This window comes from Gluconobacter sp. P5E10 (assembly GCF_018812145.1).
Taxonomy (GTDB): domain Bacteria; phylum Pseudomonadota; class Alphaproteobacteria; order Acetobacterales; family Acetobacteraceae; genus Gluconobacter; species Gluconobacter cerinus.
Map to the genome: position 1 here is coordinate 115,343 of NZ_JACRVZ010000004.1, position 57,671 is coordinate 173,013.

Genomic DNA, 57,671 nt, shown 5'->3' on the forward strand with positions numbered 1-57,671 from the left:
AATGTTCCGCCCTGACTGACTTGTTCTTTCAAAGTGCCGTAGCTGCCAGCTTCAAAGCGGGCCATAAACCCAGGGGCAGAGACGCCTGTATGCGTTACGAAATTGATGCCGCCACCGAGAGCAGTAGCCGCGTAGTCAAATGCGTTGGCGCCATAAAGAACTTCAGTGCGCTGGTAGCCGGTATTATTGAGTCGATCTTCCTGAAATCCTCCCACACCGCTGACAGTCAATCCGTCAACGAGGTATTTCATTCCCAGACTGTAACCTCCGTAGAAAACGCCTGCGCCCGACCCTCTTATGGAAATCTTGTTTCCGGTGCTTCCACTGGTTGCCTGCGCAAAAATGCCGGGCTGGAAGGCCAGAGTGTCCTCGAGTGTGGCTGATCGCCCCTTCTCGACCTCCTTGCTGCTGATAACTGTAAAGTTTCCCGGCACCTTTCTCAGGCGCTTTTCAGCGGTACGGACACCATTTGACCCAGTGACACTGATATCCTCACTCTTTGGAGAAGGCACAACGCTGTTTTTAGGGTGTGAAGATGCAACATGAGTGTTCGGGGAACTGAATCCAGGACGGGCGTCAGGGGCACGCGGGCTCGGATTTTTGTTGCGTTCAATATCCTGAGCAAAAGCAGCCGGCATCAGGGTGCATGTTGAAAGAACGGTCATGCCGAGGAGGAGGATGCGTGTGCGCTGCTCGTAAAAGGCTTTCATGACTCGTTTCTCAACATTTGGGTGATATCTCGGAACATAAAATCAGCCGCTGTGGGACACATTTTCCCCAAGCGATTCCTTTATTCACATATCCAAATGGATAAACGTTAATAACAACGTATTTTTAATGTTGTATTTTACAAGTGCAGTTTTCCCTTATTAACCCTAGGAAAAGAGCCATTCCAAGGGTTCACATTGAAATAATTAATGTGAGAGATGACGAATTAAAAATTACGCTCCTGACGGTTTGGTGCGCATCATAAACTACGAATGCTAGTTGATTTTGCCTTATATCCGTTAGGTGTCGTTGTATGTCCTCTTCCGACAATTTCGTCTCTGCCAGAGAACGCTTGCAGCCGATCATTGAAACGATAACGCGTGCATCGCAGGAATTCGAACGCGACCCCGCGCTTGTCCGAAATGTCGTTCAGGACTTGAAGACTGCAGGCTTGGGTCGCGTACGTCTGCCCAATAGATTTGGCGGGTATGGAGCATCTCTCAAGCAGAGTTTCAGTCTGCTGAGGGATCTGGCGACAGCAGACTCAAACCTCCCGCAAATATTTCGTGCTCATTTTGCATTTATTGAAGGTAGGCTCCGCCACGCTCACAAATCTGCCGAATGGTTTGACCGTGTTCGTGAGGGCGCACTCTTTGGCGCTGCCATGGCGGAACGCTCGGACGAAACAGGCGTGTCTACACAGTTAAGTTCTGACGGGAATGAGTTTCGCCTGAATGGGACGAAGTACTATTCGACCGGTACCCTCTATGCTGACTGGATTGTTGTCTGGGCCGCGGAGGGAGAGCAACGGGCACACGTCCTGGTCCCTTCAGATGCCTCCGGTGTCACACGTATTGATGACTGGGATGGCTTTGGCCAGCGCCTCACCGGCAGCGGAACAACTGTTTTTGACAACGTCTTAATTGGCGCCACACAAGTTCTGGATCGCTCCCAGCCCGGAAATATTCCGGCTCATTCTTATCTCGCCGCTTACTATCAGCAATTTCATCTTGCAGCTTTGGCAGGAATTTCAGCTGCCGTACTTCGCGATGCTGTTGACTTTGTGCGGCCGAGAACACGAACTTTCGGGGTCCCCGGCAAAGTTGTTCAACGAGAAGACTCCGTTGTTCAGGGTGTTGTTGGGCGCCTGTCCGCCCTTGCATTCTCGACGTCTGCTTTGGTCGATCGCGTTTCGGATGCGTTGACTGAGGCTGAACCGGCCTGGCTGCGGGGCGACGCCGAGAGCGTGACGTTTAGCGAGGCAGAAGAAGCTGCCTTTAAAGCGCAGCAAATCGTTATTGATCAAACGCTTGAAGCTGCAAATCTGCTTTTTGAAGTTGGCGGGGCATCCGCTACCAGCCAGACCAGAAATCTTGATCGCCATTGGCGCAATGCTCGCGTTCTGTCCTCACACAACCCTGCGGCCCAGCGTCGTCGGGAACTCGGGGATCTGGCTTTGAACGATACCCCTCTTTGGACGCCGTACCGTGAAGGCCTGAAGAAAAGTCTCTCCAAGGAGCCGGCATGAGTAAGGCACCGGCCCCTAAGCAGTTAAAAGTCAATCTCTTTGAGATGGCCTGCGTGAGTCACATTGTTCACGGAATGTGGACGGCGCCTGACAACAATCGCCACCGTTTCGGGGAAATGGCATTCTGGCTGGAACAGGCGCGCCTCGCGGAAGACGCAGGTTTCGACGCAATTTTTCTTGCCGATGTTATCGGGGTTTATGACCGTTTTAATGGACTTGACCCCGCCCTTCGGCTTGGCGTGCAAATCCCGAACCTTGATCCGCTCTCCCTGATCCCTGCTATGGCCGCTGTCACCACGCGGCTGGGTTTTGCTGCAACATTTTCAACGACTTATGAGCCACCATTCGCCTTTGCCCGACGTATGAGCACGCTGGATCTTTTGACCGAAGGACGTGTTGGCTGGAACATTGTGACCTCCTACCTGCCAAACGCCGCCAGAAACTTCGGCCTTGCGGACGAAATCCAGCACGACGAGCGCTACGAGCGGGCTGAGGAATATCTTGAGGTTCTCTATAAGCTCTGGGAGCAGAGCTGGGACGAAGACGCTTTGGTTATTGATCGCGAGAAGGACGTTTTCACGCACCCTGATCGTGTTCATTACATCAACCACAAGGGTCGGCATCATCAAGTTGAGGGGCCGCATCTTGTGCAACCCACACGCCAGCGCACGCCCGTTTTATTCCAGGCGACAGGCTCCAAGCGTGGCCTGGAATTTGCAGCCCGCCATGCGGAGGCCGTTTTCATTGGGGGCCGTACACGCGAGGAAATTCGCAACAACATTGCAAAGACCCGCGAGCAGGCGGCCCTGAACGGACGAGACCCCAACGACCTGAAGTTTTATGTCATGGCCGGCCTTATCGCTGGGAATACGGAAGTCGAAGCTCAGGAGAAGCTGAGCCGTTATCGGGCGCGCTATAGCGTCGAAGCTGCTCATGTCCATGCGCAAGCCGAGATTGATCTGCGGAATTTTGACCGTTCTCTGACCATTGGTAAGGCGCTTGAACAGTCGGGGCGTCCGTTTGGAAACATGGGACGTCGATTTGGCCCGGATCAAACAGTTGGTAGCGCGCTGGACCAGATTGCCAGTTTTGAACAGGGCCGCTTTTTCGTCGCTGGCACACCGTCCCAGATTGCGGATGCTGTTGAAGACTGGCTCGACGAAGATGGCATCGACGGAATTAACCTCCGCCAATACCACACGTTTGAGACGGCCAGAGATTTTGGAGAGCTGATTGCCCCTGAGCTTCGCAAGCGTGGTCGTCTGCCAGAGCGCAATACCCCTCCAGAGACATTCCGTCATCGCCTGTTCGGTTTTGACCGCCTTCCAACAAGCCATCCCGCCCATCAGGCCTTCCTACCCGTTCACGCCCAGACAGCGAGTTTTTCATGAGCACAAATGCCGCCATCGGGGGTGTCCCCGAGAAAATCAACGTTCTTTGGTTCCTTCCAACTCATGGAGACAGCCGATATCTGGGAACGCAGGAAGGTGGCCGCAGCGTTGATCTGCCATACCTCCAGCAGGTCGCACGGGCGGCGGATAGTTTGGGATATTACGGTGTCCTCCTCCCCACTGGTCGGAGTTGCGAAGACTCCTGGATCGTTGCGTCCTCCCTTATTACGTCCACTGAACGGCTGAAATTTCTGGTGGCCGTGCGCCCTGGGTTACAATCTCCAACCTTCGCAGCACGCATGACGGCGACACTGGATCGGCTATCTGGCGGCCGTCTTCTGATTAATGTTGTAACGGGCGGAGATCCCAAGGAAAACGAAGGAGACGGTCTCTTTTTCGACCATGCCACCCGGTACGAAATTACTGACGAATTCCTATCGATCTACTCTCGTCTTCTGAAGGGCGACACCGTCAATCACGAGGGTAAGCACTTTCATATTGCGGACGGCCAGATCCTTTATCCTCCTCATCAGGCTGGGGGGCCGCCTCTGTATTTCGGCGGATCTTCTGAGGCAGGAATTCAGGTCGCGGCCAAGCGGATCGACAAGTATCTGACGTGGGGAGAGCCACCGGAACTTGTTAAGGAAAAAATTTCCCGTGTTCGCGAGGCCGCTGCGCGTGAAGGACGGGAAGTTAGTTTCGGGATCAGGTTTCATGTCATCGCCCGTGAGACAACAGAAGAAGCCTGGGCTGCGGCAAACCGCCTGATTTCCCGTCTTGATGACGCGACCATCGCGCAGGCCCAGTCTGTATTCTCAAGGCTGGACTCAGTGGGACAGTCCCGCATGAGCGCCCTGCATGGCGGACGGCGGGACAAGCTGGAAGTCAGCCCTAACCTCTGGGCTGGCGTCGGGCTGGTCAGAGGCGGAGCTGGCACGGCTCTGGTCGGAGATCCAGCCACCATTGCCGAGCGGATTGATGAATACAGACGCGCTGGCTGCGACAGCTTCATCCTTTCCGGATACCCTCATCTGGAAGAAGCTTACAGCTTTGGCGAACTGGTCCTTCCGTTGCTTCCCACAGCTCATCCGACACGTGCAGCCGGCGGTCAGAACAATATGGGGCCGTTTGGTGAGACGATTGCCAACTCTTATCGCCCGGCCCAAGCCTCTTCATGAACGTGGAAGTCCAGATCAGCCGCCCTCCCGTTTCTGCCACCCTGGCAATTATTGGTGGCGGAGCGACAGGGACGATGATTGCGTATCATCTTCTTCGCAAGCGCCGAGATCTGGGTGTCGGTAGCGTTGTGATCTTCGAGCCTCGCGCCCGGTTGGGTGCGGGCGTCGCGTATGGCAGCACAGATCCACAGCATCGCATCAATGTTCCAGCGTCAAGGATGAGCATTGATACGGATAAGCCTGATGACTTTGCGCAGTGGTTCAAATGGCACAGTCACGAAACCTGTGACCCGGAAGCCTTTTTGCCGTCTGGAGACGTTTACCCGACGAGGTCAGAGTTTGGCCGCTATCTCTTTGAGAGAATAACGCCATCTCTCGTCAACGAGACACTCAGGCATGTGCAGGATGTCGTAGTGGCCGTGCAGCATGATGGTCAGCACTGGCTGATCCATACCGCTCAAGACACGGTATTTACAGTATCGGATGTCGTCATTGCGACGTCTCATCCCGCTCCGGCCCTGCCGTATCCCCTCGAAGAAATCGCGCATGATCCACGCGTGATCTCCGACCCGTGGGCGAAGAATGCCTTCAAAGCCATAGATCCTCGGGCACGGATTGCCATTGTAGGCACCGGCCTCACAATGGCAGATGTTGTAGCAACGCTCACCGCACAGGGGCATTTTGGCCCTATCACCGCGGTATCCCGACGTGGCCTGCGCTCTCGGGGGCATTCTCCTCGGCCTGTCAGTCTCTTTGGGGATTTTTCCACCAACCCTGAACAGACGGCGCTAGGTCTGCTCACGCGCATTCGTAAGACACTTACTTTAGCCCCGGACCGCCCGTGGCAAGACATTCTTGATGCTGTTCGGCGACAGGGCAAAGCTATCTGGACGGCACTTCCCCCGACGGAGCAGCGTCGTCTTGTCCGCCATCTTCGACCGTTCTGGGATGTCCATCGTTTTCGGATCGCGCCACAGGTCGAACGTGCTCTTAACCTGAGATCAGAAACGGGATCACTTACGGTTCTTGCCGCGAGGATCGAACGCGCGGAAGCCACACCTGAAGGCATTATTCTGCATCTCCGGGAACGAGGGGGACGAACCCGCGCAATCCGGACAGACATTCTGATCAATACCACTGGCCCGGACCATGCCGGTATTCTGACGAAGCCGGGCTTTCTATCTCGCCTGGCTCAGGATGGTTTTGTGCAGAAAGATCCCGTTGGTCTCGGGCTCTGGACAGGTGAAGACCACGTGGCCCTTGTTGGCGGACGCCCGGTATCGGGCCTGTTTATTGCCGGACCACTCTCCCGTGGGACCTTTGGCGAGCTTATGGGTTTTCCGGAAGTAACAGCGAACGCTCAATCTGTCGCCGCCCGACTGGCCGATACCCTTCAGATCTCGACACATTCTGAACAGGTGCATTTATGACGTCTGCTCAAACTGCCACATCCGGCACGCCTCGCCCTGTCATCCGTCATGCTGATGATGTTTCCGCCATCGTCAATGCAGGGCCTCAAGGGGGCGGGCACGCAAACATCATCGTGGCTTTGGCTCTCGGTGGTGTCTTTCTTGACGCCTACGACCTGACAACACTCTCCTACGGCATTGGTGACGTACAGAAGCACTTTGGTCTTTCCACATCCGCCACAGGGATGGTCGCAGCAGCGATGAGTGCAGGCACGATCGTCGGGAGTATCGCGGGGGGATGGCTGACCGACCGGATTGGTCGATACGCCGTTTTCATGGCTGACATGATCTGCTTCGTCATCGCAGCCCTCGTAGCAGGTATGGCCCCCACTGCCACCATCCTGATCCTTGCCCGTTTCGCAATGGGTTTTGGCGTCGGAATGGACCTGCCTGTGGCCATGGCATTCCTGTCAGAGTTTTCAAAGCTGAGTGGAAAAGGAAGCAAAGCGAGCCGGGCCGCGGCATGGTGCCCAACCTGGTATGCGGCTTCCTCGTTGTGCTTTTTCCTTGTCTTTGCCCTTGATGCGGTCGTTCCAGCCACTCATCCGGACTGGCTGTGGCGCGCTTCACTGGCCTTCGGCGCGCTTCCCGCGCTTCTGATCATCCTTGTCCGTAACAGGTACATGAGTGAGTCCCCTATCTGGATCGCTCGGAACGGAGATCTGGAAAAAGCAGCGGAAATTTTAAGGGCGTCTCATGGCATTGACCCGGTTCTTCAGATCGAAGCGCCTCCTATCCGACCACAACCTCACGGGATTGCCCCCCTCTTCCGGCAGCCCCTGCTGAAGCGTGGAATTCTTGTCAGTATCATTTCCATCGTCAGTGCCTACTCTTACGCCGCAATCGCGTTCGGGGCGCCAAGTTTGCTTGCGGGAATGCTGCATCTCGACCGTAAGCAGGTTCTGATTACATCAATCATCCTGAACCTTGTCTTCGCATTTACGGGTGGCTTGATTGGGGTTCGTCTGGCGCGATACGTGTCGTCCCGTAAGGTCAATATCGCTGGATATATCTTGCAGGCGATCTCCATAGGAACGCTGGCGATTGTGGGCACGCCACATTCCACGGCAGGCGTCATAGCGGTACTCGCAGGTTTTGCAGGGTATCTTTTCGGTCAAGGTTTCGGCCCCGGCTGCCAGCAGATGATCTATGCCACTCTGACCTATCCGACCGAAATCCGGGGCGTTGGTATTGGCATGAACCGGCTCATTTCGGGCCTGGGCGCCACCATGGCCATGTGGGCTCTGCCTAGCCTCTATGCGAATTTCGGGACGAACCTTTTCTGGTTCATTTTGAGCGCGCCTCTGATCGGTCTGACATTGCATCAGGTGATCCGCTGGGATGTCTTCAATTATGACCCAGATGGCGACGACACATTAAAGTCCGTGCTGAGGCTCGCACCTCGGCAAGACACATCCCCTCAACACTCAGCCCTCGTAAATCAGGGCTAAGTACAGCCGAGCCCATCTCTCGCCGTTTCATCCTGATCGTTTTCAAGGAGCGCCTGTGTCTCTTATCCCCGTAAACGCATTTGATATGAATTGCGTCTCCCATCAGGCGAGCGGTCTATGGCGTCATCCAGACGATCAATCATGGCATTACAACACCCTCAGATACTGGACGAACCTCGCGAAAACGCTTGAACGCGGCCTGTTCGACGGTCTTTTTATCGCAGATGTTCTTGGCATTTACGACGTCTATGGGGGCGGACCGGAAGCCGCATTGCGCAATGCATCTCAGGTGCCCGTTAATGACCCAGCCATGCTGATTTCTGCCATGGCCGCTGTGACCGAGAACCTAGGTTTCGGGCTGACGGCAACACTTTCCTTTGAACATCCCTACCCTTTTGCTCGCCGTATCAGCACATTGGATCACCTGACCAACGGACGGATGGGGTGGAACATTGTAACGGGCTATCTGAACAGCGCGGCAAAAGGCGTGGGTCAGCAGCAGCAGACGTCTCATGATGAGCGCTATGACGTCGCGCGCGACTACATGCAGGTTTTAAGGGGCTTGTGGGAAAGAAGCTGGGAGGACGGTGCCGCCGTTCGAGACAGAGAACTCGGGATTTTTACAGACCCCTCAAAGGTTCATCGTCTTCAGCACAAAGGCAAGTATTTTGAGGTCGATGCAATCCATCTCTGTGAACCCTCACCACAACGAACGCCCGTTCTCTATCAAGCTGGCACGTCCAGTAAAGGTCGGGCTTTTGCCGGCGACTATGCTGAATGCGTCTTTATTGCCGGCCCGTCCAAAGAGGTGGCACGACATGCTGTTTCCGGGCTGGAAGCAGAGCTTCAATGCACGGGACGTTCCCGAAAATCTCTCAAGATTTTCTCACTCGTAACCATCGTCACTGCCGAAAACGATGCGGCGGCTTTGGAAAAATGGGCAGACTATAGAAAATATGTCAGCCACGAAGGGGCTCTGACGCTCATGTCAGGATGGACAGGGATCGATTTTTCGACCTTCGATCTCGATGATCCAGTCCGTCATATCCGCAACGATGCCATTCACTCCGCCATCGATGCCTTGACCGTTGTAGACCCCAAACGGGTCTGGACTGTCAGGGAACTCGCAGAACATGCGGCGATCGGGGGAATGGGCGTAACGTTCGTTGGTGGCCCTCAGAAAGTCGCGGATCAGATTGAAACCTGGATTGAAAACACAGGTATTGATGGCCTCAATCTCGCATATGCCATCACCCCCGGAAGCTTCGAGGATTTCGTGACATATATCGTGCCAGAGCTTCAAAAGCGTGGCCGTTACAAGACGGAATATCAGCCCGGAACTCTGCGGGAAAAGCTCTTCGGAACATCTGAACCACAATACAACACGGCGGCTCCATGACTGATCCACGTACCGTTATCACCCGTCGCAGTCTGTTGGCGGGGGGGCTTGCACTCACTCTTGCCTCTTCGGCACATGCGGCCACGCCTGTCATCCGTATTGGCTACCAGCGCTATAGCACTCTCGTTATTCTCAAGGCCTCTGGTGCCCTGGAAAAAGCATTGGCCGGCCGCGCGAATGTTGTGTGGTCAGAATTTGTGGCTGGCCCACAACTCCTGCAAGCCCTCGTAGCGGGAGCCCTCGACTTGGGGCAGACCGGTGATGCTCCGCCAGTGTTTGCGTCGGCTGCAAGTCCTGATGCGCTTGTGTATGTAGGGCACGAGCCTCCTGCTCCATTGGCTGAAGCCATTCTCGTCCCTAAAGACAGTTCGATCCGAACCCTCGCGGATCTAAAGGGCAAGCGGATTGCTCTCAATCGCGCGTCCAACGTCCACTGGTTCCTTCTTCAGGTTCTCCATAAAGCCGGTTTGTCTTTTCATGACATCAAACCAGCCTATCTGACACCTCCCTCTGCTCGTTCCGCTTTTGAAAGCGGCCAGATTGATGCATGGGCAATATGGGACCCCTACCTTTCCAGTGCGCTCTCTAACAGTCCGCGCATTCTGACGACGGCTCAGGATATCGTCGCCAATCGAGAGTTTTTCCTTACTCGCCGTGGATTTGCAGAAAGTCAGCCTGACCTTCTTCGGGAAACACTTCACCAAGTCGCTCAAACGGATGATTGGGCCCAGGCCCATAAGCCCGAAGTGTCCCGTCTTCTCGCAACACAAACGGGATTGCCATACGACACGGTTTATTCTGCAATCAAAACACGTGATTTCGGTTATGCGCCTATGAGTGCAGAGATTATCCAGGAACAACAACAGGTTGCTGACGGATTTCTAAAGGAAGGGCTTTTACCGTCACACGTTGATATTGGTTCAACGGTCTGGAAGTGATCAAAGCTCTTGATGCAGGAGCATTTGGAGGCAGGTTCACGTTTCATTGCCGCCCCAACACTCAGGGATTTGTCATATAAGCCGTGAGTCAAACTCATATTTACCGCTATATAAATCAAAACTGAAAAGTAATATAATATTATCAACCATCGTACTTGGTGATATATTTTCAGGCAAGGAATACTTGGATGCGATGTAAGTGTTGTGATGGCTGAGAGTCATTAAGACTTGTTGTGAAGTTGCGTCATTCCCATCACAGGTCAAGACATTGTGTATCTGTATCTTGCGTCAAACAACGCGAGAATAAAGAAGCTCACAAATTGTCGATACAGGTGGGATCACCGTCTTCACACATAAAATACAGAGCTCCCCAAGCGAGCTAAAGCATCAACAAACATGAGGCAAAATTTCGCCTCAGAATGAGCTTGAAAATGAAGAGCATGAAAAATCGGGTGTATTTTCACACAGGTTTTCGCCTCGGTGTGTCTCGCGCACGACTGTCTTCCGTCCTGTTAAGTGCGGTTGCAATGACACCGCTTGTGAGCGAGGCTGCGGGGCACAAAATCCACACGAACCATCATGGTACAGGCGCTTTAAGTAAAAAACCGGCGAAGTCCTCTACCGTAAATGGGGCGCAGTCTCCTGATACGCTCTATCGTCCTGCTCCTCCTAAACCCTTTGTTGCTCCGAGCAGTGAGACAATCAAGGTTTCTACTCGGCGGCGTTCTGTTGTGGACCAATCGAAGGCAGCGTTAAGCACTATTCCTGGCGGGGTTAGTGTGATTGACGCGCATGAAGTTCTGAAAGGTCGGAACTTCACGAATGCTGACGTTCTTGCATTTCAGCCTGGTGTTTTTGCGCAGAGTTCGGGCGGCGGTGATGGATTGCGCCTCTCTATCCGTGGATCGGGGATTCAAACAGGTACGAACTATTTTCGCTCAGGCATCCTGATGATGTTCGACGGACTACCTGTCACGACCCCTGCCGGTACGCCATACGAACTCTTTGAGGCACTTGGGGTGCGCTATACCGAAGTCCTCCGTGGAGCCAATGCATTCGATTATGGAGGCATGCAATTAGGGGGCGCCATCAACTATGTGACTCCGACGGGTTATGATGCAGACGTATTCCAGGTTCGGGCAGAAGCCGGAAGCTTCAACTATAACAAGCAACAGATCAGCTCAGGAAAAGTGATCGGGAAGTCTGACTACTATGTCAGTATCACCAAATCCTATCGAGGCGGATACCAGCAGCAGACTGCAGCAAGCAGTTTTGGTGTGAACGCAAACTATGGATACCGCTTCAATGACAAGGTCTCCACACGGTTCTTCTTCCGGTATCGGCAGACTCAAAACGGCTATCCGGGCTTCCTGACACGCGATCAGATCATTGATAATCCAAAACAGGCACAATCAACTTACGTTGCGCTGCATTCCAAACGCATTCAGCCGGGCTCAAAATGGTATGGAAACATGACCACCATCCGGATTGACGATCATTCCAAGCTTGAGTTGGGAATTGATTATCAGGATGCTCCGATTGATATTGAAAACGGTACGACCGCTGGCGTTTGGGGATACAAGACGATCGCTGGCGTGATCCGCTACAGCCGCAAAGACAAGTTGTGGGGACATAGCAACGACGCATTGTTCGGAATTGACACCTACAGTGACCTGGATGCCTGGCAAACCACCCGTACACGAACATATACGGGCACATATGCCGGGATTCCTCTTGGAACAAAGCTCCGGCACGCTACTTACGGCGGAACGGACAATTATTTCCATATCAGAGATAACTTCGAACTCTTTCATAATTTCTGGCTGACAGCCGCTGGAGCACTGGACTTTGTACAGCGCTCTACGGCCGTGACGTATCCAACCCAAAGTTCTCTCGGCACCTCGGCCGTGGGGTTTACCCCGCGCGGAGGATTTCGGTATGTCATCAGTCCGCATGTTTCTGTGTATGGAAACGTCAGCCGCAGTTTTCAGCCACCTAATGACTGGCAACTTCTGTCTGGTGCCAACTACACGACTGGACCTGCGGCAGGCTTGACGGCAACGGGGGCTAGTCTCGAAAATCAGACGGCAACAACATACGAAATCGGCACGACAGGTGACTGGCTACACAATAAATGGAGCCTGACGTACTACTATTCCTCCGTCAGGAACGAGCTTCTGTCAGTTATGACCCCGCTGTCACAGCTTTACGGAAATGCGACATACTCAAACGCCTCTCCAACTGTGCATCAGGGGGTAGAAGCTTCACTGGAGACAGAACTGTATAAATGGTCCGGCGGAACATTGGGTCTGCGACAGTCCTATACCTACCAGGATTTTCATTTCAAAAATGATGCTGTGTTCGGGCGCAACAAACTTCCGGGAATTCCAGCGCATTTTTACCAGGGGGAAGTCCGCCTCGATCTGAAAAATGGTTTCTATGCGGGGTTCAATGCGCAGGTTTCGTCAAAAGTTTCCGGCTCTTATGACGATACCTATTTCGCGCCGTCCTATCATATCTATAATGCCAATGTTGGCTATGAATGGCCCGGAAAGCATCGTCAGGTATTCCTGTCATTCAACAATCTGACCAACAAGCATTATGCCTCCATCGTAGTGCCTGGATACATTGCGGGGGGTAAGCAGTTGTCGGTCATGCAGCCGGGAGATGGTTTCGGCCTCTTTGGCGGCGTCTCAGTCGGCTTCTAAACCGTGTTGGGGCAAGACGAAGATCGTCTGCCCCACTCCGAACCGATCGTCGAATAAAAACCAATCTGACGCATAGCTATAACGGCCTTCACAAGAGCGAGAGCTTGGAGACCTTAAGATGATCGGTCTTGATCATACTTGGCTCCACACTTGCGTATGCTTCCCTGCTACGTGGCCCATAATTTCCGAGGAAAATCACTAAAACGACGTCTTACCCATGTTTTTGAATAGCTTTCATTATGCTTGGAGGCGACAAGGACATGGAGTGCCACGCTTGATAAATTTTGTGCCCACAAGCGAAAGTTGGACTTTACTACCCCCTCCCCCTCAGGGTAGGGAATGGAGATGGCACACGAAACACACACTTTCATCAAACCTCGTCTCAAGCAGGCTCACGGCCATATCGCTAAAGTCATAGAGATGATGGAGGAAGGTCGCTCTTGCTCTGAGCTTGCTCAACAGCTTGCGGCTATCGAAAGCACCATCCGTGGTGCCAAGCGCCTGCTCGTGCAGGATCATCTTGAACGATGCATCGTTGATGCCGTCGCCGATGGCAAAATGAGCCGCGAGGACGCCATTCAGGAATTTTCTTTCCTTGTGAAATACTTTTAAGGAACGAGACAGGTGCGGTTTCCAGCACATCTCTGCTTCGTGGCGCCGCGCAGGATGGCACTCGCCTGCCTGCTTTCAGTCGGCTGGTTTCCAACGCTTGCCCTCAGTGCAGACGACACAGTTATTCCGCTTCATACGGCTCTGGGAGCTGCCTGGGACAACGATCCAGTCCGCCAGGAGCTGGCCACTAACGCTCAATCTGCCGATGCCCGCGCAGCAGCAGCCAAGTCCTGGTTTGCGGGAGGCCCCATCCTGACGGCAAGCTACAGCGATGATCGGGCGTCCGGGACAAATCTGGGATACATCACGTGGCAAGGGGGTATGTCAGTGCCGCTTTGGCTTCCTGGCCAGGGAAGTGCAACCGAGCACCTTGCTCAGGCTGATGCCAAAGCCGCTCTTGCTCGCGTTGAAGTGGAACGAATGGCAATTGCTGTGCGCGTGCTGGAACAGAGTGGTGCGGCCATTTTGGCTGATCGTCGCGTCATAGCCGCGCATATGCTCGTGCGGTCGATGGAACATATTGCGTCGTTGACATCCCAGTCAAAGGCGCAAGGCGAAACGACCGGCGTTGAGATGCAAGCAGTCAATGCTCAGCTCGCGGATATTCGCTCTGAACTTGCTGAAGCGGAAGAAAATCAAACCCGGACTCGCGCCGAGTTACTGTCTCTTCTGGGTATTCCTGGTCTTCCTGATATTCTGTCTGCACAGGCACCGTGGCTTGCCCGGATCCCGACGGGCAATCTTCAGGCTCTGGAAAACCTTGATCCCCGCCTACAGTCAGCTCACCGCGCTGTCGTGGCCGCTGAGGAAGACATGCATCTGGCCCGGTCCAGCTTCATGCCCAATCCTGAAATAGGGATCGATGCAATTGATGAGGGGCAATACGGCAGCCCGTGGGCGACACAGGTTGGCGTGAATGTGCGCGTCCCTCTTCCCAGCGATGTTACACATACGCCCCTTCTCTCTGCTGCTCGGGACCGTCTCGCCGCAGCGACGCGTGCTGAAGTTCAGGCACGCCGTGCCGTTCATACGGAACTTGTTCAGGTCATGGCGCGGGTGAAAGCGGCTCATGAAATGCTGTTGCAATCGCAGACAAGTGCATCCCAGACCATGAAGCGTGCAGATGCCATGGAACATTCATGGCGCCTTGGTGAGACACCACTCATTGAAGCACTACGCGCCAGAACGGATGCGTGGCGCGCTCTCCTAACCTTGAATCAGGCCGAGGTTGCCTGGCATAGCGCCATCGTGCGTATCTGTATTTCCACAGGGACACTGCCTTGAAAACCATACGCTTTTTGCCGCTTTGTATGTTCGGCATCATGTCCGTACCCTGTCAGGCGGAAACTCCTTCGTGGCTCAAGCCTGTCCATATGAGCGCCTTAGCGCAGCAAAGTGAAAGCGTCTCCGTCTCGCCGGTCAGATACGGCGAACTGCACGCCCTTCTACCCGCAATGGCCAGTGTCATGGCCAATTCAACGCACTCAGTGATGATCAGACCTGCAGGAAGCGGCAAGGTCACTGAAGTTCTCGTCACGCCAGGCGCACGCGTCCGGAAAGGGCAAGTGCTGATTACATACACTGATCATTCCCTGCATGAACTCTATCTCGAACAGGGGCAGACCAATGCGGCATTAAGTTCAGCCCGGGCGGCAGTCTCAGAGGCTGAAAAAGCTTATCAACGAGGGCGCTCCCTGAGCGGCACCACCGTCTCATCCGGGGAAGTCCTGCGCCGTCTGGCTATGCTCCAGCAGGCACAGGCCACATTGGCTGCAAAGCGCGCTGATAGTGAGACCATCAAGCATCGTCTTGAAGAAGAATTCACCTCTGCAACAGAGACGATCGGGCATGGTGAAGACTCCCGGCTGATTTCCCCCGTAGATGGCGTCGTTCAGAACGTTGGTGTTGCCGTTGCTGACGATGTTACAAGCGGCGATGTTGTCGCAAATGTAACAGACCTCTCATCAGTCTGGATCGTTGCGAGCATTCGACCAGAGGATGCGCAGGATCTCGTTATTGGTGGACGCTTTTCCGTTCGACCGTCAGGTCATATGAAACAACCGCCCGTCTTTGCGAAGATCAGCACTATTAACGATGTGGCGGATGCTGACACAGGGTTGCTTCGAGTTATTGGTACGTTTGATAGACCTGCCGTTAATCTCAGACCCGGCACAATGCTTGATGCGACACTCGAGACTGCCCAAGCCGCAAAGGGAATTATTGTACCGGCCACCGCCATACAGCAGTTCAATGGCCACGACGTGGTCTACACCCCTTCTGGGGGCACCCTCTTCCAGCCCCATGACGTGCACATACTGCTCTCAACGGACGACGAAGCAGTCGTACAGAGCGATCTGCCTCCCGACAGTAAAGTCGTAAGCAGCGGCAGCTTTGCCCTCAAAAGCGCGGCCACTTTTTCAGCTTCGAGCGGCGACTGAAATATGCTGGCATTCATTCAGAAAAATACATTTCTCCTATTCGGCCTTGTCGCCGCACTGCTGGTCGGTGGTCTTCTCACTATTCCCGGTTTACCCGTGGAACCGGTGCCAGACATCTCTCCCCGTCAGGTCATGGTTTCTGTTACGGCACCAGGCCTCGCAACGGAGGAAGTTGAAAAACTTATCACCTTCCCGCTTGAGACAAACCTCACGGGGATACCTGGGGTCACTGACCTTCGGTCTGTGTCTCGTACGGGTGTGTCCGCTGTCTATCTGCAGTTCTCGGATGCAACAGACATTGATCTGGATCGAACACGGGTCAGTCAGCGTTTGCAGCAGGCGCGGGATACGATCTCGGTTCCCGGAATATCCATCACGATGGGCCCTCTTGCCACCGGTATGGGCGAGATCATGCAGATTCAGATCACGGGAGCGGGCTATTCCCTTACTGATCTGAATCGGATCATGACGTGGACCGTTGTGCCCCAGCTGAAGCTCGTTCCGGGCGTCGTTGACGTCAATGTCAATGGTGGCGCGGAAGAAACCTTCGAACTGACGCTCGACCCGTCCAGAATGGTTGCATACGGCGTATCCATCCGGGACATCGATCAGGCTATCGAGACCAATAACGCATCGTCCGGTGGAGGCTGGATTGCTCATCACGACGAACAGCAGGTAATTGTCGCTCGTGCGCGGGTGACGGGCCTCGACGCATTTGGCCTGATACCCGTCAAGATGGGCCCCCGTGGGCACGTCATTCGGATCCGCGATATGGGGAAAGTTTCTCTCGGCTCCCGTACGCGTCTGGGTGCCGTGACGCGTGACGGTAAGGGCGAGATCGTCAATGGCGTCGTTCTGATGCAAAATGGGGCCAGCTCAAATGCCACTCTGGACGCGATCAATGCAGCCCTTCCAGAAATTCGGCAGTCTCTTCCACCCGGCATCAAGCTCGACCCGTTTTATACGCGCGCCAGCCTGACCTCTGAAACAATCGGAACGGTCAAGGAAAACCTGGTGATCGGCGCCATTCTGGTAATTGGCGTTCTGATTGTTGTCCTGGGCGACTGGCGAGCTGCCTTTGTCATTGCGTCTGTTATCCCGGCAGCCCTGATCTTCGCCATGGCGGGTATGCGGTGGTTTGGCGTCTCTGCCAATCTGCTGAGCCTAGGGGCCATAGATTTCGGCATGATCGTCGACAGTTCGCTCGTCGTCGTGGAGCATCTTCTGGCCACCCGGGACAAAGCCACCAACAAGAACGACTTCAAAACGCTCGCTCATCATGCACTCCTGAGTGTTATCCGCCCTGTCAGCTTTGCAATTTTCATCATCATTATCGTCTATCTTCCCATCCTTACCCTTCAGGGAATTGAGGGAAAGATGTTCAGGCCAATGGCTCAGACGGTCATCATGGCGCTGGTTGCTTCCCTTCTTTACTGCGTTATCTGCATCCCTACACTTGCGGCATTGGTTATGCGGTTTGGTCTGGTTGATCGGGAAACGCGCTTCGTGCGATTTGTACGCCGCTACTACGAACCCGCACTTGCCTGGAGCGAACACCACGCAAAACTCCTGACTGGCATTACACTCACTACGTTCGCCATAGCCGTACTTGTTGCGTCACGTCTTGGCGGTGAATTTGTTCCCCAGCTTGATGAAGGGTCTCTTCTCGTCACATCGCTACGGCTTCCGAGCGCCTCGCTGGATACAGTTTTACGGGGCGTGACTGAGGAAGAGCGTATTTTGAAGAGCTTCCCTGACGTTGCGACTGTGGTCAGCAACACGGGAACCTCAGCCATCCCCACAGATCCTATGGGTACCGCTGAAACAGATACGTTCGTGTTTCTCAAGCCCAGATCGGAATGGACAACGGCCGGGACTGAAGCCGGGCTTGTCAAAAAGATGAGCGCTGCCCTGAATGAGCGCCTGCCAGACGCAGATTACTCCTGGACGCAGCCTATCCAGATGCGAATGGACGACCTCCTCTCCGGCGTCAGAACGCAGCTCGCAATTTCAATCTACGGAGATGATCTGGGGACACTGTCACGGCTGGCCAATACAACGATCAAGGCAATCAACAGCGTCCCGGGTGCAGCGGATGTGAACTCCGCCAGTGAGGGCACGATGTCCTACATGCATGTTGACGTAGATCGGGATTCAGCGGCTCGTCTTGGGGTGAATGTCTCGGACATTCTTCAAACCATAGAGGCCATTGGCGGCCATACAGGCACGTTCATTACTCTGGAAAACGCCATTATTCCGGCTCAGGTCCAGTTTGCGAGTGACGCTGTGAAATCCATGGATCGCGTGGGCAGGCTCCAGGTACGACGCGCAGATGGAGCCGGCTGGGTTCTGCTCAACGAAGTTGCCCGTATTTCCCTCGTTGATGGGACGTCCCGCATAGATCGTGACAGTCTGCGCAGACGTATCATTGTACAGGCTAACGTCCGCGGGCGCGATGTCGCGAGCTTTGTAAAGGCCGCACAGACAGCAGTTGAAAAGCAGGTTGTCCTGCCCCCGGGATACCGGATGTCCTGGGCGGGTCAGTTCCGGAACCTTGAATCTGCCAGCCGACGGCTCGCTATCGTCGTGCCAATCGCGCTTGCCCTTATTTTTATCCTTTTGGTGGCCGCACTTTCTTCTTTGGGTACGGCAGCTTTGGTCTTCGTAAACCTTCCTGTGGCCGCAACGGGCGGTATTCTGGCGCTCGCCATACGAGGTATGCCTTTCAGTATTGCAGCCGGTATTGGTTTCATTGCCCTGTTTGGCGTTGCCATCCTCAATGGTGTGGTCCTGGTGTCCCAGATCCGGACCTATCGGGACGAAGGCATGGAGGCCGCTCAAGCAGCATTCGAGGCTGCTCGGGTTCGGTTGCGCCCTGTTATCGCAACCGCGTCGGTGGCGAGCCTGGGCTTTTTTCCCATGGCATTTTCCGGGAGTGCCGGAGCCGAAGTAGAACGGCCGCTGGCAACCGTCGTGATTGGTGGACTGGTGTCGTCAACGCTGCTCACGCTTCTGGTCCTCCCGTCCCTCTATGCGTTCTTTTTCAGCCGTCGGTCAGATTTGAAAGGCCCAAAACCTACGTCTTCCGCAGGTTGAGTTGCGGCAAGGCTCAGTATCAGAAGGCCTGTCCCAGTAGCAGTGAAGATGCAAAATTAACCTTTCGCATCTTCACTGCATTATTATCTGATTATTTCATACGTATGCCATCAATCACGGCTGACGGAAAATTCGTAGTTTCTGACACAAACTTTGTTTTTTGCAGTGAAGGCATGATCAAAGAGAAGTAACAGGATGCTCTTTTTCTGTTCCTTGAACTGATTTCCAGAGCAGTAAAAGGCTATACTGTATGATGACGGATACCAGCGGTAGAATAACAAATCCTGCGGTGACCCACGCAGCGGTGCTCTGGTTTAGCACCAGAGATGTAGCGTCATAATGACCATAGGACAGGCAGAGTGCCAGAACGAAGCCAGTGACGCCCATAGACACTTTTGAAATCAATGTATTGATCGAATACGCCAGACCTGCGGCACCGGTCCCGTCAACCGCACGGCCATTATCAATTGCGGCTGCAAGGAAAACATACGATATGGGGGACATCAGCCCCTGCCCTAAAGCCAACGCCACAAAAGCTATCAAAAATCCCGGCAACCATGCTCCGCAAACAAGCATAGTTGCATAAGCTATACCTTGGACTGCTGTTGCCGCAAAAGCTGTCTTCATGATCCCAAAACGGCGCGAGCTTATTGGACAGAATGATGCTCCTGTAAAGCTGCAGACACTTGCAAGCGTCAGGATCGCTCCGCCCAAGGCATCAGTTCCACCGAGCACACATTTCACATAGTAAATTGCAAACCCATAGAGTGCGGCAATGACAATAAACTGTTGAAATACGATAGTGTTGCAAATGAGCCAGAGTCTGTTTTTAAACAGTAATCTCAAGGTTTTACGGATGTCATGGTGCGCAGGAATTGTCGGATAACGCGCGACACAATTTGTGGATACCATCCGCCATAGAACAATACCTACGCAGGAAAGTAGCAGGACGAACATCGTAATTCCCCGCTGCCGGTGAGCGATGCTGCTCCCCCCACCCAGCCACGTAATGGCGGGAATGGTTAACGCGGCAATACAGAACTGTCCTACCTGACAGCCCATCATTCTGAACGAATTCAGATCAACCCGTTCGCGTGCTGACTTGGTCATCATGGGAGCGAGCGCACCATACGGCGTGTTGATACAGGAATATACGGCGCCGAATATAATATACGTTCCCCCTGCCCACAGTATTTTTCCCGTGGGTGAAAGCGGTAACGGCAGGAAACAAAAAAAATCAGCAATACCGAGCGGAATTGCCAAATTCCTGATCAGCGGCCGAATAAAGAGTCCACCTTTTCGATCCACTACCCAACCGATTGCTGGATCGCAGAACGCGTCAAACACGCGTGCAATGAGTAGTATCCAGGCGACAGAGGCTGCTGGAATACCGTAGATATCGGTGTAGTAAAACATCAGATATGCTGACGTTAGACCCCACATCAGATTGGAAGACAGGTCTCCACAACCATAGGCCACTTTTTCACGACGAGAGATCTCGTTTGGCTGGCCTGTCATCACGACTCTCCAATGGCAGAAGGAAACCCTGAATGTGTTGCAAAACTCTGTTTTAGAGGCGCCCCGCTTTTAATTCTGTAGCGAGATGCTCACACGCCCGAATACTGAGCGCCATAACAGTTAACGTGGTGCCGAGTGATCCGCCTGTCGGGAAGCTGGATGCATCCGTGACATACAGGTTGGGGACTTCCCAGCATTGCCCATACGGATTCAGATATGAAGTCGCTGGGTCGCTTCCCATTCTTGCGCCACCACTTTCATGTATGGCGGCCCCAACTACGAGACTTTTCGGAAACATTTTGCGCATGAACCACCGGATTGGCCAAACCTGGGCGGGATACATTCCAGCGCCTTTCTGCCCCAAACCTAAGGGGGAAGCCCAGAAATCAACCAATCCACCGCCACTTTCTATCATGTCAGCACTATCCTGGATTTGGCGCTTTAACATCGCCCGCTCGTTGGAATGGATGCCGCAACTGATGTGAGGAAGAGGAATACCCCAGCGATCCTTTCTGGAATAATTCAGCGTAATCCGATTGTCTTCATAAGGAAGCATTTCACCGAAGCACATCATGGTGACAGGCAGATATCCCTGCGCATCCGGTCCAGCATAACGCCCAATCGACCCCTGATAGGTATAGCCACCGGTGAAAGAGGCATCGTGATGATTGGCACTATTTTCATATCGAGGCACATACATTCCCCCGGTCGCGCCAAATAACGGATGTTCTGGAAGAGTTTCCGGCTGCCCTTCACGCGCGATCGCAGGCCAGCGCCCGAACATCAGGCTGGCACATTGATCCATAAAATATCGGCCTAGGACGCCTGAACTGTTTCCGAGCCCGGAAGAATGTCTTGTACTACTGGAATTCAGAAGCAGCCGGACACTTTCAATGGGGGAAGCGCAAACAACTACGGCTTTTGCGGAGATCGTGTGCCGTTTGCGAGTGCGGCGATGGACAAATGTTACGCCTGTCGCTCTTCCGCTGTCTAAATCGCTTTCAATCTTCTCCACAATCGCTTCAGACTGAAGTGTCGTGCGGCCACTCGCGAGAGCTGCTTCCAAGCCAGCAGGCAGAGGAGAACTTTTGTAACGGTTGAACCGCCACGCCACTGTGTGTCGATCTGCCCACCGTGCCTTCAGAGCGGCTCGAAATCCTTTTTCTTCTGGCGTCAGGATCGCAGGCTCTGCCATGATGCCGTCGGGCGCGGTCTCTACACCATCATTATTCCCACAAATTCCAAGGAAACGCTCAACCTCCTTATAGAACGGCGCAATGTCAGCATAGGACAATGGCCAGTCTTCAGGTCCTGTTCCAAGACTTCGCCCTTTGAAGTCTGTATCAGACCAACGGAAAAGAACGCGCCCAAAGACGTGTAATCGGCCTCCTGTCTGCCTGCCGCGGATCCAGAGAAACGGCCTGTCTTTCGGTGTCGTGTAGCCATGTGCCCAATCATTGACGAAAAGATGCCGGAGCTGCTCTTTGAAAAATGCAACGCGGGCCTGAATAGGCTGCCCCAAGAGCGTTGCCTTCACACGAGGAAAAAGAGCTGTATGAGACCAGTTTCGACCAGAACGTGGCTCGACATCAGATTGCCTAAGCCGCTGGCCAGCCTCCAGAACCAACACCGATAGACCCTGTTCGGCGAGCTCTTTCGCAGCGAAACTTCCAGCAGCACCGGATCCCACAACGATCACATCATAGACGGTGCGGTTCATGCAGACGCCCCTTCAAGGCTGTCATAAATCGTGTTGATGAATTGAACGCCGTCTCTCAGGGCCTCTTCAGGATTAGCACAGGAATCCATTTCCAAAATTGGGCCACATTTTAGGGGAGATTTTTTTAATCGAGTGGCCAACTCCGCAAAGTTGACGCTTCCCTGTCCTATCGGACGAAAATACGGTCGATGCTGGGCATAAATGGTCTCATTGATTTCAACTGAGATGGGCATCACACCTGACGCATCTTTCCAATGCATCGCCACCACACGCTCAAGATGTCGCTCCAGAAGTTTAACCGGATCTCCACCCTCAATGGTAATGTGCGCAGGATCCAGACAGAGAGAAACATAGCGTGGGTCAGTTAGAAGCATAAACAGATCCACGTCCCGTGGAGCGCAGAAGACGGAATTTGCTTCGGTGTGCAATGCGAGAGCTACGCCTGCACGAGCAGTCACAGCCCCCATACGATTCAACAGATCCGCCATAGGCAGGGCAAGCGCCATATCGACAAACTGAACCGGCTCAGAAAGCCATGTCGTACGGCAAGGAAGGCCGACAACCAGCACTTTTCCGCCAACGGAAGAGAGGAATGCTGCTGCTTCGGCAACCGATGTGAGAATTTGCTTTTCTGCAGCGCGGTGCTCGGACAGTGGAATACGGTCGAGGTCTGCGAAAAAGCTGGACCATATAGAAAGGTCTCTATTTTTCAGTTCCTGTACCAGATTCTCTTTGGAACCAAAGGCTTTCGTAGCACCTTTCCAGTCAAACGGAGGAAATGTCAGCTCTATCCCGCTTACACCCGTTTCTGCCTGGGTATCCAGAATTTTTGTCCAGAAGAAGGAAGGGTCTTTTTCTGCGAGACGTGCGATGTCGTCTTCGGAATTTACCCCCCAGAACTCGGGATTATAAAACGTGATCAGATCAGTCCCGGTTTTCATACAGGCTCTTTCTGTTGCCGCTCTCTAAAGCTGAGGATCGGAATAGACGCACTTGAGATGAAGTTCATTATGAAGAAGGAACGGACTGTGTGCAATCGTTTGCCATAAGGCACGTCACTGCAATTTTGCGGACACAATGAGCTGAAAGTCAGGGCGGGTCTAACTGGGTTTAGTGGCTTGGGCGCGCAATCGTGTCTTTTGTCTATACCAAAAACTCAACTGGTCTTCCGCCGCACATAATCAGGCGAGAATGAACCATGATGAGATTCCTCGAATACAAGAGACAAGCCCTTATAGGTAATGGGGGTTCGCCTACACGTCCGCGAGGCAGGCTGCCCCCAGCAATCCGGCTTCCGTCCCGAGTGTTGCCTGAATAAGAAGTGGCGCTTCAGTCGGGTAAAGAATTTTCTCCCTCACGGCACGATCAATCGCCGCTATAAGGCTCTTGGAGTTGCCCAAGCCGCCTCCCACCGGAATGATCGTGCATCCCGTAATGTTAACGACATGCGCGAGAGCAGCAGAAACGTAAGACAGGTAAACCGCCATCGTCCTTTCAGCTTGAAGGTCTCCTCCTTCCCACGCCGTCAGAATGCTGCGGCTATCGGAAACCGCTCCTCCAGCCCAGACGTGCAGGCGCTCAAGCGCTCGCGCTCCTGCTATTGTGTCCAGGCACCCTGCCTGCCCACATCCACACTTAAAGAGTGGAACAATATTTGAATGATCAGGCTCACAATTCATGAATGGCGGTGGCAGGACAGTCGGAGAATGCCCCCATTCACCTGTGATTCCACCCAGGCCAGTTACGATTTTCCCACTGAGTATATGGCCGCCGCCAATACCGGTTCCCAGAATAATGCCGAATACGTTTTGATGCCCCTTCGCAACACCAAATCTTGCTTCCGCGAGAGCAAAACAATCTGCATCATTGGCAATCAAAACTCGCCTATTGGCCTTGGCTTGTAAAAACTCCCCTAGAGACGCGTGCTTAAGGCAGGGAATATTGGCTGCGTGAACAATGCCAGTTTCAGGATTTTCAACGCCTGCAATAGCGATATGCAGGGGAACTTCCGGCCATGGCCGGCACAGTTCGACGAGAGCGTCTACAAACGCGGTCATGTCATTAACTGGCGTCGGCACAGCGGTTCTGTGTTCCAGTTTGCCTCCTGGCCTCACAGCGGCAAAATCGATGAATGAACCACCTATGTCTGCACAGAGAATCATATATGCGTCCGCTTAAGAATGAGGCAGCCCCGTCTGAAACGTGCAGTAGCAGTCTCGTCGGCGAAGCGATTTTAGTGAGGCAGATTCACCACGTTCGTTATCCGGTTAAAGAGCGAGACGTTCTTTGTAAATATGTTGATGTAATTCTACGGTTTATAATTTAGATAAAAAATTATCTCACACCTAGCGTCTCCTGCGAGACGAGCAGGAAAACCAATGCTTTCAGCTGGCCACTACCAGATCCTCAGCACTCTCAGTCGTGAAGGCTCAAAAAGTCGAACCGAGCTGGCTCAATTCCTGGGGTTAAGCAAAGCGACTATTTCCGGATTGGTCCGAGATCTCCTCGACAAAGACATCCTTTCCGAACGGGAACTCGTTTTCGGAGTAGGTCGGCCATCTGTCTCCTTGGCCGTCAGAGCGGATGCTGCATGGTTCATAGGCATTTCCATGCAGGACGATCCGATGGTGCTCGTGCTGACCGATCTACACGGCACAGTACATGCACGTGTAGAACTGCCTCGGCCTACAGATCCAGATGAATGCATCAGCGCCCTTGCCAGAGCAACTGAGCAACTACGGCAGACCATGGGAGAAGCAGGAGACAAGCTTTCCGGGATTGGAATTGCGCTTCCCGGGTTTGTCTCTCGAGACAGACATACCTGCGTCGCTTGCACTGCTTTGGGCTGGCGGGACGTCAATATCGGCACGGCAATGGCAGAGAAGACCGGGCTGCCGACATGGGTTGAAAACGATGCCAAGGCCCTGATCCTTGGTGAGGAACTCTTTGGGCCTCTCAGAGGGAGCCCCGATTTCAGCATGGTTTTCGTCAGCCATGGCATCGGCTGTGCGCATATCGTCAATGGGAAACTACTCTGGGGCAACTCGGGCGGAGCCGGAGAAATCTCACACGCTCCGGTAACGCTAGAAAATTCCGATGCCCTTCCCTGCCGCTGCGGTAACAAAGGGTGCCTGGAGACAGTTGCTTCACTGCTCGCCATCTCCAATTCAGCACGAAAGATTGGCCTTCCAACTAGTGCTCAGGAGCTCACAACCTTGGCTACAAGCGGCAACCCTGAAGCACTGACAATTCTGCATCGCGCAGGATCGGCTATGGGTATCGCGACAGCGCAACTCATCCAGATGCTGGATCCAAGCCACGTTGTCGTGATGCTCGACACAGCATTGAGAAACGGGGTCTACGGGCATGCACTTCTCCACGAAGCAGAATCTCACATTCTGAACCGCGTTGGCGCTCGGACCATGATCCATTTCCGCGATTTTGAACCAGATAGCTTTGCTAGAGGGGCGGCAAGTTTGGCCGCACGATATTTCATTTTTGGCCAAGACGACGTTTGAACCCGCCCCAGACAAAAGAAACCACCAAAATTCGTGCTTTTTTAGCAACAGTTTTGAATGCAGATCGAAAATTGTTTTGTTCGCATTATGAATTAAGTTTCGCTTCTTTGAGACCTATTGCGTACTAAAACACGGCTCTGCATGATGATTGCCATAAAGAAACGAAAGATCGGCGCTGAGACGGGCCGTAGAGTGGAGTTGTCACAATGCGCATAACATTCCGTCAGCTTTTGGTTTCCTGTGTCACGATGGCCAGCCTCGTGAGCGTAAGTGCTAACGCACAGGATAACAAAGCTGCCCCCGCCTCATCCAAAGGCTCCTCAACCACCAAGGCTTCTGCCACGTCTCGACATTCCAACTCTTCAAGCCCAGGCCCTTCCGTTCTGGGGCAATTCACCCCGTCGGTAGAAGAGATTTCCGTTACAACCCATTCCCTATCGGCAACGGGCGTTACGAACCGCACCCCTGGCGGCGGTCTCATGCCGCATCAGACGGCTCCACGATCCCAGAGTGGAATCACGCGTGACTTTATCGCCAAGCAATCGCCCTCTTCCAATATCACGTCACTGGTTGCGGACCTTCCTGGCGTTACCGTTTCAAGCCAGGATCCCTACGGCATTACTGGCGATCATATTCAGATGCGGGGCCTGAACCAGACACAGATTGGCTACCTGTTCGAAGGCGCTCCCCTCGCCGATCCGATCAACTATGCGCCTTATACCAGCACACTGGTTGATACAGAGAACCTTGGGGCTGTTACGGTTTCTCAGGGATCGCCTGACCTGAATGCGCCATTCTACAATGCTGTCGGTGGTCAGATCACAGCGTCTGCTCTCAATCCATCGAAGAAAGCTGGTGGCTTCATCGATGTTGCTGGCGGGTCTTACAGCTTTAACAAAGAATTTCTTCGCCTCGAAACGGGCAATATTGGCAACTCAGGCATTCGTGGGTTCGTGTCATTCTCGCACACGAGTTATAACAACGGCGCCCGTGGACCAGGCGGCCTATTCCGTTATCACGTCGACTCAAAGTTCGTAAAAGAATGGGGCGACGGGAACAGCATCTCTGCAATGTTCTCCTATAACCGTCAGCAGGCAACATCATGGCGGTCGCCAACGATGGCGCAGTGGAAGCAATACGGCGTTGGCTTTGCCTATTCCCCGACGTTCTCTCCGGGCAATGCCTCTTATTACAAGCTGAACCAGCAGAACCTGAATCAGCAGCTCGTCGTCGTGCCGATGCACTTCACACTCTCAGATCACCTGCATCTCCAGGTAACACCCTACTATGTGCACCAGTTCGGCCCCTCTCTTGGTGGCGAGAACATTCCTGCGAGTGGCGGATATTACGGAACACAACAATACGGCAATCTTGACCGTGGAACGGTTGTCAATGGCAACATCCTGACGTCCAGCCGTGACCCGTGGAATCAAAAGACTGGTGGCCTCAATACTTCTGCAGACTGGAACATCAGCAGAAGAAATACCTTCTCGTTCGGCTGGTGGTACGCGTACACAACACATGAAGAGCTTTCAGATTTCACGCCAGTCAACGCAAACGGTGTGGGGCTCTCAGGGGGCGTGATTCGACTAAACGGCAAGATCTTGTCCGGTTACGACCTGAATTTCATGCAGCAGGTTAACACGCTGTTTATTGCTGACACCCAGAAGCTCCTGAACGACAAACTGACGCTTAGCGCAGGCTTCCGGGTTGCTATGGTGTCACGTCAGGGTACCAACCTGATCCCAGGCGCTGATCCCTACAAGATGCAGGGCAACTATTTCGAGCCGCTGCCGCAGTTCTCTGCCAGCTATCAGATCACCAAGCAGGATCAGATCTACATCAACGGTACCACGTCTTTCCGTGCGCCAGAATCTGTTGAAGCCTATTCCCAGATTTTCGATCCGAATTCTGCCCATGCTGTGATGCAGCCGCAGAGCCTGAAACCTGAATATTCGATCAGCGAAGAAATTGGCTATCGTCATCAGGACAAACTCTACAACTTTGCGATGTCACTGTTTAATATCAACATCACGAACCATCAGGTCACATCAACGGGCTACATCCCGGGTACGAACATGATGGTTGCGTCCCCGATCAATATTGGTGGGCAGACGTCTCGTGGTGTTCAGGCCGAATTTGGACTGGCGCGCTGGCACCATTTCAGCCCCTATGTGTCTGGTCAGTTCCTGCACTCAACGTTTGATAATGACTTCAACACAGGCAGCGGTCTCCTGCCGACGGCCGGCAAGATTGCGGTTGGCGCCCCGAAGTTCACTGCTGCAGTCGGCCTGAACTATGATGACGGGCACTTCTTCGGCAACTTTGATCTGCGATATGTGGACTCCCAGTACACGACGTTCATGAACGACCAGAAGATGCCGTCGTACATTACGTCAAACATCGCACTTGGTTACCGTATGAACTCTTATGGGCGTATCAAGCACCCACAGATTCAGTTGAACCTCACCAATCTTGGCGACAACCATTATCTATCCGGTTCGAGCTACACCTCCAACGCCAAGGCCCACCTGACATCCACAGGTGCGACCGCAAATGCCAGCGCACCAGTTTATTATGTTGGTGGCGTGTTCGCGGCGATGGTCTCGCTTTCCACAGGCTTCTAATTCCCACGACAGGCTGCTGATCACATCAATACTGGTCAGCAGCCTATTGAGAGGGCGATCTTTTGTTCAAGTTTCCCATATCGAGCCCTGCCGGGGCTTATGGATGGCGGCCTGTTCTTATCATGGCCGCCCTTTTTTTCAGCATAGGGTTTGTTACCTGGCTGAATGGACCCCTCATCACTTTTGTACAGGTTGCCTTCAACCTTAGTGACGTGGCGTCCTTTCTTGTTCCCTTGTGTTTTTATCTTGCATATTTTGTCTTTCCTCTTCCCGCGACCTTGCTATCCAAGCGGATTGGCTTGCGACATGGCCTGGTTGTATCACTGGCCATTATGGCCGTTGGCACCGGCCTGTTCGGGGAGTGTGTCAACGCACGTTGGTATGCAGGGGCGCTCAGCGGATTGACAGTGATTGGCGCAGGCCTCTCCCTCCTTCAGATCACAATCAATCCCTATGTCAGCTTCCTTGGCGATCACGACCGCGCGGCTCAGCGAATTGCCATTATGGGGGTGGCGAACAAGTTCGCAGGCATTGTAGCCCCTGCTCTGTTCGCGATTATTGTCATGCCGCACGTCGGAGACGTTGCGGCTAGCATCCATAACACACCTGCCGGACCGGAACGCGACGCTATACTTACAGGCTTTACCAATGCCGTACATACGCCGTACCGCGTGATGGCTGGCCTGCTCGGGCTGTTGGCATTTCTTGTTGCGCGATCCTCTCTCCCTGAAATTACAATGGAGCAAGACGTTCCAGCACAAAGTTCAGGGCGCCGCAGGAATTCGCTCAGACTAGTCACTGGGGTACTTGCCATGTTTCTCTACGTGGGCATTGAGGTTTTGGCAGGGGATGCGATTGGGCTTTTTGGGCGCTCTCACGGCCTCGCTCTCGATGTAACCAAGTATCTGACGGCTATGACTCTCGCATCAATGATGGCTGGATATCTTGTTGGTATGGTCGTCGTTCCGCGGTTTATTACCCAGGAACGCTACATGATTGTGTCTTGTATTGTTGGGGTTTTCATCTGCCTGATAGCGCTAACAACACATGGGATCGCACCCGTGCTGTGTGTAGCATTACTGGGCTTCACCAACGCCATGATCCTACCCGCCCTTTTCCCCATTGTACTAGCGGAAGCCGGTGCTGACGGCGCAAAGGCAACAGCCTTCCTGGTCATGGCCTTTTCCGGAGGGGCTGTGCTCCCTCAGATATTTGTTCATCTGATCCCAGAACTCGGAACAACATCGGCCTTTATGGGACTAGTAATCCCATCCTACCTCTTCATCGGGCTTTGGATGACTGTTATCCTGATAAAAACTCAACCAACGCTCGCTAACCTTGTCAAAACGCCTGCAGGAGCTCCCGAGGCATGAAAATCTTGATTTGCCCGGATGCGGCATCCGCTCGAACTGCCGCCGCCCAAGTTTTGAAGCGTCAGATAGTAAAGAAACCCGCATCCGTCCTTGGGCTCGCAACTGGGCGCACAATGGAAGCAATCTATAAGCTTCTTGTCACGGAACACCGTGAAAGCAATCTGGATTTTTCGTCCGTAACAACATTCAATCTGGATGAATATATCGGGCTAGATGCTGCGAACGAGCAGTCTTACCATTACTATATGCAAGAGCATTTGTTTTCGAAAGTTAATGTTTCGCCGAACAGCACGCACGTTCCTAATGGTGCGGCAAGTGACGTAGATGCAGAAGCCAAAAATTACGAAGCCGCTATTGCTCGGGCTGGAGGTATCGACCTTCAACTTCTTGGGTTAGGCCAAAACGGGCATATCGGGTTTAATGAACCACTTTCTTCACTGAACTGCCGAACACGCGCCATCACTCTTGCTCAGACCACGCTTGAGCAGAACGCGGAGATGTTTGGGGGCAACCCAGACAGCGTTCCCTCTCGGGCCATCACGATGGGAACAGCAACAATTCTTGAGTCACATATGGCTCTCATGGTCGTCACTGGCCCATCTAAGGCGCAAATTGCAGCACAGATGATTGAAGGGCCTGTTACTGCAGCTGTGCCAGGATCAGCATTGCAATACCATCCATCCTGCCTGGTCATTTTAGATAAAGATGCAGCATCTGCGCTCGTTGCGCGCGAAGCCATCGATTGGCAAATGAAGCACGATCCTGAACTGATGGCTCTGATGGATTGTTTATAAGTCATAGCGGGGCAAGATTTTTGTTCTCTGCCCCGTCAATTCTCATCATGTTCACGACCATAATAGAAACAGACGACTTAATCCGGCGCTGGGTATGAACCCCGTTGCGCCGGAAATAGCAAACCTTACCTGGCGCTTTGAACCAGTGCGTGAATTCCTGGAACGATAGCAATCAGCAAACCGCTCGGCGGAATAACGCGCTCCTTTCCTGCAAAGCTTGTCGGGTCGATCAACGTCAAATCCTGTTCCGCCAGCAACTGCTGAGCCTTTTTGTGCCAGGCACGATTATGAGCTCCAGGTTCCATTGCCTCCAGCCCGATCAGTGCCAATTGAGAGAGCTGCTTAGAGACAGGCTCAGCCAACTGGAGCTGAGGCGTCGTCGCAACTTGTTCATAAGCTGCATCATTAGCTGCCCAGACACTCAAGGAGGCTCGAAGCTGAGCGGCGGCACTTTTGTCCCCTGCGGCATAGCGCTTTGCCAGAGCGTTGAATTCTATGGCCTTGAAGCTATCCGGCGAAGCAATAGAGGCTGGACTTTTGAGCATCGCATCCCCTGTGGGGGCTGCCAAATGGTTCAACGCATAGTTCTGCACCGGCACAGTGACGGACGTTAGCACCGTAAGTGGAGTAATGTTGCTCGGTGTGAGTTCTGCAATCATCCGGTCCGTATGCTCGCGCGCAAGAAGGCCCGTGCTCTCGAGTTCATTCATGACAACGGGAAGCCTACGATACAAATCGTCAACATCCTGAACTGTTTCCGGCGACCAGAAGCGCTCAGCAATCGCTGCCGAACGCGGCCATAGCCGTGCATCCAGCATCTCATCAGATACAATTTCCGCCCACAACGGCGCTTCCCCGCCGAGGACCAGCTTGCGTTGGGCTTCGTCCAGAGGCGCCATATCCGGATCTGGAGCAAAGGCACGTTCTAGGCGATCCAACGTTTGATGACGCAGCCGCTCGGCGTCTTCAGCGCTTATATTAGCCGGGCGCGTCGCATCCGGATCAACGGCATAGTGGTTGGCTGAAGAGTACAGAAGATCCAGATAGTATCCGGCAGACACAACTACCGGGTGGCCAGCCTTCGTGGCAGATCCAGTCCATTTCGCATTTCGCCAGACTTCAACCACAACATCTTTCGGAATGGGCGCTTCGCTAACTTCGTCCCACCCCATCATGATCTTGCCTTGCGCGGCCAAAGCCTTTTCAATCTTGGCCGTGAAGGCTGCCTGAAGCGCTGGGACATCTTTATAGCCATTGGCCTTCATGTAAGAGACGATCGCCGGGTTATCCAGCCACTGCTGATCCTGAACCTCGTCCCCACCCGAATGGATATAGCGATCCGGAAAAAGCCTTCCGATCTCAGCATAGAGATTTGCTGCAAAATCAATCACCTGAGGACTGACCGGGTTCAGTGCCGCATTATTCAGATTGGGCCTGCGGCTACAGTTCGTCGTTGTCTGCCCATCCGCTGAACTCGTCGTACATGCTCTGCCCGCAGCATCAGTCACGAGCACGGGTTGTTGCGCGGCTAGCTCTGGATAGGCTTGCAAGAGAGAAAGCGTATGGCCTGGAATATCGATCTCTGGAACCACCCTGATCCCACGATCGGCAGCATATTGAACAATGCTTCGCACTTGGGATTGCGTATAATACTGGTGATGGGCGCCAACATCCTGAAGCTTCGGGTAACGAAGGCTCTGGATCCGGAAGCCGGTTCCATCACTCAGATGCCAGTGTAGAACGTTGAGCTTTGTGAGTTCCATCGCATCAAGCTGGCGCTCCATAGTCTCGACAGACATGAAATGTCGGGAGACATCAATCATGAGGCCACGCCAGGAAAACCGCGGGGCATCCTGAATATCGCCCTCAGCAATCTGGCGCCCTGACGGACCTGCCTGCACAAGTTGCAGAAGAGTAGCGAGGCCGTGGATCACCCCTGCCGGTCCACCTGCCTCAAGTTGAATGTTCTGCCCCTTTACGGACAGACTGTATCCTTCCCGTTCATTTACCGTCAGATAAGCAGGGTCCTGCCCGGCTCGAATATGCAGGACGGTTTTGGGTTCGGTGTTATCTGAACCGCCCTGTAATTTTTCCAGCCGACCGAGAAACCGGGCCACGGCTCGCTGTTCAAGAGCTGTGGCTTTTCCGTCCCAAACAATCTTCACACCTTGAAATGGAACGGACCGGTCGCTCAAAGTCATGTGCGCGGGAACAGGTAATAAAATCGGGCTGGAAGACAATGCCTCCTGGGATTGCGCATGCGCCTGAGACAAGGAAAATGCGCAGACACTACTGAGCAAGACCCCAGAAAGTGCGAGAGCGTGCTGAAGGCGTTTTTTCACGAACTGTTATCCTGATCAGTTAGGAGAGATTTTCGCGGTTCACATAAAACTTCATGAGACAGGGTCTCGGGGCGGTGATCCGAAGACGTCATAACTGCATCAATGCGTCAGGCTCATCGATGCAGTCGGGGGGGGCTTAAAAAGGGAAAAACTTCGGCCATAATTCAGAGCAAAGTCTCTCATTCGACGTCATCTCTTCACTACTCCCCCGAAAGATTTTTTGTATTCTTATTACGGGATAGGAATTAAATCTCTGTCAATAGATTTTCATGTTGCATTAACGATGCCAAGATTGTTTAGGCGAAAAACTTAATCAAGAGCGGATAAAGCCTCTCTCAAAGCCCTATTTAGGTTCACACACACCACAATTTTGAAGCTCGTGGATGACTTAGAAAACGATGCATCCATCGTTTTTCATTAGTCGTTTGCTCCACTCAAAAGATAATCCTCCTCGCTTCAGCATGAGAGCGCTGCCTGTAGAAAAACGAAGATGTATGATTTTTGAATCAGGGAAATCATTCTCGCGACATGTTTCCTTTAGAAGGAAAGACAGGCAACCCTTTGCACAGTCAAAGACGGAAAAGAATGCTGTCTTTTATCGATAAAACAATCACCCACGATGAATTTGCACAAAAATAATCGCAAATAATAGAAATATATATTCTAATTTCACATATATTTTATCAAAAAAATAGGTTTGTATTTCGATTTAATCAAAGTAAAGAATTGTGTATCCGCAATAAGCCTCGCGCCATAAATATGAAATCACCAGAATATTACTTTCTAGAATTTCAAAAAATTCTAATGTCCACCACAACGTTCGTGGCCAGTTCATCCGGCTTCTACTCTCCCCGGAAATGTTCTGTATCACTTCCTTGTGCCTGACTCCTATAAAGGGGGCGAGAAAATCAATGGCGTCTAAATCTGAAATTCTGATTGTTGGTGGTGGCGTTGCAGGCCTGGCTCTGGCGACGCGGCTTGGAAAAGCCATGGGAAAACCGGGAAAAGCCCGCATCACGCTGATCGACAAAAGCTTTTCCCATGTTTGGAAGCCAATGCTCCACTGCTTTGCGTCAGGCACGGTGGGAAACGAAAACGATCGTATCAATTTCATCACTCAGGCCAGCGGTCATCATTTCGAGTTCTGGCCGGGAGAAGTTGTATCACTTGATCGAGAAAAGCATGAAGTTGTCCTCAGCCCTCTTCATGCTTCCGATGGGACGGTAGTATTGGAAAGCCGAACCATTAAGTATGACACCATAGTCATCGCTATTGGTAGTTGCGCCAATGATTTCGGCACACCAGGCGTCAAGGAACACTGTCTTTCCATTGATAACCTGGTCGAAGCAAATGCTTTCAATGAAAAATTCCGAATGGAGCTTCTACGATCATTCGCGAATAATTCGGAACTGGATATTGCAATTGTTGGCGGCGGAGCAACGGGCACCCAACTCGCCGCAGAATTACACAAAGCACTCGAAATAGTCGGGCCTTATAACCTCCATGCTTTTGGCAAACCGCCACCGAAACTGCGTGTGACTCTCCTCCAGTCAGGGCCACGTATTCTTCCGGCCTTTCCGGAATCAGTGTCCGCAGCCGCCCAACAGGAACTGGAACGGATTGGGGTAACGGTTCGAACATCAGCACGTGTCGCGGGGGCAAACTCAACAGGTTTCATCCTAAAGGACGGATCTCAAGTCTCGGCAAAACTCCGGGTCTGGGCTGCAGGTGTAAAGGCTCCCGAAGTTACGACAACTTACGGCGGTCTTGCTCTGAATAAAACTGGGCAGATCCTGGTCAATCCAAACCTGTCTTCAATCGCAGATGACAGGATCTTTGCCATGGGAGATTGCTCATTCATCGAGAACGATCCCCTTCCCGCAACCGCGCAGGTTGCCAGACAGCAGGCTCGGCATCTCGCACGTTACCTGCCCGCCTGGATCGAAAAGGGCCAGAAGGTTCCAGCCTGTATCTTTCATAACAAGGGCGCCATTGTCGCCTTGGGGAAATACAACGGCTGGGCAGCGCTCCCCGGAGGCACCGTGTGGGGTGGCGGCGTATCTCATGGTTTGTCAGCGAGGCTTGGACACCTAATGCTCTACAGAAAGCATCAAGTCGAAATTTTTGGCCTCTATCGCGGTCTGATCTCTTGTTATTCGGATTGGGTGGAGGGTTTTGTACGACCTTCTGTGCGACTGGACTAAACGCCGCTATTAGCGGTTCAAGAGACCTCGGATAACATTTGCGCCACGACGTGCTGCGCCCGGAGAACGATCGCCGAGCGACTTGTCAGCCATCTCTTTCTGGCGGTCACGATACAGTCTATGACGTTCGGGCGCGGCGCGGATGACATTTAGAAGATCCTTGGGGTCATCCACGACATCTCCGAAGTGCCAGTGCGCAAAATCAGGGTTGTTTCGCCAATCAATCTGATGAGCATTCAGGAAAACGCACGGCCGAGGCGTCTCCAGAAATTCGTAAACCTGACTACTCACATCTCCTACGTAAATATCAGCGGCAGATGTGTACGTCATATCGACACAGCGCTCAGATCCAGTGTCGATCAGTATTTGAGAATTGCTTCGCTCATTCCAGCTATCCCGAACTGATTGCCTGCGCCGCCTGAACATCTTTGTATGCGGCGCAACAATCAAATTAAAATCAGACTGCTCGGAAAACTGCTCAAGCAGAGGCTCAATAAACCGTTTCCAGGATGACAGCCCCCTCGCCTTATGAGCATTGTAAAGCACCGTTGGGCGTTGAATGGAAAAGAACCGTGTTACATCGGGAAAGAGCTTGCAGGTTTCAAGCTTGACTGATCCGATCACCGAGTGATTTTCAGGCTTGATCAGCGCGTTTTCCAGCATTCTTTGAGCCGATTTTTGGCCCGACAGAAGAACGTAATCAAATGCTTTGACTTCGCTGGTGAAGCCACGCGCACGATCACCGCAGCCATGTGGAATATAGATCAATTGAGGAGACGAAATACCAAGTCGCCTCGCGGAAGCGACAGTATCCTCAACCGTTACAATGGCATCGTATCGATCCAGCTCCGCAGCATTATCGCGCAACACCATATCCTTGAACATTCCCAGAATACGGATGGACTGCATCGCAGCGGTCGGCAATGATCGACGAAGTGGCCGATACTCCATTTCAGGAGCTCCCGCCGCGTAACGAACTCTTTCTAGGTGATATGGTGTTTCCGGATCGTTGTAAAAGTTTGTAATATTGACTTTATCAGATTGAGCTAATTCCAGCGCAATTGCCGCAGCGTGATAACACTGATAAGATTCAGCAATGTACAGAAATGCAACGTTCTTCATGTCTAAATATATAGTTTTCTCTCATTTGGTAAGCAAGCACCATTGAATACCATGTCACGAGAAAACGGATTACTGAAACGTACGCTGTCAAATCTTGCATGGCTCCTGGCAGGCAAAGGCGTTGGCGCAGTTCTGAGTCTGATTTATCTGGGACTGGCCGTTCGAACGCTGAAGAGCGAAGGTTTTGGCCAGTTCACACTCGTGTTCAGCACAGCCCAGGCCATCGCTGCGTTCGTCAGTTTTCAGACGTGGCAAATTATTATCCGGTATGGCGTGCGTCATGTAACGGCACAGGATGAACGCGCCCTTTCGCGCCTTACAGGATTCTGTATCGGCCTTGATGTGTCTGGGGGCATAGCCGGATGCCTCATTTCATGGGGCGGGGTTACTCTTCTGGGCCCACTGCTTGGTTGGTCCAACGCCCTGTCCAATGCCGCACTTGCGTTCTGCTTTGTTATCCTACTGTCAGTCCGGTCCACCGCTGTTGGTCTGCTGCGGCTGCACGACCGTTTCGGTGTAGGAGCCATGGCTGATGCTGTTACCCCGATCGCACGGTTTATTGGTGCGATTGCCGCAACCTTGTGGAATCCAACAGTCACAGGCTTTCTTATCGCTTGGGCTATCGCCGATATTATTACAGCGATTGCTTACTGGGTGTGCGTCCTGTGGACCATGCCACGATCTCTTCGCATGAGTGATCTCCGGCAAGGGTGGCGAGCCCCGCGAGAGAACCCCGGGATTTGGCGTTTCACCTGGCTTACAAATCTGAATTCAATCATCGGGACAGGCTGCAATAATATCGTACTACTGCTTGTTGGTATTTTTACAGGTGCCACTGACGCAGGCCATTACCGCTTGGCGTATCAGCTCAGCCAGGCACTTGTCCGCGTATCAGAAATGTTCTCCCGAGCGGTATTGCCAGAGCTTGCCCGTGCTCATGCCAGTCAGGAAGCTGATAATATAAGACTATTACTTCGCCGTTCGACTGGTCTCGCAATCGTTGTAACGGTGGTTATAGCAGTAGCTTTAGCGGCCGGGGGACGTCCGGTTCTTCAGTTAGTGGCCGGACATGCTTATTTAACCGCCTTCCCTCTACTCGTGACGCTTGGCATTGCCGCCTCGCTGGACCTTATAGGCGTAAGCTTTGAACCCGCCCTTATTGCGACTGGCCACGCAGGCCGGGCACTTCAGGTTCGCATTGCTCGAACAGGGGTTTTGTTCGCAACGCTTGCTGTTCTGATGCCATATCTTGGCACTATGGGCGCCGCCTTGGGCATGGTGGCTTCAGCAATTCTTGGCCTTGGGCTTTCTGCCATTACAACCAGACAGGCACTGGCAAAGGCCCAGAAACTCTCTGATACGCTCACCGACAGGCCTTGAACGGAAATATTACGCAGCCATCTGGTCAGAGCCGGAAAGAGAGAGTAGCACATCCGGTATGGATCGCCGGATCAGGAACTCAGCATATCTATTGGGCTTTTGGCCCTTGGTTCTGCTTGCCTTATTGGCACGCCTGACGTTTGGTAGCCTTGTAACGACGTCGTCAGTCGTTGACGATTCCTTAAACGAACTCAAAAAATTAAGCATTTTCTGTTCGCCGCAGGATGCCTCGTCCGATCCAGGCACACATCATCATCAGAATACTCAGCAGGACGATGCGTTCCTGCTGTCGGATGCTCTGGATCTTTTCCAGCTAACAATCGCTTTCTGCACGCTCATAGCGTTGAGCATGGCATTCGTTCACCGCGTCTGGATGTTTGCGCCAATTCGCGGGCCACCTAGTCCCGAACGCACCTCTCAATGCCCCCAGGGCCCTCCCGTCTAATCTGAACTGCAAAAGCCACTCGCCTGCAAAACGCACGCGGGTTTTCGTGCTGTCTATCCAGGTTCAGACCAATGCCTCACTCTATGTATCGCTCTTCTCACCTGCTTGCAGGCGTGATGACCTGCGCCGTCCTCTGCTTCTCTCCTGCCATATCTGCCCCCTTCCGGCATGAGAGAGGTACGTCTCTCAAAGACAATCGCCGCAAACCTCAATCTCTCCCTAAACAATCCTCACCTCTTACCAAACCAGAAGTTATTACCGTCACGGCAGCCAATCATGCGCCGGCGACGAGCCATCCGGCCGGGCAGACGACTTACAGTTCAGACCGCAGCAATTTTGGTAATCAGGTGGGACAAAGCGTCGCAGACATGGTGGTTACCATTCCAGGCGTCAGTTTCACCCAAGGCAATGGCCCGCGTGATACAGTCGTTTCTGTTCGCGGGTCGGGAGATCGGCAATCCTATGGGCTAAAAAACCTGCAGGTGCTGGAAGACGGCTTTCCCATGACGCAACCAGACGGCACCGCAAGAGCCGATCTGATTGACCCCCATGCTTATCAGGGGGTGGACGTGTTTGAAGGGCCAGCGTCTACCCTTTACGGAAATTATGCGATCAATGGTGCAATCAATTTCCGAACCCGCAAGGGCACGGACATCCACGGGCTGGAATTAGGATCGGATTTCGGCAGCTTCGGTATGTTTAACAACTACGCGACGCTCGGACTTGGAAACCAGCGTTATGACCTTATGGTATTCGCGAGCGATGTCCGTGGAAATGGGTTTATCGCTAACAGTCGCTACAATACGTCAACAGAAAACGTCCGACTTAGGGTCAATCTGACATCTTCAGACCGTCTCATCCTGAAGTTCGTCAACAACGTGACAGACGCGTCCCTACCTGTTCGCCTATCTTTGAACCAGTATCACGCAAATCCTTATCAGAATGGGTGTTACAATACATCCAATTCCCGCGCTGGGTGCGCTTCTGTGAACCTGCTGGTTAATGGTCGGTATGGCGGCAAAGTTGCCATGAGTCCCGAGGCTGCTGGTCTGGGTCGCTTTGATCGCCGTACCGTTACAGGCCTCCGTTGGGAGCATGATTTTAATGAACAGACGACCTGGCGCAACCAGTTCACATACGATCAGCGCCACGTAGACCAACCCACCTCACCAACGTCTTTCGTAGGCCCCTACAACTCCTATAACGTCAGCAGCGACGTTACCAATCACGCCCGGATCGGGGCAACATCCCTCGATACATTCGGCGGACTGAGTTTTGATTATCTCGACTACGGATATCAGACGTACAACGTCATGCCGTTAGGCGGTGCCACGCGGGGTGCCATGAGTTCTGCTTCCTACGGACATCAGTCAAATATCGGCGCACGTTTCCAGGAAGACTGGCACTTTGCACCCGGTTGGCATGCTGTTGTTGGACTAGGAGGTACATACTCAGATATCGGCGCCACTGAGACGTTATATGGATATTCAGCATCTGGCATGAACAGCCAATACGTCACCGCCAACCGGTTCTACTTCAATCTCGCGCCTGAAGGTGCTCTGATTTATGATCCGAGCGAACACTGGACTTTCCATACACGCGTTGGCACGGCTTATGGCACACCGTCATCTTCCAATTTCTTCATCACGCCCCAAGGGCAATATGGAAATAATACGCAACTGAAGAGCCAGACGAGTGTCGGAGTTGACCTCGGCGCAGACTGGCACCCTACAGCCATAACACATCTTCAGGTCACAGGATTTTACGAGTTTTATAACAATGAACTCGTCAATCAGTCTGCAGGCGTCAACGCCGTTGGGGCCTATACATTCAACGCTCCTGCCTCACAGCATCGAGGCATTGTTTTAGGGGCTGACTGGAAACCTCTTCCCCATACCCTGCCCGGTGGACGGATCTCGCTCAGCTACACTTACGATAATCAGGTCTACACAAACTATACGGAAGTTCTTTCCAATAGCACTGCCTCAAAGGGTTTCAGCCGGAAGGGAAAATACATCCCGGGCGTCATTCCCAACTTCCTGAATGCCCGTTTCCTTTACGATCAGCCTTCTGGCCCTTTAGAGGGCCTTGGGGGATATGCAGAAGTCACCTGGCGTGATGCCTATTGGCTAGACAATGCCAACTACCTGAAAGCGCCCGGATATGCCCTTCTAAATCTGGAGATGCATTACGATCCCCCCGCGCGGATGGGATGGGCGCATCGCCTGCACTGGTATTTCGAAGTACAGAACGTCACGAACCAGACCTATGTGTCAGGCGCCACAAATATCAGCGATCAGTTACAGGCAAACGGGCAAGAAGCGACGGCAGCCACACTGATGAATAGCACTGGATCGATTTATGCGGGCTCCCCCCGGGCATATTTCGGCGGCGTACGGATAAAACTGTAATGCGCATGAATATGAAACATTATCTGGCCTCCCTTGGCCCGGACCGCCTTACGGTATGGCGATGGCATTTCTTTGCGGGACTGTTTTGTCTGCCCTTTGTCGCTCTTTTGTGTCTCACAGGAAGTATTTACCTGTTCAAACCACAAATCGAAGGATGGATTGACTGGAAATACGATCACCTTCCAGCAGCAATAGCCTCATCGCCTCAAGAGGACGTCAATTCCGCTCTGAAAGCTGTGCCCGGTGGCAGTTTTCTCGCATATGAACTTCCTACATCCCCACACAGTGCTGCCCGCATTCTGGTCAATGGTGCCGATGGTGAGGTCGTGCGAGTTTATGTGGAACAGAACCACCATGCCGTCCTGAAAACCGTGCTCGAAGAGGATCGGTTTGAGCGATTAGTTTTTAAACTCCATGGGCAGCTTTTACTGGGCAATCTGGGCTCAGTTATCATGGAGATGGTTGCGTCATGGACGATCGTGCTTGTGGTGTCGGGCCTCTGGTTATGGTGGCCGAGAAATCAACGCGGCTTGGCTGGTGTGCTGTATCCGCGCCTTACTCAAACTGGGCGGGCACGCTGGAGGGATCTTCATGCTGTGACAGGCGTCTGGGTTTCCATCGTACTGACGCTGTTTCTGGTATCGGGCCTTCCCTGGTCTTATGTCTGGGGACATGCCCTTCTTTCTGTGGAGAATACTGTCGGCCACATCACATCAGTGAAAGACTGGGAAATTGGAGCGGTGCCGGCCCAAGAGACGATAGCCGGCCACCCAATGGTCTCACATCATGAAGATATGCCCGGAATGGACATGTCAGAGGATATGCCGTCACAGGTGAACTTGGATAGCCTGAATAATGTGACCCGAACAGCAGAAAAGCTCTCCCTTGCCGCTCCTGTTCTTATCACGCCCCCAGCTGAATCTGATGCTGTCTGGACCGTTAGATCCGACGCCCAGAACCGGCCTCTCAGGGAAAGTGTGAAAGTGATGGGAGACGGGCATATTATTGCGAGAGAGCCTTTCTCCCAGAAGGCAGCCATTGACCGTGTCATAGGATATGGCGTTGCAGCGCATGAGGGGCATCTGTTCGGCTGGGCAAACCAGTTGCTCAACCTTCTGGTCGCCCTCGGCCTCCTGCTGATGAGTTGTGCCGCGACAGTCCTGTGGCTTAAACGTAGGCCCGACGGGGAATTTGGAGCGCCGCCCGTTCTTCCATCGTCTAAAATGGGTCTGATTGCGATTGGGGTGCTTTGCGTCCTTGGCATTCTTTTACCCGAGTTGGGCATATCTCTGATCTGCATAGCAGTGGCTGGAAAGCTCTCGCGTTTGAAAGCATCACGAGTGAGCAGGCAAGAGACGCTTTAAATCTGTTGCTATCTGATGTGCGCTGGAATCAACCGGTATCATTCCGACCAGATGGTTCCGACCGTCCATCAGGTAGAGCAACGAGCTGTGGTCAATCAGGTATTCAGGCCCCATGCCAGAATGATGCTGCATCTTTACGTGAAAGGCTTCCATAACAGGCTGAATCTGCGCAGCCGTACCTGTCAGCCCGATGATCCTGGGGGAAAAATTTTCTACGTAATCCTCAACGACTTTCGGGGTATCGCGTGTCGGATCAACGGAGATGAAAATGGGAGTTACAGATTTACCCTGCACGCTGAGCTCATCGAGAGCTGACGAAACTGTTTCAAGCGTCAAAGGGCAGACATCTACACAGTGCGTGTAGCCAAAATAAATCAGGGTATAACGCCCTGCAAAATCTGACTGACTAACGGGATGTCCTTGCCCGTCAATCAATGCGTAAGGGCCGCCAACTGCTGTCGTATGATGTGAGGTCAGGAAGGTCCTGAATGCTGCAGCGCCAACGAGCAACGCGAATGTAATGCTGACAATCAGGACAAGAGCTTTTCTGTCCTGCCGCAAAGGGGCGGCAGCTCTCTTGGCAGGATTTTTTTTGCGGGTCGGACGCCGTTTCATGGGACATTCATAGCAAATGCCAATGCGCTATGCACAACATGTTTGTTACGCGGCAGACTTGGGCCTGCCCTCACAGCACGCCTTCACTCATCATCTCACCATCCGCACCGATACGAAAATCCGCAGTCCCTTCCGTCACGAGCAGTCGGCTATATTCACAGGCACCTTCTCCGAGGCATGTTGTCACACGCTTGATACGCATCAGCGCGGACTTTTCTGAGACATCGAGCCATTGAGCGACATCCGGAGACGCGTAAGACAGACCGATGGAAATGTCTGCATGGGCAATCTGGAACTTGAAAATATCCCGAAGGATTGCTGTCGATGTCAAGGAAGCAGCGAGTTCTGGCGTTACGAGTGGTGCAAGCCGTCCCGGATAGAAGACTTCTGTCACGCCCAGAGGTCCTTCGTCCGAACGATAGCCGCGCCGGATGAACAATGTCTCGTCATTGACCGACAAAGCCGAGGCAACTTCCTCTGGGGGGCGACGCATCTGATAGTCCAGAAGCGTCATCTCGGGGCTTAGGCCTTTACCAGCCAGAATTTCGAAAAAGGAATTAATGGTTTTCTGTCGTCCTGGACGATGCAAGGCCCCCACAAAAGTCCCGCGGCCGTGCTGGCGGACAACAACATCCCTCTCGGCCAGATAGGATAACGCCTGCCGAACGGTGATGCGACTTACGCCGTACATCAGACACAGCTCAGCCTCAGAGGGAAGCCGCTCCATGAAACGGCTGTCCTTGCCAATCAGCCCGGAAATATGATGCCCGACCTGAAGATAAAGCGGCGTCGGGCCATTCGTATCGAGGGCTGACGAGAAGACGGCGTTACGCATAGAGAAAAAATTCCAGAAAACGTTTCACTTTTGGATTGAAGAGCGCATCAAAACCCGATACCAAGACGTCTTATAACAACCTAATACGTCTTTGCCGATTCAGTCACTGTTTTGTGGCCAGTCTGCAGGATTTTCGTGCCTTTCTGGCGTCTCCGCAGTGTTTGAGAGCTTCTTCCATGCGTGCTTCAACCTTCCTGAGTACAGCCCTTATCGGCAACATGTTCTATGTTGCAGCCTACGCTGCTCCTGTTGCAGATACAAAACACGACGGGGAGAAGCGCCATTCTCCAGCCACGCGCAGGACTGTAAAAGCCGCTCCTTCCCGGCCTGAAGTCATCCGGGTGGCGGCAGAGTCCGTTGCTGGTGGCCGCATGGTTCCTCAGAACGGCACGAAATCACGCAGCGAGATCACGCAGGCCTATATCGCCAAGCAGGCTCCTACTCCCAACGTCTTCAAACTGCTGGGTAACTTGCCAGGCGCCAATGTCGCAAGCGCTGACCCCTTTGGCATGGTCAGCGGCAACATGACGATCCGTGGCATGAACAGTGACCAGATCGGCTTCACTGTTGAAGGCGCGCCGCTGAACGACATCGGGTCTTACATGGCGTTCCCAACGGAATGGGTAGATTCCGAGAACCTCAACGAAGTGACGATGCAGCAGGGCTCTGCCAATCTGGACTCCCCGGTCATTGGCGCATCTGGTGGGATCGTGACGATGAACCTGATTGATCCGTCACACAAAATGGGTGCAACGATTGCGGGCTCGTTCGGCTCCTACAATACGCACCGCGAATATGTCCGGCTTCAGAGCGGTGACATTGGCAACACTGGCATGCGGGCTTTCGTGGCTTGGTCTCATCTTGAAGAACCGCACTTCCGCGGCGCCGGTGACGATCACAAGCAGCACATTGATGCAAAACTGGTCAAAGACTGGGTCAATGGAAGCCGCAGCACCGTGGCGCTGACATTCGATGATTCTATGAAGGTTGCTTATCTGAGCCCGTCCCTGGCTGCCTGGCAGCAATATGGGCGTGGTGCCAACTACACCGAAGATTTTTCACCGACCGACACCAAATACTGGAAACTCCATCAGAGCCCATATCGGGTCCTGATCCTGAGTGCGCCGCAGAATATTGTGGTTAATGATAAGCTTGGCTTTGATTTCACCCCATATTTTTACTGGAACTCAGGCACGATCGCCTCAGCATCTCTTCTGTCTGAGAACGCCATCTATTCCGGGACGCAGAAATACAGCATTGACCTCAATGGTAACGGCACCACTAATGACAAGGTGATGATGTATACGCCATTTGGCACGCCTTACGTCTATCGTCCGGGCCTTGTTTCCAAAGTGCATTATACGGTGGGCAAGCACACTCTTGTCTTTGGATACTGGTTTGACTGGTCCAGACAGCGCATGGTCAATCCCTACAGCGCGGTAGGAGAAAATGGTGGCCCGGCGAATGTCTGGGGATATCTGGGGAATGTGAAGCTATCCGATGGCACGCGTCTTGCCAGCTATGACAACCTGACCATCACACGCGTCAACACCTTGTTCTTTGGTGACACGTTCAATGCACTGCACAACCGTTTGCGTGTTGAAGCGGGGATCAAGGAGTCCATGGTAACCCGTATCGGTTACAACTACCTCCCCGGCGCGCAGTATCGCACGAGCATGAACGCGGCAGTCGCAACGCCAAACCTTGGCGCGCGTTATCGCATCGACAGTCACAACCAGATCTTTGCAGATGTCGCGACCAATTTCCGTACCCCGACGTTAAATGCGCTTTACAACACGTACAGTGCATCAACTGGCAAAGTGGCGACGCAGGCGAACCCCGCTCAGAAGACCGAATATTCGATCTCGGAAGAACTGGGATACCGTTATCAGGGTGATATCCTGAGCGGGTCTATCACCTTCTTCAATTATAACTTCACCAACCGTCAGGTATCTACGCAGGTTACGATTAACAACGCGCAGATCACCCAGAACATCAACGCGGGCGGCCAAACGTCACGCGGGGTCGACATCGAACTTGGACTGCGCCTGTGGCATCATCTGCGGCCATATGTCTCGGCGGAATATCTGCACGCGACGATCGATAACAACTATCAGGTCGGATCGGATTATCTGCCCACTGCCGGAAAAACCGCTGTGCGTAGCCCAAGTGTGCAGGCTTCCGTAGGACTGGATTATGATGACGGAACATATTTCGCAGGCTTTGCCGTCAAGTACGTAGGCCGACAGTTCTCAACTTTCATGAATGACCAGGCCATGCCAGGGTATGTCAACGCAGACATGAACTTCGGCTATCGGGCTCCGAAGATCTTCCATACACACCCGGAAATCAGGCTGAACCTCATGAATGTTGGCGATAACAAGTACCTGTCAGGGGTCGCCGGGGTCGCCGCATCCTCACGCGCAGCACGTGGGATCTATGGCAGCACCATCGCATCGCAGGGTTCACCGACATACTACGTCGCAGGAAGCTTCGCCGCTCTGGTCACGGCCAAGATTGACCTTTGATCTGATGCTTCAAGCCCGTCTGGATCGTTTTTTCGGGCTCACGGCCAGCGGTACAACTGCTGGCCGTGAGGTCATCGCTGGCCTGACAACCTTCGCTGCCATGGTCTACTGTGTCGCAGTCAATCCCATGATCATGGCAGAAGCTGGCATGGACCGCGCAAGCGTCTTGAGTGCCACATGTCTGATTGCAGTCTTCAGCACGACGTTGATGGGCCTTATGGCAAATCTGCCCCTTGGTGTGGCGCCCGCCATGGGATCAAACGTCGTCTTTGCAATCATTCTGGTCAAACAGATGGGCGTTCCCTGGCAGGCTGCCCTCGCCCTCGTCTGCCTGACCGGCCTGATTTTCATGGTCATGAGCCTGACGCGCATCCGCGAGCGTATTGCCCACGACATTCCTGACACCCTTCGGATCGGTATTCAGGTTGCGGTGGGTCTGGTGATTATGTTCATCGGAATGCGCAACTCTGGGTTTGTCGTGCCGAGCCCGTCCACGTTCGTCACCATGGGCCCGATTACCAGCCCCAAAGTGCTTATGACACTGGCTGGGTTTATTCTCACGCCAGTCCTTGTCGCCAGACGTGTGCCGGGATCTCTGATCATTTCGATCATTGCGCTAACGATTGTGGGTCTCTTCCTCCCCAACGGAAAAGGTGGAACCATCACCACCTGGCCCGCGCATATTTTTGCCCTGCCCCGTTGGCCCCATGAGACAGCGTTCCAGCTTGAGCCGCTCTACCTTCTGCATCACATTTTCTACGTGCTGCCGATGCTTTTCTTTTTCCTGTGCACTGAACTCTTTGGAACGCTTGCCAACCTGCTAGGCGTCGTAACGGCTACAGGAATGGTGTCCGAAGACGGTCGCATTCCGCGGGCCAGAGAGGCGTTCATAACAGACGCAGCAGGCAGTATTCTGGCCCCCATGCTGGGGACGTCCATCGTAACGGTATACTCAGAGTCCATCACAGGGGTTCATGCGGGGGGCCGAACAGGCCTGACGGCATTGGTGATAGCAGGAGGGTTCTTCACCGCACTTTTCCTGTGGCCTCTGTTCATGATCATTCCGCCGCAGGCCACAGCGCCATCGCTTCTTATGGTGGGAATGATGATGTTCCAGGGCGTTCGTCATCTGGACCTGTCAGATCTTAAAGAAAGCGCACCGGCTGCTTTGACGTTCATCATTGCCCTCCTGACCGGCAACCTCATCAACGGCATGGCCATAGGGACCTTTTCCTACGCGACCATGGCTCTCGCCACAGGCCGGGGCCGAGCCGTTTCGCCAGTTGTGTGGGGGCTTTGCGTAATTTTCATCATGTTCTTCGTCGTTTCCGCCCAGATGCACGGCCACCATGGCTGAGAGGATATTTCCCATGTTTCCCAGACTTTGCCTTTCAGCTTTTCTGGCTGGCCTCTCCGCCTTGGCGCCTATTCCCGCGCACGCTACATCTGCTCCGAATTACGTCATTATCGACAATGATTTTGCCGGACCGGGCGGAACAAACATTCAGTCGGTCATTCCGCTATTAGGTCAGCCGGATAAAGTAACCCTTCTAGGGTTTACGGTTGTCGTGGGGGATGGCTGGGAAAACGAGGCCGTTGCCCATCTGTCCCGCTTTCTGGAGGTTGCCTCTGCTCCAGCAGAGCTCCCGGTCGTACCGGGTGCGACCCAACCGTTGGTTAATTCACGCTTACGTCTTCTGGCATGGGAAAAATCCAACGGGAAAATGCCATGGAAAGGTGCATGGCGCGGGGATGCTCCTGATCTCCAGCCTCCGGTCAAAGTCCTGAAAGAAGGACAGCCGACCCGTGCTGTCTCCCGGGAAACTGCCGCACTTTTCCTGATTAAACAGGTGCATGAACATCCTCATGAGGTCACAGTCCTCGCGGCTGGCCCCATGACAAACATTGCTCTGGCCATCAAGCTTGACCCTGACTTCGCCTCGCTCTGCCGCAGGCTGGTCTTCATGGGAGCCATCGTGGACGGTAATCTTTCCCAAGTGACAGAGAGCGCCGATTACTACACCGACTTTAACTTCATGTTTGACCCGGAAGCCGCCAGCATCGCATTGGAAGCTCCCTTCCCGGAAGTCATTTCTGTCGGCTCAGTCGCTAACCCCATTCGTATGACACCAGAAATCCGCGATCGCGCGACCCAGCGTCCGGGACCGCTGTCAGACTACCTGAAGCACTATTTCCACCCACAGCCCATGTGGGACGAACTGGCTGCCGCGATCGCTGTGGATCCCGCTCTGATTACACAAAGCGTGACGGCTTACATGACGGTTGATCTGACGCATGGCCCCAATTACGGGTATGCCCATGTATGGCCTGACAGCACGCGCCCTCATATTGGTGAGCGCCCCGTCAAGATTGTCACAACAGTCGATACGCCGCGTTTCGTCCAGACGTTTGTCGATGCAGCCAACCGGATGAATACGCATGGTTGATGTAACGGTGCCTCTCACCTCACCTGAGTTGCGCAGACGCGCGGTGGATGCCGCAGCAGGTCGGGCTCCATTTGATGTTCTACTCCGGAATGGCAAAATTGCTGATGTGGCTACCGGAGAGCTTCGTGACGCCGATGTCGGATTAGTGGGTCCGCTGATTGCCAGCACCCATCCAACTGGCCAACGAAACGATGCTCTCAAAATTTTTGATCTTGAAGGGGCGGTTATTGCACCTGGCCTCATTGACTCTCATATGCACATCGAGAGTTCGATGATCACGCCTCGGGTTTACGCACAAACCGTAGTTCCGCAGGGAACAACAACCATTTGCTGGGACCCGCACGAAATCGGGAATGTGAGCGGCCTGGCCGGGGTCAGGTGGGCTATTGAAGCCACCAAAGGCCTGCCTCTGCGCATTCTGGTTGAAGCTCCCTCCTGTGTTCCATCTGCGCCCGGGCTGGAACGATCAGGGGCAGCCTTTGACGCTACGGCCATGACAGAAATGCTGTCCTGGCCCGAAGTGATTGGCGTTGCTGAAGTGATGGACATGCGCGGCGTCATCAATGGCTCACCTCGTATGACCAGCATCGTCAGTGCCGGCCTTAGTAGTGAAAAATTTGTGTGTGGTCATGCCCGGAACCTCAAGGGCCAGGATCTTCAGGCCTTCATGGCGGCAGGCATTGAGTCAGATCACGAACTGACAAGCAAAGCCGATATTCTGGAAAAGCTCCGGTCTGGCATGACGCTGGAACTGCGTGTTTCGCATGAAAATATTTTACCTGAAGCCGTTGCCGCTTTTCAGGAACTGGGCTGCGTTCCTCAAACCGTTACCCTCTGCACAGACGATGTCTTCCCGGATGACCTGTCACGCCGCGGCGGAATGGTCCATCACCTGAAATGCCTCGTGTCTCTGGGAATGCGTCCGCTCGATGTGCTGCGATGCGCCACTTTTAACGCAGCGATGCGCCTTGAACGTAGGGATCTCGGCTTGGTGGCAGCTGGGCGCCGCGCTGATCTAGTTATTTTCGACAACCTGTCTGATTTCACGCCCCTAGAAGTGTTCACGTCAGGCGTCCATGCGGCCTCCCACGGAACACTTCTGGCAGATCTTCCTGCCGAACTTCCAGGTCTCCCGCTCAAGACCGTAAAGCATTCTTTAGTCACGGCTAAAGATTTTCAGGTACCCGTACCTGACGTTTCCAAAGCCCGCATTCGGACCGTTCGTACCCCACGGACGACCCAGTGGGGAGAACGTGACGTCGCTGTAAAAGACGGTCACATCACGCTGCCGCCTGATACTGCGCTAATGGCTGTTTTCAATCGTTACGGAGAAAATAATGCCCCTGGGCTTGGAGTTCTTGAAGGTTGGGGAGACTGGTCAGCCACAATCGGAACGACCATCCTGCATGACAGTCACAACCTCGCAGTTTTTGGCCGAAACCGGGAGGACATGGCGCTTGTGGCCAATACTCTTATAGCCAGTGGCGGCGGTATGGCCGTTGCACGAAATGGCCAAATTGTCGCTCATGTTCCACTTCCCGTCTGCGGCCTACTATCTCCGGAAAAACTGGGTGTTGTCAGTCAGCAATTCGCGGCAGTACGTGATGCTGCCGCAGCAGCGACAACATGGGATGGCCCAACGGCCATGATCAAACTTGTGACAGGCGCGTCCCTCGCCTGTAATCCCGGACCGCATGTCACAGATCTCGGCATTACAGACGGCATGACAGGCGAAATCATCACGAACATGGTCATGGAGACCATTTGATGACATTTCCCTCTGAAGTCACAGCCATGCGGCGCGATCTTCATAGCTTTCCTGAAACGGCCTTCCTGGAATACCGTACTGCCTCGATTGTCGCAGCGCGTCTGACAGAACTGGGATATTCTGTCAGAGTAGGTCCCGAAATCATGTGCATGGATGATGTGCGTGGACTGCCGCCGCAAGAGGATATTCATTCCGCCCAAAATGCAGCATTAGCAAATGGGGCCGCCCCTTACTGGCTCGAAAAAATGCCAGATGGGCAGACCGCTGTCTGTGGAGAAATCAAGCGTGGTGCAGGCCCCGTTCTGGCCCTTCGCTTCGACATGGATGCTCTCCCCGTTCACGAAAGTGCATCCGGGAACCATCGTCCTGTTATGGATGGCTTCGCATCCAAATGCGAAGGTCGGATGCACGCATGCGGGCACGATGGCCATACGGCAATTGGCTTGGCCGTTGCGGAAAAACTGTCGCATCCCAATGCCGAATGGAAAGGAACCCTCAGGCTTATTTTCCAGCCTGCGGAAGAAGGTGGCCGAGGAGCGCAACCTATAGTCTCAAGCGGCCTTCTGGATGATGTAGATATTTTTCTCGCAGCTCATGTCGGCTGTCAGTTACCGAGTGGGCAGATTGCTTTGACAGCAGACGGCTTTCTCTGGGCCGAAAAATGGAACATAACCTTCACGGGGCAAGCTGCGCATGCGGCCATGTGTCCGGAAGAAGGTCGTAACGCCCTTCTCGCTGCGGCAATTGCCATTCCCGGTCTCTATGCCCTGCCCCGCGATGGCAAGTCAGACACGCGAATTAACGTGGGGCTTTTGCAGGCCGGCCGAACGCGGAACGTCATTGCGGACCATGCCTATCTCGAGCTTGAGTTGCGGGCGTCAACTCATGAAGGTCTTGCGCGCCTTACTGCAAGCGCGAGACGAACCTTGCAGGGCGCAGCACTGACACAGGGCGTTGACGCCACAATCGACGTTTACGGGACTGCCATAAGTGCCGCCTCTGACCCGGACGTGATGGAGCGCTTGCGAGACGCTGTCTGCTTCACCAACGGCGGCAGTATTGTTCAAAGCTGGCCTATTGGTGGTGGAGATGACGCGACATTTATGATGCAACGTGTTCAGGACCGGGGCGGCAAAGCTGGATATTGCCTTTTTGGTTCCGATATTGCCGCGCCTCATCATGCCAGCCTGTTTGATTTCGATGAAACCGTTCTGCAGACAGCGGTCACGGTGCTTTCTCGATTTGTGGAGCTATCATCTTGAGCACGCTCTCTTTCTGGCAGACTTTTGCTCCGGATGTAGCGCTGAAGCCCCCATACACAGATCGCTACAGAGTTCAGGTAGGAAATCGGCACCTCGATCTTCCCCTGCGGGTTCTTCCGAGCAAGGACCAGGCAGTTTCATCGCTGCTGGTGAACCAGACATCCTTCGAAGTCATGGACGTTCTCTCTGGTGAACTGGTGGCTATCGCTCGTTCGCTGGAGCCGGATCTGATTGTGGGCATGCCGACCCTGGGCCTGGGTCTGGCCGCCGCCGTTGCCCGAGGATGCGGGTTGGCGCGATACGTTCCATTAAGCACGTCTCGAAAATTCTGGTACGACGACGAGCTGTCTGCGCCACTTTCGTCCATTACCAGCCCGGATAACGTCAAAAATCTTTATCTGGACCCCAATCTGCTGCCACTTCTGAAGTCGGCACAAAAGATTTTTATTGTTGATGACGTGGTCAGCACCGGACAATCACTCGTGGCTGGCGTGAATGTTCTTGCTGCGGCGGGAGTTTCCCCCTGTGCAGCCCTTTGTGTCATGACCCAAAGCAATCGCTGGAAAGATCGTTTTTCTTTTCCTGTCTTAAGCTGCTTTTCGTCTCCGCTCTTTGAGCGGGTTCAAGATGGGTGGGTTGAACAGAAATCTGTATCCTAGGACAGCTTCCGACAAAAAACCGTTGGATCTGAAGAATTCACTCCAGATCCAACGGCATTCAATAGTAACAGATCGAACGCAACTCTTCAGCTCAGCGTAGGCTTGCGGGAATTCGCAGCAGCGACAAATTTTCCCCATTCTACCAGCGTCTCTGTGCAGTCCGTCCGATCAAGTTTGCACTCGATCAGGGTCGGGCCACGCGTATTTTTCTTGGCCTTCTCAATTGCCTCGGCGAGTTCAGCACCGGTCGTGGCATGCAGGCCAAGGCCGTACTTTCCGCTTTCTTCACCGGGTACCCCCTGATTGAAGCAGTTGATCAGAGCAGCGTAATCCCAGTTCTGGATGTAATTGTACGGACCGTCATGGATCTTGATCTCAATGACGTAACCGTAGTTGTTGATAAGGAAAATGATGACCGGAAGCTCATAGCGCACCATCTGCGCGACTTCCTGCGCGGTAAGCTGGAATGACCCGTCACCCACCATCAGGACATGCTGCCTCTCCGGCGAGCCCATGGCATTTCCGAACATGGACGGGACAGACCATCCGATATGGCCCCACTGCATTTCGGACTCAACCTTGGCCCCTTCAGGCAGGTTCATGCGAATGGCGTTAAACCATGAGTCGCCTGTTTCAGCGAAAAGGGTTGTCTTGCCGTCAACAAGTTCGTTGATCTGGCGAGTCATTTCATCGTTCGTCAGTGGCTTGGCCTGATCGGCCACTGGCAGCTTCACAGGCGCGTACCCTGCTGCAAGAGACGCAGGCTTGCTGGAAACACGCTCCGTAAGGGCCGTGACGAATTCCTTCAGGCGGAAGCCTTCGAAGGTTTTTCCTGCAACCGTGACACGATGAGGGTCGACTTCAAGGACACGCTCTCCGCGGACCAGATCGCGCCAACCAACGGAGGAGTAGTCATTCCAGACGGGCGCAAGCGTAATGACGACATCCGCGCTCTTGACCACGTCTTCGACACCGGGGCTGCTGACTTCACCCCAGTAAACACCCCGGAACCCCGGATGCGTTTCGGGGAAGAAGCTTTTGGCTGCAGCCATGACGGTGACAGCGCAACCCAGCTTGTCAGCCAGCGCAATCGTTTCGTCCAATGCATCGCTGGCACGAAGCTTGCTGCCGACCAAAATGACAACCTTGTTGGCCTTCTCCACAAAAGCTGCACTCTCATCGAGAGCTGCGTTCAGACTGTCCGTGTCTGGGGTCAGGTGAGCCAACAGAGACGAGACCGGACCTGGGCGCGCACAGGGAGCATTCGCCACATTACAGGCGATTTCCAGATAAGCCGGCTTCTTCTCACGCAGTGCCGTCCGAATGACGTGGTCAATTTTCTCGGGGGCGTTATCAGCGGACGTGATGCTCTCAGCAGCACAGGTGACGTGCTTCACCATCTCCATCTGATAGTTGTAGTCCGTGGTTCCAATCGTGTGATGCAGCACACGTCCTGAACCATGGTCATTGGAGTTTGGCGCGCCAGAGATCAGAATAACCGGCAGGTTTTCGGCATAAGCACCACCAAGGCCGTTCATGGCCGAGATCGCCCCCACGCTGAATGTGACGATCGCGGCGGCGGCTCCATTTGCCCGGGCGTAGCCTTCTGCAGCAAAGCTACAGTTTAGCTCGTTGCAGTCATAGATCTGCTTCATGCCGCCATGCTCAATCAGCTGGTCCAGCAAGATCAGATTATAATCGCCCGCAACTGCGAAATGGTGCTTGAGGCCGATCTGCGTCAGCCGTTCTGCAAGGTAATGTCCAACAGTGAAAACCATGAGATCCTCCGGAGTTCGTTAACCAGAGGGTGCGCGTTCAAGCTTCGGACGTCCAATATATAGTTGAGCTCTATACCATATCTAATTAGTATGGATTTATGGATCTCCGCCACCTTCGCTACTTTATCGCCATTGCAGATCACGGAAGCTTTACGCGTGCTGCCGAGGTTCTGCATATCGAGCAGCCCCCTCTCAGCCAACAGATCAAAAGTCTTGAGACTGAACTCGGGCTCAAACTGTTCGAGCGATCGCGGCGTGGTGCGGTTCTGACGGATGCTGGCGAGCAACTTGTTGAGCAGGCTCGCACAATTCTCACGCTCGAACATCAGTTTCGCCTTCTGGCAACGGGTCTTGCACGCGGTGAACAGGGACGGTTGCGCATTGGAATGGCTGGTGCCGTGTCGCTCCTTCCCCTGATTCCACAGGCCATTCGCGCCTTTCGGGAGAAATGGCCTGAGATTCAGATCACGCTGGAGGAGAGCAACACGCCAGCATTGTGTGAGGCGTTAAACGAGAGCCGCGTCGATATTGCGATTGTGCGGCCTCCGGCTCCAGACCCAGGGATTTCGCTCCATCCGCTCTTTGATGAACCGACATTGATCGCGGTCCCGAAGGGGCACCCGCTCTCTCAACGCGGAACACTCAGACTGACGGATGTCGCTAATGAGCCGTTTCTGATCTTTGACCGCACTCTGGGTCCAGGCTTTTACGATGCCATTATTTCAGCCTGCCAGCAGGCCGGGTTCACCCCGCATTTCGGGCAATCCGCACCACAGATTGCAGCCACGGTTCCCATGGTTGCCGCAGGCCTCGGGGTTTCAATCGTTCCAGCTTATCTCAGCCAGATCCATGTTGACGGAGCCACTTTTCATCGCATCGAAGGCCCCTCGCCTCGTGCCAGCATCTCTCTCGCATCACGCACGCCAGAGCTATCTGGGCCAAGCGCCAACTTCCATAAAATATTGCTGAAACTGGCAACATCTGAAGGCAAGTGAGAGTGATCAGCTTACTGGTCTCGTGTTTGCGGAAAAGCACAACGGTCTTCATTAAGCGGTAGCAACAAGACGTATACTTTCTATCCTCAACAATCTTGTTACGACCGGCTATGACAAGAACGCAGAACGCCTGACCCATTCGTTTTACGAACCAAGAGACACCATGTTGCCGTTGACACACGACGCCTGATGACAGTGAAACAGATTTCGTCTCCCCGGCAGAAAGCTTCACCCACATCGCGATGGATGTTGAGGGGGTTTCTGGCCCTTGGTCTCGCATGGACCTGCGCTCACCTCATTACGGTTGGATCTCCGCAATGGGGGCCCGGAACCCGACATGACTCTGTCGTTTTCGGCCAGATGATTGCGATTGCCGCGTTTCCTGTGCTTCTGCTCATTGCCTTTGGAACGCAAAAGCCTTTGCATGGAGCACTTATCGCGGGAACTGCCTGTATCCTTGCTGCGCTCGGTTTACTGTTTCACGCCTGATGCAAGATAATCTTCGTACACGCATGGGCTGGCTCCATGCCTGGGTTGGCTTCATCGCCGGACTGCTTCTCTTCTGTGTTTTCGTGACGGGAAGCCTCTCGGTGTTCGATACCGAACTGACGCGGTGGCTCCAGCCTGAAGTCCCGCCCCAAGCGCCCGCTTTCTCTCCGCAGGCTCTGGATCGCACCCTCCCGACCGTCCGTGAGCTGCTCCAGCAAGGAGAAAAGCCGTTCATAACTCTCCCGTCGTCGCGGGACCCGTTCGTGCGCGTGCAGCACCATGATGGATATGAATTCCTGACGGTGCCGTATAATCCGCAGACTGGAGAGCAGCTACAGGCACGCGATACTGCGGGCGGAAAGTTTTTCTACGACCTGCACTATACCCTTCGAACTGGGCTTTACGGAGAAACACTTATTGCGGCGGCTGGCTTGGCTCTTCTTGTAACAGTCGGATCCGGAATCGTCATTCACCTGCGGGGACTGATTTCGGATCTGCTTCTGGTACGACCCTTCGCCGCACGACTGCGCGCATGGCTGGACGTGCATGTTCTCGCCAGCGTTCCTTTTATCCCGTTCGTTATCATGATGGCCTATACGGGCACGTTCATCCGCACACGCACGCTGTTCCCGCCCGTGTCTTATATCAGTTCCATTCAGAATTTTGTTTCGCCTCATCGCGCCACAGAAGCAGAACCACCAGAAACAAAACAGGACATTCCGATCGGTCCCTCTCTGCCGCCCCTGCTCGATATCGCAGAGAAGACGCTCGGTAAGGGGCAGACCGGGTTCATCCTCTTTCTGCCCAACAGCGTTCTTTTTAGCCGAACCGATATGTCTGGGCCTCTGCTGACACGGGAACACGTCGATTTCAGCCCGGTTGATGGGCATTTTCTACGGCATGTCCTGCTTTCAACTCCTGTCACCCAGACGCAGCAGCTTATGGAAGGCATTCATTATGCCCGCTGGACAGGCACAGGCTTAAGATGGCTGTATTTTCTATCTGGTGCCATGGGAGCCATCATGTTTGCCAGCGGAGCTATCATTTTTCTGATGAAGCGCCGCAAAGTCTCTGGAAAGCGCGTCATGTTCCGCGTGGCTGAGGGGCTCACGATTGGCTGTATTCCAGGATTTCTTTTGGCAACATTGGCTTTCTTCTGGGCAAACCGGCTTTTGCCAACATCTCTCCCAGCGCGCCATCTGGCGGAAGTCCACTGCTTTTTTGCCGTGTGGGGCCTGAGCAGCATTGCCGGGATGCTCTGGTCTCTGCTGCATCGGGCTCTACCGGCATGGAAGATACAGTTAAGTGCTCTCGCATTCCTGGGTGTTCTTCTAACGCCGCTCGACTTTCTGACACGTCCCGGCGCCTCCATGCTGCACGCCCCTACGGTTTTTGCGGCAACGGACATCTGCGCCTTACTCTTGGGACTTGCCTCTCTTCAGGTGGTGCGCCGTCTGTGATGCTAATTTTATGTTTGGTCTTTTGGCTACTTGGCCTTGGCCTTCAGGCCGCGTGCGAACCAAAGATGCTTCGGTTCGCACGTCTGCCTGATCTGACATTGCCTCCGTCAGTTCGGTGGGGACGCTTCATTTTTCCACTGCTAGGCCTCGTTATCGTTTTTTGGAGCAACCCGGTTGTGGCAATTTTTGTCTGGGCAGGCACATTTTCATTGGCTGCTGTCATCGTCGCGATTGTCTGGGCCTCATTAGCTCGCGTGCTTGAATCCCGACGATAACAGATTTCTCCCTAGGCCTTTTCGGGTGAGAACCAAAGACCAACACCACCAATCAGCGCCGTGAATGCAACGTAAATAGCGGGCGCAACTGGCGTATGAGGCGTCAGGGCTGAAATGATCGCGGGTGTGAGGCCACCAAAGATTGCGTAGGAAATATTATACGACAGAGACAGGCCAGAAAAGCGAACCTGAGCCGGAAATGCCCGCAGCATCCCAATAGGAACGAGCCCGACGAACCCACAGCAAAGCCCACTCAATGCGGCCCAGGGCACGAGCGTGCCCGAGAACAACGGAAAGAGCGCGTAAAGCCCGAAACCTCCCAACGCAAGCATGAGCCCACAGGCCACGCTCAGCGCTCTGAGAGAGAAAACGTCTGTCAGCGCACTCACCAGAACAACTGAAACTGTGAGGCAAAACGTCGCGGCAAGGCTTGCCAGCATGGTCTGGGAAGGTGACACATGATGGAGCGTCTGCATCAGCGGAGGCATCATGAGAATGAGCACCACAATGGCTGCTGTTAATGTCCATGTCGTCATCATTGAGCAAAGAATGGCGCGGCGATGGTCACGTAACAAAAGCTTTGCGGGCATAGCCTCGGCAGTTTTAGCCGTCGCCTGCATCTCCCGGAATACAGGGGTTTCTTCTAGCCAACGCCGAAGAAACATCGCTCCGAAGCCGAAAACACCGCCCAGAATGAAAGGAATACGCCAACCCCAGTTTGACACCACATCAGGCGCCAAGACTGCATGCAGCAATAGAATGACGATGGACCCAAGAAGAATGCCACCCGTCAGCCCTCCGGTGAGAAGGCCCGTGGCGAGACCAA

General features: G+C 53.6%; 40 protein-coding genes (2 of these 40 running past the window's edge). 29 read left to right on the plus strand and 11 right to left on the minus strand.

Annotated elements, in window-relative coordinates; all coding sequences use genetic code 11:
* Positions 1-710: the 5' end (the start) of a TonB-dependent receptor domain-containing protein gene (locus tag KP707_RS09360; protein ID WP_211503096.1), read on the minus strand. The gene continues 1,549 nt to the left of window position 1, outside the view; the window shows 710 of its 2,259 coding nt (coding positions 1-710); the start codon lies at positions 708-710; its stop codon lies off the left edge, out of view.
* Between the two features lie 311 nt (positions 711-1,021).
* Between KP707_RS09360 and KP707_RS09365 the strand changes: the two genes are divergently transcribed.
* From KP707_RS09365 to KP707_RS09420, 12 genes are all read left to right on the plus strand, one after another.
* Positions 1,022-2,236: an acyl-CoA dehydrogenase family protein gene (locus tag KP707_RS09365; RefSeq protein ID WP_211503095.1), complete on the plus strand. Its 1,215-nt coding sequence runs from the start codon at positions 1,022-1,024 to the stop codon at positions 2,234-2,236.
* Positions 2,233-3,627, plus strand: coding sequence for an NtaA/DmoA family FMN-dependent monooxygenase (locus tag KP707_RS09370; RefSeq protein ID WP_256445615.1), 1,395 nt, complete (start codon positions 2,233-2,235; stop codon positions 3,625-3,627). Before KP707_RS09365 ends, KP707_RS09370 begins: the two co-directional genes overlap by 4 nt.
* Complete coding sequence (gene ssuD, locus KP707_RS09375; protein ID WP_099212958.1) at positions 3,624-4,805, plus strand: FMNH2-dependent alkanesulfonate monooxygenase; 1,182 nt, start codon at positions 3,624-3,626, stop codon at positions 4,803-4,805. Before KP707_RS09370 ends, ssuD begins: the two co-directional genes overlap by 4 nt.
* Positions 4,802-6,235, plus strand: coding sequence for an FAD/NAD(P)-binding protein (locus KP707_RS09380; protein ID WP_211503094.1), 1,434 nt, complete (start codon positions 4,802-4,804; stop codon positions 6,233-6,235). The genes ssuD and KP707_RS09380 overlap by 4 nt, the downstream gene beginning before the upstream one ends.
* Entirely contained in the window at positions 6,232-7,725 is a 1,494-nt protein-coding gene (locus tag KP707_RS09385) for an MFS transporter (RefSeq protein WP_211503093.1), read from the plus strand. The genes KP707_RS09380 and KP707_RS09385 overlap by 4 nt, the downstream gene beginning before the upstream one ends.
* 85 nt (positions 7,726-7,810) lie before the next feature.
* Positions 7,811-9,124 carry an LLM class flavin-dependent oxidoreductase gene (locus tag KP707_RS09390; protein ID WP_211506752.1) on the plus strand — a complete coding sequence of 438 codons (1,314 nt, stop codon included), beginning with the start codon at positions 7,811-7,813 and terminating at the stop codon, positions 9,122-9,124.
* Positions 9,121-10,062, plus strand: a complete 942-nt coding sequence (locus KP707_RS09395; RefSeq protein WP_211506718.1) for an aliphatic sulfonate ABC transporter substrate-binding protein — start codon at positions 9,121-9,123, stop codon at positions 10,060-10,062. The genes KP707_RS09390 and KP707_RS09395 overlap by 4 nt, the downstream gene beginning before the upstream one ends.
* 431 nt (positions 10,063-10,493) lie before the next feature.
* A complete protein-coding gene (locus KP707_RS09400; RefSeq protein WP_249202916.1) occupies positions 10,494-12,770 on the plus strand; it encodes a TonB-dependent receptor domain-containing protein in 2,277 nt (758 codons plus the stop codon).
* Positions 12,771-13,115: 345 nt separating this feature from the next.
* Positions 13,116-13,382, plus strand: coding sequence for a metal-sensing transcriptional repressor (locus tag KP707_RS09405; protein ID WP_064275554.1), 267 nt, complete (start codon positions 13,116-13,118; stop codon positions 13,380-13,382).
* Between the two features lie 12 nt (positions 13,383-13,394).
* A complete protein-coding gene (locus KP707_RS09410) occupies positions 13,395-14,666 on the plus strand; it encodes a TolC family protein (RefSeq protein ID WP_338085324.1) in 1,272 nt (423 codons plus the stop codon).
* The gene (locus tag KP707_RS09415) at positions 14,663-15,820 is read left to right on the plus strand and encodes an efflux RND transporter periplasmic adaptor subunit (RefSeq protein ID WP_252348848.1); all 1,158 of its coding nucleotides are present in this window, start codon (positions 14,663-14,665) and stop codon (positions 15,818-15,820) included. The genes KP707_RS09410 and KP707_RS09415 overlap by 4 nt, the downstream gene beginning before the upstream one ends.
* A 3-nt stretch (positions 15,821-15,823) precedes the next feature.
* The gene (locus KP707_RS09420) at positions 15,824-18,916 is read left to right on the plus strand and encodes an efflux RND transporter permease subunit (protein ID WP_211503090.1); all 3,093 of its coding nucleotides are present in this window, start codon (positions 15,824-15,826) and stop codon (positions 18,914-18,916) included.
* Positions 18,917-19,093: 177 nt separating this feature from the next.
* Here KP707_RS09420 and KP707_RS09425 read toward each other — a convergent pair whose 3' ends face one another.
* The 4 genes from KP707_RS09425 to KP707_RS09440 form a co-directional block, all read right to left on the minus strand.
* Positions 19,094-20,434, minus strand: a complete 1,341-nt coding sequence (locus tag KP707_RS09425; RefSeq protein ID WP_211503089.1) for an MFS transporter — start codon at positions 20,432-20,434, stop codon at positions 19,094-19,096.
* A gap of 52 nt (positions 20,435-20,486) precedes the next feature.
* The gene (locus KP707_RS17060; protein WP_211503088.1) at positions 20,487-22,154 is read right to left on the minus strand and encodes an FAD-dependent oxidoreductase; all 1,668 of its coding nucleotides are present in this window, start codon (positions 22,152-22,154) and stop codon (positions 20,487-20,489) included.
* Entirely contained in the window at positions 22,151-23,095 is a 945-nt protein-coding gene (locus KP707_RS09435; RefSeq protein WP_211503087.1) for a sugar phosphate isomerase/epimerase, read from the minus strand. The genes KP707_RS17060 and KP707_RS09435 overlap by 4 nt, the downstream gene beginning before the upstream one ends.
* Before the next feature lie 312 nt (positions 23,096-23,407).
* Entirely contained in the window at positions 23,408-24,316 is a 909-nt protein-coding gene (locus KP707_RS09440) for an ROK family protein (protein ID WP_211503086.1), read from the minus strand.
* Between the two features lie 216 nt (positions 24,317-24,532).
* On the opposite strand from KP707_RS09440, the gene KP707_RS09445 reads away from it, so the two are divergent.
* The 4 genes from KP707_RS09445 (at position 24,533) to nagB (ending at position 30,466) form a co-directional block, all read left to right on the plus strand.
* On the plus strand, positions 24,533-25,672 hold the full coding sequence (locus KP707_RS09445; RefSeq protein WP_046901815.1) for an ROK family transcriptional regulator: 1,140 nt from the start codon (positions 24,533-24,535) through the stop codon (positions 25,670-25,672).
* 206 nt (positions 25,673-25,878) lie between these two features.
* Positions 25,879-28,299, plus strand: a complete 2,421-nt coding sequence (locus KP707_RS09450) for a TonB-dependent receptor (RefSeq protein ID WP_211503085.1) — start codon at positions 25,879-25,881, stop codon at positions 28,297-28,299.
* Positions 28,300-28,421: 122 nt separating this feature from the next.
* On the plus strand, positions 28,422-29,672 hold the full coding sequence (gene gluP / locus KP707_RS09455; RefSeq protein WP_211503084.1) for a glucose/galactose MFS transporter: 1,251 nt from the start codon (positions 28,422-28,424) through the stop codon (positions 29,670-29,672).
* Positions 29,669-30,466, plus strand: a complete 798-nt coding sequence (gene nagB / locus KP707_RS09460) for a glucosamine-6-phosphate deaminase (RefSeq protein WP_211503083.1) — start codon at positions 29,669-29,671, stop codon at positions 30,464-30,466. The genes gluP and nagB overlap by 4 nt, the downstream gene beginning before the upstream one ends.
* Positions 30,467-30,591: 125 nt before the next feature.
* Here the strand turns inward: nagB and KP707_RS09465 are convergent, their stop codons facing one another.
* Entirely contained in the window at positions 30,592-32,808 is a 2,217-nt protein-coding gene (locus tag KP707_RS09465) for a family 20 glycosylhydrolase (RefSeq protein ID WP_211503082.1), read from the minus strand.
* A gap of 911 nt (positions 32,809-33,719) precedes the next feature.
* Here KP707_RS09465 and KP707_RS09470 point away from each other — a divergent pair.
* Positions 33,720-35,012, plus strand: coding sequence for an NAD(P)/FAD-dependent oxidoreductase (locus KP707_RS09470; RefSeq protein ID WP_099212942.1), 1,293 nt, complete (start codon positions 33,720-33,722; stop codon positions 35,010-35,012).
* A gap of 9 nt (positions 35,013-35,021) precedes the next feature.
* On the opposite strand, the gene KP707_RS09475 is transcribed toward KP707_RS09470, so the two are convergent.
* Positions 35,022-35,963 carry a CDP-glycerol glycerophosphotransferase family protein gene (locus tag KP707_RS09475; protein WP_249202914.1) on the minus strand — a complete coding sequence of 314 codons (942 nt, stop codon included), beginning with the start codon at positions 35,961-35,963 and terminating at the stop codon, positions 35,022-35,024.
* A 222-nt stretch (positions 35,964-36,185) separates the two neighbouring features.
* Between KP707_RS09475 and KP707_RS09480 the strand changes: the two genes are divergently transcribed.
* The 3 genes from KP707_RS09480 (at position 36,186) to KP707_RS09490 (ending at position 41,734) form a co-directional block, all read left to right on the plus strand.
* The gene (locus KP707_RS09480; RefSeq protein WP_211503080.1) at positions 36,186-37,514 is read left to right on the plus strand and encodes a lipopolysaccharide biosynthesis protein; all 1,329 of its coding nucleotides are present in this window, start codon (positions 36,186-36,188) and stop codon (positions 37,512-37,514) included.
* Between the two features lie 516 nt (positions 37,515-38,030).
* A complete protein-coding gene (locus KP707_RS09485) occupies positions 38,031-40,370 on the plus strand; it encodes a TonB-dependent receptor domain-containing protein (RefSeq protein WP_211503079.1) in 2,340 nt (779 codons plus the stop codon).
* A gap of 5 nt (positions 40,371-40,375) precedes the next feature.
* The gene (locus KP707_RS09490; protein WP_211503078.1) at positions 40,376-41,734 is read left to right on the plus strand and encodes a PepSY domain-containing protein; all 1,359 of its coding nucleotides are present in this window, start codon (positions 40,376-40,378) and stop codon (positions 41,732-41,734) included.
* Here KP707_RS09490 and KP707_RS09495 read toward each other — a convergent pair.
* The gene (locus tag KP707_RS09495; protein ID WP_211503077.1) at positions 41,705-42,349 is read right to left on the minus strand and encodes an SCO family protein; all 645 of its coding nucleotides are present in this window, start codon (positions 42,347-42,349) and stop codon (positions 41,705-41,707) included. The two genes, KP707_RS09490 and KP707_RS09495, sit on opposite strands and share 30 nt — an antisense overlap.
* Before the next feature lie 70 nt (positions 42,350-42,419).
* Positions 42,420-43,184 carry a GntR family transcriptional regulator gene (locus KP707_RS09500; protein WP_211503076.1) on the minus strand — a complete coding sequence of 255 codons (765 nt, stop codon included), beginning with the start codon at positions 43,182-43,184 and terminating at the stop codon, positions 42,420-42,422.
* A gap of 176 nt (positions 43,185-43,360) precedes the next feature.
* On the opposite strand from KP707_RS09500, the gene KP707_RS09505 reads away from it, so the two are divergent.
* From KP707_RS09505 to KP707_RS09530, 6 genes are read left to right on the plus strand one after another with little or no spacing between them, the layout of a single operon-like run.
* Positions 43,361-45,712, plus strand: coding sequence for a TonB-dependent receptor (locus tag KP707_RS09505; RefSeq protein ID WP_211503075.1), 2,352 nt, complete (start codon positions 43,361-43,363; stop codon positions 45,710-45,712).
* Between the two features lie 4 nt (positions 45,713-45,716).
* Positions 45,717-47,069, plus strand: a complete 1,353-nt coding sequence (locus tag KP707_RS09510) for an NCS2 family permease (RefSeq protein WP_211503074.1) — start codon at positions 45,717-45,719, stop codon at positions 47,067-47,069.
* A gap of 13 nt (positions 47,070-47,082) precedes the next feature.
* Entirely contained in the window at positions 47,083-48,159 is a 1,077-nt protein-coding gene (locus KP707_RS09515) for a nucleoside hydrolase (RefSeq protein WP_211503073.1), read from the plus strand.
* Positions 48,152-49,927, plus strand: a complete 1,776-nt coding sequence (locus KP707_RS09520; RefSeq protein ID WP_211503072.1) for an adenine deaminase — start codon at positions 48,152-48,154, stop codon at positions 49,925-49,927. Before KP707_RS09515 ends, KP707_RS09520 begins: the two co-directional genes overlap by 8 nt.
* A complete protein-coding gene (locus KP707_RS09525; protein ID WP_211503071.1) occupies positions 49,927-51,189 on the plus strand; it encodes an amidohydrolase in 1,263 nt (420 codons plus the stop codon). The genes KP707_RS09520 and KP707_RS09525 overlap by 1 nt, the downstream gene beginning before the upstream one ends.
* On the plus strand, positions 51,186-51,848 hold the full coding sequence (locus KP707_RS09530) for a phosphoribosyltransferase (protein WP_211503070.1): 663 nt from the start codon (positions 51,186-51,188) through the stop codon (positions 51,846-51,848). Before KP707_RS09525 ends, KP707_RS09530 begins: the two co-directional genes overlap by 4 nt.
* A gap of 86 nt (positions 51,849-51,934) precedes the next feature.
* Here the strand turns inward: KP707_RS09530 and KP707_RS09535 are convergent, their stop codons facing one another.
* Positions 51,935-53,626 (minus strand): alpha-keto acid decarboxylase family protein, encoded by a 1,692-nt coding sequence (locus KP707_RS09535; protein WP_211503069.1) that lies wholly within the window; start codon positions 53,624-53,626, stop codon positions 51,935-51,937.
* A gap of 98 nt (positions 53,627-53,724) precedes the next feature.
* Here KP707_RS09535 and KP707_RS09540 point away from each other — a divergent pair, with 98 nt between their 5' ends.
* From KP707_RS09540 to KP707_RS09550, 3 genes are all read left to right on the plus strand, one after another.
* Positions 53,725-54,621, plus strand: a complete 897-nt coding sequence (locus tag KP707_RS09540) for a LysR family transcriptional regulator (protein WP_099212929.1) — start codon at positions 53,725-53,727, stop codon at positions 54,619-54,621.
* A 189-nt stretch (positions 54,622-54,810) separates the two neighbouring features.
* Positions 54,811-55,110, plus strand: a complete 300-nt coding sequence (locus KP707_RS09545; RefSeq protein WP_249202913.1) for a hypothetical protein — start codon at positions 54,811-54,813, stop codon at positions 55,108-55,110.
* A complete protein-coding gene (locus KP707_RS09550; RefSeq protein ID WP_211503068.1) occupies positions 55,110-56,570 on the plus strand; it encodes a PepSY domain-containing protein in 1,461 nt (486 codons plus the stop codon). Before KP707_RS09545 ends, KP707_RS09550 begins: the two co-directional genes overlap by 1 nt.
* A 286-nt stretch (positions 56,571-56,856) precedes the next feature.
* On the opposite strand, the gene KP707_RS09555 is transcribed toward KP707_RS09550, so the two are convergent.
* Positions 56,857-57,671, minus strand: partial view of an MFS transporter gene (locus tag KP707_RS09555; RefSeq protein WP_211503067.1) — the 3' portion only. The gene runs 457 nt beyond the window's last position; only the last 815 of its 1,272 coding nucleotides appear in the window; its start codon lies beyond the right edge, outside the window — the gene reads right to left on this strand; it ends in the stop codon at positions 56,857-56,859.

Excerpts from the sequence above, each read along its gene's own strand:
- KP707_RS09365 (WP_211503095.1), top strand. The coding sequence starts at position 1,022 with ATGTCCTCTTCCGACAATTTCGTCTCTGCCAGAGAACGCTTGCAGCCG.
- KP707_RS09370 (WP_256445615.1), top strand. The coding sequence starts at position 2,233 with ATGAGTAAGGCACCGGCCCCTAAGCAGTTAAAAGTCAATCTCTTTGAG.
- ssuD (WP_099212958.1), top strand. The coding sequence starts at position 3,624 with ATGAGCACAAATGCCGCCATCGGGGGTGTCCCCGAGAAAATCAACGTT.
- KP707_RS09380 (WP_211503094.1), top strand. The coding sequence starts at position 4,802 with ATGAACGTGGAAGTCCAGATCAGCCGCCCTCCCGTTTCTGCCACCCTG.
- KP707_RS09385 (WP_211503093.1), top strand. The coding sequence starts at position 6,232 with ATGACGTCTGCTCAAACTGCCACATCCGGCACGCCTCGCCCTGTCATC.
- KP707_RS09390 (WP_211506752.1), top strand. The coding sequence starts at position 7,811 with ATGAATTGCGTCTCCCATCAGGCGAGCGGTCTATGGCGTCATCCAGAC.
- KP707_RS09395 (WP_211506718.1), top strand. The coding sequence starts at position 9,121 with ATGACTGATCCACGTACCGTTATCACCCGTCGCAGTCTGTTGGCGGGG.
- KP707_RS09400 (WP_249202916.1), top strand. The coding sequence starts at position 10,494 with ATGAAGAGCATGAAAAATCGGGTGTATTTTCACACAGGTTTTCGCCTC.
- KP707_RS09405 (WP_064275554.1), top strand. The coding sequence starts at position 13,116 with ATGGCACACGAAACACACACTTTCATCAAACCTCGTCTCAAGCAGGCT.
- KP707_RS09420 (WP_211503090.1), top strand. The coding sequence starts at position 15,824 with ATGCTGGCATTCATTCAGAAAAATACATTTCTCCTATTCGGCCTTGTC.
- KP707_RS09425 (WP_211503089.1), bottom strand. The coding sequence starts at position 20,434 with ATGACAGGCCAGCCAAACGAGATCTCTCGTCGTGAAAAAGTGGCCTAT.
- KP707_RS17060 (WP_211503088.1), bottom strand. The coding sequence starts at position 22,154 with ATGAACCGCACCGTCTATGATGTGATCGTTGTGGGATCCGGTGCTGCT.
- KP707_RS09435 (WP_211503087.1), bottom strand. The coding sequence starts at position 23,095 with ATGAAAACCGGGACTGATCTGATCACGTTTTATAATCCCGAGTTCTGG.
- KP707_RS09440 (WP_211503086.1), bottom strand. The coding sequence starts at position 24,316 with ATGATTCTCTGTGCAGACATAGGTGGTTCATTCATCGATTTTGCCGCT.
- KP707_RS09445 (WP_046901815.1), top strand. The coding sequence starts at position 24,533 with ATGCTTTCAGCTGGCCACTACCAGATCCTCAGCACTCTCAGTCGTGAA.
- KP707_RS09450 (WP_211503085.1), top strand. The coding sequence starts at position 25,879 with ATGCGCATAACATTCCGTCAGCTTTTGGTTTCCTGTGTCACGATGGCC.
- gluP (WP_211503084.1), top strand. The coding sequence starts at position 28,422 with ATGGCCGCCCTTTTTTTCAGCATAGGGTTTGTTACCTGGCTGAATGGA.
- nagB (WP_211503083.1), top strand. The coding sequence starts at position 29,669 with ATGAAAATCTTGATTTGCCCGGATGCGGCATCCGCTCGAACTGCCGCC.
- KP707_RS09470 (WP_099212942.1), top strand. The coding sequence starts at position 33,720 with ATGGCGTCTAAATCTGAAATTCTGATTGTTGGTGGTGGCGTTGCAGGC.
- KP707_RS09475 (WP_249202914.1), bottom strand. The coding sequence starts at position 35,963 with ATGGAGTATCGGCCACTTCGTCGATCATTGCCGACCGCTGCGATGCAG.
- KP707_RS09480 (WP_211503080.1), top strand. The coding sequence starts at position 36,186 with ATGTCACGAGAAAACGGATTACTGAAACGTACGCTGTCAAATCTTGCA.
- KP707_RS09485 (WP_211503079.1), top strand. The coding sequence starts at position 38,031 with ATGCCTCACTCTATGTATCGCTCTTCTCACCTGCTTGCAGGCGTGATG.
- KP707_RS09490 (WP_211503078.1), top strand. The coding sequence starts at position 40,376 with ATGAATATGAAACATTATCTGGCCTCCCTTGGCCCGGACCGCCTTACG.
- KP707_RS09495 (WP_211503077.1), bottom strand. The coding sequence starts at position 42,349 with ATGAAACGGCGTCCGACCCGCAAAAAAAATCCTGCCAAGAGAGCTGCC.
- KP707_RS09500 (WP_211503076.1), bottom strand. The coding sequence starts at position 43,184 with ATGCGTAACGCCGTCTTCTCGTCAGCCCTCGATACGAATGGCCCGACG.
- KP707_RS09505 (WP_211503075.1), top strand. The coding sequence starts at position 43,361 with ATGCGTGCTTCAACCTTCCTGAGTACAGCCCTTATCGGCAACATGTTC.
- KP707_RS09510 (WP_211503074.1), top strand. The coding sequence starts at position 45,717 with ATGCTTCAAGCCCGTCTGGATCGTTTTTTCGGGCTCACGGCCAGCGGT.
- KP707_RS09515 (WP_211503073.1), top strand. The coding sequence starts at position 47,083 with ATGTTTCCCAGACTTTGCCTTTCAGCTTTTCTGGCTGGCCTCTCCGCC.
- KP707_RS09520 (WP_211503072.1), top strand. The coding sequence starts at position 48,152 with ATGGTTGATGTAACGGTGCCTCTCACCTCACCTGAGTTGCGCAGACGC.
- KP707_RS09525 (WP_211503071.1), top strand. The coding sequence starts at position 49,927 with ATGACATTTCCCTCTGAAGTCACAGCCATGCGGCGCGATCTTCATAGC.
- KP707_RS09535 (WP_211503069.1), bottom strand. The coding sequence starts at position 53,626 with ATGGTTTTCACTGTTGGACATTACCTTGCAGAACGGCTGACGCAGATC.
- KP707_RS09540 (WP_099212929.1), top strand. The coding sequence starts at position 53,725 with ATGGATCTCCGCCACCTTCGCTACTTTATCGCCATTGCAGATCACGGA.
- KP707_RS09545 (WP_249202913.1), top strand. The coding sequence starts at position 54,811 with ATGACAGTGAAACAGATTTCGTCTCCCCGGCAGAAAGCTTCACCCACA.
- KP707_RS09550 (WP_211503068.1), top strand. The coding sequence starts at position 55,110 with ATGCAAGATAATCTTCGTACACGCATGGGCTGGCTCCATGCCTGGGTT.